This is a genomic window from Tabrizicola sp. (assembly GCF_030694085.1).
Classification (GTDB): domain Bacteria; phylum Pseudomonadota; class Alphaproteobacteria; order Rhodobacterales; family Rhodobacteraceae; genus Tabrizicola.
Genome location: NZ_JAUXZE010000005.1, coordinates 1 through 55595 on the forward strand (window position 1 = coordinate 1; position 55595 = coordinate 55595).

The 55595-nt window shown below is 66.3% G+C and carries 58 protein-coding genes (1 of these 58 running past the window's edge); 11 read left to right on the forward strand and 47 right to left on the reverse strand.

The window, feature by feature from the left end; all coding sequences use genetic code 11:
* From Q8M85_RS00320 to Q8M85_RS00350, 7 genes are all read right to left on the reverse strand, one after another.
* Positions 1–2550: calcium-binding protein (locus Q8M85_RS00320; protein WP_305538936.1), on the reverse strand; the 2550-nt coding region annotated here is incomplete at its 3' end.
* 129 nt (positions 2551–2679) lie between these two features.
* Positions 2680–3984 (reverse strand): UDP-glucose/GDP-mannose dehydrogenase family protein, encoded by a 1305-nt coding sequence (locus Q8M85_RS00325; RefSeq protein WP_305539115.1) that lies wholly within the window; start codon positions 3982–3984, stop codon positions 2680–2682.
* A 92-nt stretch (positions 3985–4076) separates the two neighbouring features.
* Complete coding sequence (locus Q8M85_RS00330) at positions 4077–4448, reverse strand: hypothetical protein (protein WP_305538937.1); 372 nt, start codon at positions 4446–4448, stop codon at positions 4077–4079.
* 1 nt (position 4449) lies between these two features.
* Positions 4450–7590, reverse strand: a complete 3141-nt coding sequence (locus Q8M85_RS00335) for a DUF2793 domain-containing protein (protein WP_305538938.1) — start codon at positions 7588–7590, stop codon at positions 4450–4452.
* 285 nt (positions 7591–7875) lie between these two features.
* Positions 7876–8775 (reverse strand): DMT family transporter, encoded by a 900-nt coding sequence (locus tag Q8M85_RS00340; protein ID WP_305538939.1) that lies wholly within the window; start codon positions 8773–8775, stop codon positions 7876–7878.
* Positions 8776–8939: 164 nt separating this feature from the next.
* A complete protein-coding gene (locus tag Q8M85_RS00345; protein WP_305539117.1) occupies positions 8940–9545 on the reverse strand; it encodes a LysE/ArgO family amino acid transporter in 606 nt (201 codons plus the stop codon).
* Complete coding sequence (locus Q8M85_RS00350; protein ID WP_305538940.1) at positions 9538–9921, reverse strand: ACT domain-containing protein; 384 nt, start codon at positions 9919–9921, stop codon at positions 9538–9540. The genes Q8M85_RS00345 and Q8M85_RS00350 overlap by 8 nt, the downstream gene beginning before the upstream one ends.
* Positions 9922–10003: 82 nt before the next feature.
* Between Q8M85_RS00350 and Q8M85_RS00355 the strand changes: the two genes are divergently transcribed.
* Positions 10004–10879 carry a LysR family transcriptional regulator ArgP gene (locus Q8M85_RS00355; RefSeq protein WP_305538941.1) on the forward strand — a complete coding sequence of 292 codons (876 nt, stop codon included), beginning with the start codon at positions 10004–10006 and terminating at the stop codon, positions 10877–10879.
* A 54-nt stretch (positions 10880–10933) separates the two neighbouring features.
* On the opposite strand, the gene Q8M85_RS00360 is transcribed toward Q8M85_RS00355, so the two are convergent.
* The 6 genes from Q8M85_RS00360 to Q8M85_RS00385 all read right to left on the reverse strand — a co-directional run bounded on the left by Q8M85_RS00360 (position 10934) and on the right by Q8M85_RS00385 (position 16109).
* Positions 10934–11140: a cold-shock protein gene (locus tag Q8M85_RS00360; protein WP_103258861.1), complete on the reverse strand. Its 207-nt coding sequence runs from the start codon at positions 11138–11140 to the stop codon at positions 10934–10936.
* Positions 11141–11305: 165 nt separating this feature from the next.
* Positions 11306–12046, reverse strand: a complete 741-nt coding sequence (locus Q8M85_RS00365; RefSeq protein ID WP_305538942.1) for a YebC/PmpR family DNA-binding transcriptional regulator — start codon at positions 12044–12046, stop codon at positions 11306–11308.
* Positions 12047–12194: 148 nt separating this feature from the next.
* The gene (locus Q8M85_RS00370; protein ID WP_305538943.1) at positions 12195–12560 is read right to left on the reverse strand and encodes a hypothetical protein; all 366 of its coding nucleotides are present in this window, start codon (positions 12558–12560) and stop codon (positions 12195–12197) included.
* 23 nt (positions 12561–12583) lie between these two features.
* Positions 12584–14362, reverse strand: a complete 1779-nt coding sequence (locus tag Q8M85_RS00375; RefSeq protein ID WP_305538944.1) for an SLC13 family permease — start codon at positions 14360–14362, stop codon at positions 12584–12586.
* The gene (locus Q8M85_RS00380; RefSeq protein ID WP_305538945.1) at positions 14362–15300 is read right to left on the reverse strand and encodes a DMT family transporter; all 939 of its coding nucleotides are present in this window, start codon (positions 15298–15300) and stop codon (positions 14362–14364) included. The genes Q8M85_RS00375 and Q8M85_RS00380 overlap by 1 nt, the downstream gene beginning before the upstream one ends.
* The gene (locus Q8M85_RS00385) at positions 15297–16109 is read right to left on the reverse strand and encodes a TIGR00282 family metallophosphoesterase (RefSeq protein ID WP_305538946.1); all 813 of its coding nucleotides are present in this window, start codon (positions 16107–16109) and stop codon (positions 15297–15299) included. Before Q8M85_RS00385 ends, Q8M85_RS00380 begins: the two co-directional genes overlap by 4 nt.
* Positions 16110–16370: 261 nt before the next feature.
* Here Q8M85_RS00385 and Q8M85_RS00390 point away from each other — a divergent pair, with 261 nt between their 5' ends.
* Both Q8M85_RS00390 and pdeM read left to right on the forward strand, forming a co-directional pair.
* Positions 16371–18758 carry a ligase-associated DNA damage response DEXH box helicase gene (locus tag Q8M85_RS00390; protein ID WP_305538947.1) on the forward strand — a complete coding sequence of 796 codons (2388 nt, stop codon included), beginning with the start codon at positions 16371–16373 and terminating at the stop codon, positions 18756–18758.
* Positions 18759–18906: 148 nt separating this feature from the next.
* A complete protein-coding gene (gene pdeM, locus Q8M85_RS00395; RefSeq protein ID WP_305538948.1) occupies positions 18907–19554 on the forward strand; it encodes a ligase-associated DNA damage response endonuclease PdeM in 648 nt (215 codons plus the stop codon).
* An 18-nt stretch (positions 19555–19572) separates the two neighbouring features.
* On the opposite strand, the gene folD is transcribed toward pdeM, so the two are convergent.
* The 18 genes from folD to Q8M85_RS00485 form a co-directional block, all read right to left on the reverse strand.
* The gene (folD, locus tag Q8M85_RS00400) at positions 19573–20463 is read right to left on the reverse strand and encodes a bifunctional methylenetetrahydrofolate dehydrogenase/methenyltetrahydrofolate cyclohydrolase FolD (protein ID WP_305538949.1); all 891 of its coding nucleotides are present in this window, start codon (positions 20461–20463) and stop codon (positions 19573–19575) included.
* Positions 20464–20478: 15 nt separating this feature from the next.
* Positions 20479–21357 (reverse strand): bifunctional 5,10-methylenetetrahydrofolate dehydrogenase/5,10-methenyltetrahydrofolate cyclohydrolase, encoded by an 879-nt coding sequence (locus tag Q8M85_RS00405; protein ID WP_305538950.1) that lies wholly within the window; start codon positions 21355–21357, stop codon positions 20479–20481.
* A 13-nt stretch (positions 21358–21370) separates the two neighbouring features.
* Positions 21371–21682 carry a chorismate mutase gene (locus Q8M85_RS00410; RefSeq protein WP_305538951.1) on the reverse strand — a complete coding sequence of 104 codons (312 nt, stop codon included), beginning with the start codon at positions 21680–21682 and terminating at the stop codon, positions 21371–21373.
* A gap of 66 nt (positions 21683–21748) precedes the next feature.
* Positions 21749–23425 carry a formate--tetrahydrofolate ligase gene (locus Q8M85_RS00415; RefSeq protein WP_305538952.1) on the reverse strand — a complete coding sequence of 559 codons (1677 nt, stop codon included), beginning with the start codon at positions 23423–23425 and terminating at the stop codon, positions 21749–21751.
* Positions 23426–23596: 171 nt separating this feature from the next.
* On the reverse strand, positions 23597–24202 hold the full coding sequence (locus tag Q8M85_RS00420; RefSeq protein WP_305538953.1) for an MOSC domain-containing protein: 606 nt from the start codon (positions 24200–24202) through the stop codon (positions 23597–23599).
* Positions 24202–24972 (reverse strand): methyltransferase domain-containing protein, encoded by a 771-nt coding sequence (locus Q8M85_RS00425; RefSeq protein ID WP_371135156.1) that lies wholly within the window; start codon positions 24970–24972, stop codon positions 24202–24204. The genes Q8M85_RS00420 and Q8M85_RS00425 overlap by 1 nt, the downstream gene beginning before the upstream one ends.
* Positions 24963–25940, reverse strand: a complete 978-nt coding sequence (locus Q8M85_RS00430; RefSeq protein ID WP_305538957.1) for a magnesium transporter CorA family protein — start codon at positions 25938–25940, stop codon at positions 24963–24965. Before Q8M85_RS00430 ends, Q8M85_RS00425 begins: the two co-directional genes overlap by 10 nt.
* 82 nt (positions 25941–26022) lie before the next feature.
* Entirely contained in the window at positions 26023–27948 is a 1926-nt protein-coding gene (ftsH, locus tag Q8M85_RS00435; protein WP_305538959.1) for an ATP-dependent zinc metalloprotease FtsH, read from the reverse strand.
* 91 nt (positions 27949–28039) lie between these two features.
* Entirely contained in the window at positions 28040–29227 is a 1188-nt protein-coding gene (gene tilS / locus Q8M85_RS00440) for a tRNA lysidine(34) synthetase TilS (RefSeq protein WP_305538961.1), read from the reverse strand.
* Positions 29218–30054: a tol-pal system protein YbgF gene (gene ybgF, locus Q8M85_RS00445; protein ID WP_305538963.1), complete on the reverse strand. Its 837-nt coding sequence runs from the start codon at positions 30052–30054 to the stop codon at positions 29218–29220. The genes tilS and ybgF overlap by 10 nt, the downstream gene beginning before the upstream one ends.
* Before the next feature lie 4 nt (positions 30055–30058).
* On the reverse strand, positions 30059–30592 hold the full coding sequence (pal, locus tag Q8M85_RS00450) for a peptidoglycan-associated lipoprotein Pal (RefSeq protein ID WP_305538965.1): 534 nt from the start codon (positions 30590–30592) through the stop codon (positions 30059–30061).
* An 83-nt stretch (positions 30593–30675) separates the two neighbouring features.
* Positions 30676–32007 carry a Tol-Pal system beta propeller repeat protein TolB gene (gene tolB / locus Q8M85_RS00455; protein WP_305538967.1) on the reverse strand — a complete coding sequence of 444 codons (1332 nt, stop codon included), beginning with the start codon at positions 32005–32007 and terminating at the stop codon, positions 30676–30678.
* Positions 32008–32111: 104 nt separating this feature from the next.
* A complete protein-coding gene (locus Q8M85_RS00460; protein WP_305538969.1) occupies positions 32112–32570 on the reverse strand; it encodes a hypothetical protein in 459 nt (152 codons plus the stop codon).
* Positions 32570–33715, reverse strand: coding sequence for a hypothetical protein (locus Q8M85_RS00465; RefSeq protein WP_305538971.1), 1146 nt, complete (start codon positions 33713–33715; stop codon positions 32570–32572). The genes Q8M85_RS00460 and Q8M85_RS00465 overlap by 1 nt, the downstream gene beginning before the upstream one ends.
* A gap of 5 nt (positions 33716–33720) precedes the next feature.
* Positions 33721–34215, reverse strand: a complete 495-nt coding sequence (gene tolR / locus Q8M85_RS00470; protein ID WP_305538973.1) for a protein TolR — start codon at positions 34213–34215, stop codon at positions 33721–33723.
* Between the two features lie 3 nt (positions 34216–34218).
* Complete coding sequence (gene tolQ, locus Q8M85_RS00475) at positions 34219–34914, reverse strand: protein TolQ (protein ID WP_305538975.1); 696 nt, start codon at positions 34912–34914, stop codon at positions 34219–34221.
* A 358-nt stretch (positions 34915–35272) separates the two neighbouring features.
* A complete protein-coding gene (gene ybgC / locus Q8M85_RS00480; RefSeq protein WP_305538977.1) occupies positions 35273–35674 on the reverse strand; it encodes a tol-pal system-associated acyl-CoA thioesterase in 402 nt (133 codons plus the stop codon).
* Between the two features lie 101 nt (positions 35675–35775).
* Positions 35776–36012 carry a hypothetical protein gene (locus tag Q8M85_RS00485; protein WP_305538979.1) on the reverse strand — a complete coding sequence of 79 codons (237 nt, stop codon included), beginning with the start codon at positions 36010–36012 and terminating at the stop codon, positions 35776–35778.
* 88 nt (positions 36013–36100) lie between these two features.
* Between Q8M85_RS00485 and Q8M85_RS00490 the strand changes: the two genes are divergently transcribed.
* On the forward strand, positions 36101–37021 hold the full coding sequence (locus tag Q8M85_RS00490; RefSeq protein ID WP_305538981.1) for a LysR family transcriptional regulator: 921 nt from the start codon (positions 36101–36103) through the stop codon (positions 37019–37021).
* A 175-nt stretch (positions 37022–37196) separates the two neighbouring features.
* On the opposite strand, the gene Q8M85_RS00495 is transcribed toward Q8M85_RS00490, so the two are convergent.
* The 4 genes from Q8M85_RS00495 to ruvC all read right to left on the reverse strand — a co-directional run bounded on the left by Q8M85_RS00495 (position 37197) and on the right by ruvC (position 40224).
* Positions 37197–37817, reverse strand: coding sequence for a hypothetical protein (locus Q8M85_RS00495; RefSeq protein WP_305539120.1), 621 nt, complete (start codon positions 37815–37817; stop codon positions 37197–37199).
* Positions 37818–37993: 176 nt separating this feature from the next.
* Positions 37994–39019, reverse strand: a complete 1026-nt coding sequence (ruvB, locus tag Q8M85_RS00500; protein ID WP_305538983.1) for a Holliday junction branch migration DNA helicase RuvB — start codon at positions 39017–39019, stop codon at positions 37994–37996.
* 10 nt (positions 39020–39029) lie between these two features.
* Positions 39030–39704 (reverse strand): Holliday junction branch migration protein RuvA, encoded by a 675-nt coding sequence (gene ruvA / locus Q8M85_RS00505; RefSeq protein ID WP_305538985.1) that lies wholly within the window; start codon positions 39702–39704, stop codon positions 39030–39032.
* A gap of 10 nt (positions 39705–39714) precedes the next feature.
* The gene (gene ruvC / locus Q8M85_RS00510) at positions 39715–40224 is read right to left on the reverse strand and encodes a crossover junction endodeoxyribonuclease RuvC (protein ID WP_305538987.1); all 510 of its coding nucleotides are present in this window, start codon (positions 40222–40224) and stop codon (positions 39715–39717) included.
* 321 nt (positions 40225–40545) lie between these two features.
* Here ruvC and Q8M85_RS00515 point away from each other — a divergent pair, with 321 nt between their 5' ends.
* The gene (locus tag Q8M85_RS00515) at positions 40546–40749 is read left to right on the forward strand and encodes a DUF1127 domain-containing protein (RefSeq protein WP_305538988.1); all 204 of its coding nucleotides are present in this window, start codon (positions 40546–40548) and stop codon (positions 40747–40749) included.
* 101 nt (positions 40750–40850) lie between these two features.
* Here Q8M85_RS00515 and Q8M85_RS00520 read toward each other — a convergent pair whose 3' ends face one another.
* From Q8M85_RS00520 to Q8M85_RS00535, 4 genes are all read right to left on the reverse strand, one after another.
* Positions 40851–41198, reverse strand: a complete 348-nt coding sequence (locus Q8M85_RS00520; protein ID WP_305538990.1) for a hypothetical protein — start codon at positions 41196–41198, stop codon at positions 40851–40853.
* 106 nt (positions 41199–41304) lie between these two features.
* Positions 41305–42192, reverse strand: coding sequence for a 50S ribosomal protein L11 methyltransferase (locus Q8M85_RS00525; RefSeq protein ID WP_305538992.1), 888 nt, complete (start codon positions 42190–42192; stop codon positions 41305–41307).
* A gap of 57 nt (positions 42193–42249) precedes the next feature.
* Positions 42250–42903, reverse strand: a complete 654-nt coding sequence (gene msrA, locus Q8M85_RS00530; protein ID WP_305538994.1) for a peptide-methionine (S)-S-oxide reductase MsrA — start codon at positions 42901–42903, stop codon at positions 42250–42252.
* 80 nt (positions 42904–42983) lie between these two features.
* The gene (locus Q8M85_RS00535; RefSeq protein ID WP_305538995.1) at positions 42984–44216 is read right to left on the reverse strand and encodes an MFS transporter; all 1233 of its coding nucleotides are present in this window, start codon (positions 44214–44216) and stop codon (positions 42984–42986) included.
* A gap of 94 nt (positions 44217–44310) precedes the next feature.
* Here Q8M85_RS00535 and Q8M85_RS00540 point away from each other — a divergent pair, with 94 nt between their 5' ends.
* Positions 44311–44601, forward strand: a complete 291-nt coding sequence (locus Q8M85_RS00540) for a hypothetical protein (protein ID WP_305538997.1) — start codon at positions 44311–44313, stop codon at positions 44599–44601.
* Between the two features lie 110 nt (positions 44602–44711).
* Here the strand turns inward: Q8M85_RS00540 and Q8M85_RS00545 are convergent, their stop codons facing one another.
* Positions 44712–46922, reverse strand: coding sequence for a primosomal protein N' (locus tag Q8M85_RS00545; RefSeq protein WP_305538999.1), 2211 nt, complete (start codon positions 46920–46922; stop codon positions 44712–44714).
* Positions 46923–47002: 80 nt separating this feature from the next.
* Here Q8M85_RS00545 and fsa point away from each other — a divergent pair, with 80 nt between their 5' ends.
* Positions 47003–47656, forward strand: a complete 654-nt coding sequence (fsa, locus tag Q8M85_RS00550) for a fructose-6-phosphate aldolase (RefSeq protein ID WP_305539001.1) — start codon at positions 47003–47005, stop codon at positions 47654–47656.
* A 456-nt stretch (positions 47657–48112) separates the two neighbouring features.
* On the opposite strand, the gene Q8M85_RS00555 is transcribed toward fsa, so the two are convergent.
* Entirely contained in the window at positions 48113–48742 is a 630-nt protein-coding gene (locus tag Q8M85_RS00555; protein WP_305539122.1) for an MSMEG_1061 family FMN-dependent PPOX-type flavoprotein, read from the reverse strand.
* 143 nt (positions 48743–48885) lie between these two features.
* Positions 48886–49392, reverse strand: coding sequence for a BrnA antitoxin family protein (locus Q8M85_RS00560; protein ID WP_305539003.1), 507 nt, complete (start codon positions 49390–49392; stop codon positions 48886–48888).
* 216 nt (positions 49393–49608) lie between these two features.
* Here Q8M85_RS00560 and Q8M85_RS00565 point away from each other — a divergent pair, with 216 nt between their 5' ends.
* From Q8M85_RS00565 to Q8M85_RS00575, 3 genes are read left to right on the forward strand one after another with little or no spacing between them, the layout of a single operon-like run.
* Entirely contained in the window at positions 49609–50307 is a 699-nt protein-coding gene (locus tag Q8M85_RS00565) for a DUF484 family protein (RefSeq protein WP_305539005.1), read from the forward strand.
* Positions 50295–51230 carry a tyrosine recombinase XerC gene (locus Q8M85_RS00570; RefSeq protein WP_305539007.1) on the forward strand — a complete coding sequence of 312 codons (936 nt, stop codon included), beginning with the start codon at positions 50295–50297 and terminating at the stop codon, positions 51228–51230. Before Q8M85_RS00565 ends, Q8M85_RS00570 begins: the two co-directional genes overlap by 13 nt.
* Positions 51231–51281: 51 nt before the next feature.
* Positions 51282–51986 carry a phosphatidylcholine/phosphatidylserine synthase gene (locus Q8M85_RS00575; RefSeq protein WP_305539009.1) on the forward strand — a complete coding sequence of 235 codons (705 nt, stop codon included), beginning with the start codon at positions 51282–51284 and terminating at the stop codon, positions 51984–51986.
* An 89-nt stretch (positions 51987–52075) separates the two neighbouring features.
* Here the strand turns inward: Q8M85_RS00575 and Q8M85_RS00580 are convergent, their stop codons facing one another.
* The 4 genes from Q8M85_RS00580 to Q8M85_RS00595 form a co-directional block, all read right to left on the reverse strand.
* The gene (locus Q8M85_RS00580; protein WP_305539011.1) at positions 52076–52912 is read right to left on the reverse strand and encodes a DMT family transporter; all 837 of its coding nucleotides are present in this window, start codon (positions 52910–52912) and stop codon (positions 52076–52078) included.
* Between the two features lie 144 nt (positions 52913–53056).
* Positions 53057–53284 (reverse strand): DUF3253 domain-containing protein, encoded by a 228-nt coding sequence (locus Q8M85_RS00585; protein WP_305539013.1) that lies wholly within the window; start codon positions 53282–53284, stop codon positions 53057–53059.
* A complete protein-coding gene (locus Q8M85_RS00590; protein WP_305539015.1) occupies positions 53281–53727 on the reverse strand; it encodes a methylated-DNA--[protein]-cysteine S-methyltransferase in 447 nt (148 codons plus the stop codon). Before Q8M85_RS00590 ends, Q8M85_RS00585 begins: the two co-directional genes overlap by 4 nt.
* Positions 53724–54596 carry a LysR family transcriptional regulator gene (locus tag Q8M85_RS00595; RefSeq protein WP_305539017.1) on the reverse strand — a complete coding sequence of 291 codons (873 nt, stop codon included), beginning with the start codon at positions 54594–54596 and terminating at the stop codon, positions 53724–53726. The genes Q8M85_RS00590 and Q8M85_RS00595 overlap by 4 nt, the downstream gene beginning before the upstream one ends.
* Before the next feature lie 103 nt (positions 54597–54699).
* Between Q8M85_RS00595 and Q8M85_RS00600 the strand changes: the two genes are divergently transcribed.
* On the forward strand, positions 54700–54915 hold the full coding sequence (locus tag Q8M85_RS00600) for a hypothetical protein (protein WP_305539019.1): 216 nt from the start codon (positions 54700–54702) through the stop codon (positions 54913–54915).
* 89 nt (positions 54916–55004) lie between these two features.
* Here Q8M85_RS00600 and ileS read toward each other — a convergent pair whose 3' ends face one another.
* Positions 55005–55595, reverse strand: the 3' end of a protein-coding gene (ileS, locus tag Q8M85_RS00605) for an isoleucine--tRNA ligase (RefSeq protein WP_305539021.1). 2328 nt of this gene lie beyond the right edge of the window; only the last 591 of its 2919 coding nucleotides appear in the window; its start codon lies beyond the right edge, outside the window — the gene reads right to left on this strand; the stop codon is at positions 55005–55007.

Genomic DNA, 55595 nt, shown 5'->3' on the forward strand with positions numbered 1-55595 from the left:
CGCCGCATCGGCGTGGCTGACAAGATCGCGCCCAAGACCCCCCTCCAGCCGGTCCGACCCCGCCCCCCCCAAAAGCGTGTCATCCCCCTCCCCGCCGTAAAGCGTGTCGTTCCCCGCACCCCCGGACAGCCAGTCAGACCCACCCCGACCAGAAAGCGTGTCATTCCCCCCACCACCGATGGCCCGATCGGCCAGATCGGTGCCGACAAATGTGTCCGCGAAGGCGCTGAGGATGAAGCCCTCGATCGACACGTAGGTGTCGCCCACCGCATCGCCGGTGGTCAGCGCCGCATTGGTCAGGTCAAGGCGGATCGCAACCGGGCTGCTTTCATAGCTGGCGAAGTCGATGCCGGCGCCACCGTCCAACCGGTCGCCACCTGCGTCGCCCTGAAGCGTATCGTTCCCCTCGCCGCCGAAGAGGGAATCGTTGCCCAGACGCCCTTCGATGCGGTCGTTCCCCTCCATCCCGAAGATCTGGTTGGCTTGCGCATCGCCCGCGAGGGTATCATGGTAGCCCGACCCTTCCAGATCCTCGATCGCAACGTAGATGTCGCCTGCCGCCTCACCGGTGTTTCGATCCGGCTGACCCAGATCGGCCACCAGGCCGATGACGGATTCGCGGTAGCTGACACGGTCGCGGCCGATCCCGCCATCCAGCAGGTCCGCCCCTGTGCCGCCGAAAAGCGAATCGTTGCCGAGGCCGCCGAACAGGCTGTCGGCCCCTGCCCCGCCAGACAGCCGGTCATTGCCTTCCGCACCATCGATGCGGTTGGCCAGGCTGTTGCCGGTCAGCTGGTCCGAGAACGCCGACCCGATGATCCCTTCGATCGAGACATAGGTCTGCCCGGCCGCGATGTTGGTGTTGTGGTTCAGGCTCTCCAGGTTCACCCGCACCGCGCCGGTCGCGCGGGTTAGAACGATGGTGTCGAAGCCCGCGCCACCCTCGATGGTGTCGGCGCCGGACGAGACCATGAACATGTCGTCGCCGGATCCGCCCTGCAGGTAGTCCACCTGGTTGGTGCCGAAGATCAGATTCTCGGGGTCGGAAGCCGAGGGCAGTGCGTGCCAGAGGCTGATGAAGTCCTTGAGCTGGAAGCTTGCCGGCAGAAGCGGCTGGCCATTGGGAGTGCGCAGCTCCAGCACCTCCTCGCCGTAGGAAATCGTCGCGCCCGTAGCAGTTGCCGTGATCGTCAGCGCAGCCAGCGAGTGGATCGGCCCCCAGCCGGACAGGTCCAGGCGGTCGGTGCCCAGCTGGAAGTCCGCGATCACGTCAAACGCCCCATCAGCGGTCAACACGAAGGTGTCGGCGCCAGCGCCGCCGAACAGCGTGTCCTGTCCCGCACCGTCCGACAGGATATCCGCACCCTGCCCACCTTCGATCACTTCATCCCCGTCGCCGCCCAGGATCATGTCCGACCCGGTGGTCCCGCTTAGCGAAGCCGGGACCGGGCTGCCGGTCTGGATCGGCGACAGCGGGCCGGGATCAAGCTGCAGCCGGGTGATCCCCCTGCCCTCGCCGGTGACGAAAAGCTCAATCATGCCGTTCACCACCTGCGCCGTCATTGCGGTGATGTTGTCCAACATCACGCCGGGGGTCTGCAGCAGCTGTCCGCAACTTATCAGTCGGCCATCGGGCATCAGTGTCATCACCGTAAGCCCCTCGTCGCCGCCACCCGCGATGACGAAGACGCGGTCGCCAACTGTGGCGGTGGCCAGGGCCTGCACCCCCTGGAACCGGGTGTCCAGGGTGTCGACGACGTGATCCGCAACCCACATCGCACCGGTGGTCCCGATGCCCAGCACGCTGACCGAGGACGATCCGGCCGAAGCCACGACCAGATAGGTCACCCCCGCCATTTCGACGACCTTCACGTCCGACGGATCGTTGATCCCCAGTCCGTTCGGCGCGCCGATCATCCGCGGGTTGCCCAGTGCCCCGTTCGCACCCACCGGGAAGGCGCGCACGACGTCCGCTTCCAGCGACAAGCTGATCATGAACCGGTTGCCGCCCACCGTGACCGGCACCAGTGACGAGATGTCGACGCCCGTATGCGCCCCGTCCAGCACACGCAGGCCGACCAGCGTCATTGCCCCGTTGGGCGCGACCGAATAGGCGTGGATCGTGCTTTCACCCGACCGCGCGGCGTAAAAGAAGGTCTGCCCCCCGACCTGCACCACGCTTTGCGCCGACAGCGCGCCCCACAGGCTTCCCGGCATCTGCATCGGCGCAAGCAGCGCCCCGTCGCCGCCCAGGCCATAGGCCATCACGCCTGCCGTGCTGCCCCCGGTCACGACCAGGTGGCGCGCACCATTGATGGTTACCGTCTCCAGCACAGCCTCGGCCGGCAGGGACGAGCCCGGTGCCAGGCTTTCCTGGTCGACCAGCGTCATCGCGCCTGTCACGTCCAGCGCCAGGACCCCACCCCCGGCACGCGTGGCGGTGTAAAGCATCACCCGGCCATTCTGAACCACCAGCTCCAGGTCGGAGATGCCGGACACCATGTGCAATGGCGCCGCAGAAAATACCTCTACCACCTGAAAGTTGATCACTTTCGGCCCCAGTCACACACCCATGTACCCAGGGAGAAGACTGCGCTTGAAAGCGGTTACGGCAGGTGAAGCAATCTGGGCGCAATCACGGCGTTTCCCCGCGATTTTCGGCAAAGCTGGCTAAAAACCTTAGCGCCCCACGCCGACATAGGCCGTGAAGCCGGCCTCGCGCACTTCTGCCGGGTCGTAGATGTTGCGCAGGTCAGCCATCTGCGGGGTCGCCATCTTCCGCGCCAGCTTTGCCAGGTCCAGCCCGCGAAACTCGTTCCATTCCGTCAGAAGGACCACCAGATCGGCGTCGTTGGCGGCCTGGTAAGGGTTCTCGATCCACTTCACCCCCGGCAGAAGCGCCTCGCCTTCGTGGCGCCCCTGCGGGTCGCTGATCCGCACCTTGGCACCCGCGCCCACCAGAGCCGGGATGATCGTCAGCGCTGGAGCGTCCCGCATGTCGTCGGTGTTCGGCTTGAAGGTCACGCCCAGGACAGCGATGGTCTTGTCGCGCAGGGTTCCGCCACACAGATCGACAATCTTGTCGATCATCCGGCGCTTCACTTCCTCGTTGACCTTTATCACCGTCTCGACGATCTGCATCGGCGCTGCATGTTCCTGCCCGATCCGCGCCAAGGCTTTGGTATCCTTTGGAAAGCAGCTGCCCCCGTAGCCCGGTCCGGCATGAAGGAACTTGTCGCCGATGCGGCCATCCATCCCGATGCCCCTGGCCACCATCTTCACATCCGCGCCGACCTTTTCGCACAGGGCCGCCATCTCGTTGATGAAGGTGATCTTGGTGGCAAGGAAGGCATTGGCCGCATATTTGATCATCTCGGCGCTTTCCAGGCCGGTGTAGACCATCGGGAATTCGCGCAGCGACAGGGGGCGGTAAAGCTCGGCCATGACCTTGCGCGCGCGCGCTGTCTCGACCCCGACGATCACCCGGTCGGGGCGCATGAAGTCGTCGATGGCCGCGCCCTCCCGCAGGAATTCGGGGTTCGATACGACATCGAACTCGGCCGCCGGGTTTGCCGCCAGCAACGCCTCTGCCACCTTGCGGTTGGTGCCGACCGGCACGGTGGATTTCGTCACCACCGCTGCATATCCCGTCAACGCCCTGCCGATATCAGCTGCGGCAGCCATGACATAGCTCAGGTCGGCATGGCCGTCGCCGCGCCGGGTCGGCGTGCCGACGGCGATGAACACCGCCTCGGCCCCGGCCACTGCCGCGCCAAGATCCGTCTTGAAGGACAGACGCCCCGCCGCAGCATTCTTCGCGATCAGTGCCTCCAGCCCCGGCTCGAAGATCGGCACCTCGCCCCGCGACAGGCGCCCGATCTTGGCGGCATCCTTGTCGACGCAGACCACCTCGTGCCCGAAGTCGGAAAAGCACGCTCCCGAGACAAGCCCGACATATCCCGTCCCCACCATCGCGATGCGCATCGTGCTGCCCTCATGCTTAGGGGGCATGTCTATGCAGGCATCCGGCACCTGTCAAACCGGGCCCATCCGCACGGGACAGGCCCGGCTTTGGCTCAGAGACGTTCCGGCCTGGGAAAGCGCGCTCTGACTGCGGCGACGGCAGCCAGCCAGTCCTCGCGCGTGGTCTCTTCGCGCTGCCAGCGGAAGAACAGCGGATCGGCCTCGACCGCAAGTGCTGCGCGAACCGACTGGTCCCGGTCGGCAAGCGCCGCCCGATAGTCCGCCGCAGCCGCAGCCGCCAGGTCTTCGGCAGAGCGCTCCAGCCCCACCGGGGCTGCCCGCACCACCCATTTGCCCCGAGCGGTCCGGCGATGGGCCGACAGGAAATCGACGGTCAGCCCCTCGATGGCCTCGCTCCCCTCGCGCGGGGCGTCCCCGATCCAGCCCGGAATCCCGTCTTCAGTGAACAGAACATGCAAGGTCATCTCAGTAGTCCGTCTCGATGTAGAGGCTCATGGTCGCAATGCCGATGACCGACGACACGCCGCCCACGCTCATGTAGCTGTAGGGGTTGATCAGCGTCGTGGTCGTCGGCAGGTCGGTCGTGACCGTCCCGGTCGCCACCGCGCCCGAAACCAGGTTTGTCACCTCATAGCTCAGCGACTGCGTCGTGCCGGGGCGCGCGAACATCGCGATCTCGTAGACCGAGGTCAGGTCGGCACTCGGCTTCGGGAAGCTTGCGCCCAGGTCGACCTTTGTCGCCGTTCCGGTCCCGTCGTTGTACATGAACTGGATGTTGGTATCGGCGCTGTCGTAGCCCATCCCGCAGATGTTGGTCAGGGTCGACGGGTTGACGTCCGTCGGCGCCGCAGTCGAGTTGCGCATCCCCACGAAGGCCCGGTGCGAGGCATTGGTGACGCCCGTCGCCGGACCCCAGCGCCAGACCAGGTGGAACCCGCCCAGCCCCGCCGAAGGACCACCGACGGTGAACTGCAACGCACCGCCGCGGATGCCCGCGACGGCGGTGGTCGCGGCTGTGGTCACCCGCCAGGACCGCCGGCGCATATAGTTGTGCAAGCTGCTCGTGCCCACGTTCTCGGTCGTCGCCGTCCCGGTGGCCGAGATCACCAGCCCCATCTGCGTATCCGCGCCGCCGTTCCCTGCCGGGACGAAAAGTCCCATCTTGTTGCGCCCGAAGAACGGCTGCAACGAGGAGTCCAGACCCGATGGTCCCATGACAGCAGGTAGAACGCGCCCGGCCACATCGCGCCCGAACAGCTTCACGCCGCCCGCAGCAGGGGCCGTTGGCGTCGCGATCGCCGGCAGGCGCAACTGCCCACCCTCGATCTCGACATCCGCCGCACCCGCGAAGCTGCCCGCATTGTTGAACTGGACCGCGCCGCTGGCCCCACCGGGAGAGCCACCACCCCCGCCCGCAGGTGCCGCCCAGGTCCCGTCCGCCCGCAGGAAGTTGGCCGTCCCCCCGCCAGACGCTGGAGCCAACCCCTTCGCCGCGCTGGAGAACGTATCCAGTAGCGCCGTCACCTGCGTTCCCGACAGGTCCGCTGGGTCCGCAGCCGAACCCGTCGCGTTGCCCTTGATCGTCGTTGCCGGCATGTTTGCCAGCTTTGCGTTCGTCACCGCGTCCGCGTCCACTGTCCAGGTCGCCCCCGACCCGCTGACCGTGATGTCACCCTTGTCGCCATCGCTGACACCTCCGCCGCCGCCGGGAGGTGCCGCCCAGGTCCCGTCCGCCCGCAGGAAGTTGGCCGTCCCCCCGCCCGACGCCGGAGCCAACCCCTTCGCCGCGCTGGAGAACGTGTCCAGCAGCGTTGTCGCCTGCGCCCCCGTCAGGTCCTCCGGCGCGCCGGTCCCCGCCGTTGCCCGGCCTTTCAGCGTGCCCGTCGCCACGTTCGCCAGCTTCGCATTGGTCAGCGTCGCTGCGGCGACCTGAGCATCCACCAGTTGCGCCGCGACAATGTTGCCCGCCACGCGCCCCACCACCGCGTTGGTGCCGACCGCCAGGTCCGCGGGGTCCGCCGTCGCACCCGTGGCATTGGCCTTGATCGTATTTGCGGCCATGTCGGCGGCTTTTGCGTTGTCCACCACGTTGGCCGCGATGGTCAGCGCAGTGCCCCCTGCCGTTTTCGTCACATCCCCGGTGAAGGCACTGGTCCTGATCGACCCCGTCCCGCTGAACTCGATCCCGCCCGTGACGGTGATCGCTTCCGGGTCGCCGGTCCCCGCCGTGTCGCGACCGATCAGGCTGTCGGTGGCGATGTCGGCCAGCTTGGTGAACCCCACCGCATTGGCCGCAATGGTCGTCGCCCCATCCGCGACCGATGTCACGTCGCCCGAATGGTTCGGGTGGACATAGTTGTTCGCCCCCGTGGCCACACCGTCCAGTTTCGTCTTGTCCGACGCCGACATGAAGCCCGCGACAGAAGCTGTTGCCGCACTGTGCAGCGTGCCTCCCGCCCGCGTGCCGTGCGCCGTGTCGTCAAACCGTGCCGCAGGCAGCGTCCCGGCCGTCAGGTCGGTCGCAGAGCCGCTTGTGGCGATGCCCGCAAGGCCGGTGATCGTCGCCGCAGCCTGGGTCCCCGTGTGGTTCGCCCGGTTCAGCAGGACAGCATCCGCCGCGTTCGCCGTCGCTCCGTTCGCGACGTTCAGAACCGTGCGCACCTGCGTCGCCGTCAGCGCCTCGGGGCTGCCTGTGCCCGCCGAGGCGCGGCCAAGAATGGTGCTGGTCGACAGGTCGGCCAGCTTGCCCAGCGTGACTGCACCGGCATCAATGGTCCAGGTCGCCCCCGACCCCGAGACGGTGACATCCCCCTTGTCGCCGTCGCTGACACCACCACTTCCAGCGCCTCCGACCAGCTGGGTCGCCCCGGCGCTGCGCACCTTGACCTCGCCCGTGGTGGTGTTCAGCCACAACGTCCCGTCCAGTGGTGCCAAGGGGTCCGCCGCTTGTCCGCCCAGATGCATCGGCTGTGGCAGTGTGACCTCGCCCGTCCCCGCCTCCGCTTCCAGCGCCGTGAAGAAGGTCGATCCGTCCGCGCTGACCTTCACGCTGAAATCATCCGACCCGGCAGTACCCATCTCGGCCCGGCCACTGAAGCCGGTCTGGAACAGAAGGGTTGCCGTATCACCCGCCACGGCCTTGTTCAGCTTCAGCTGATGACCCGAACCGGCGTGGTTCAGCAGTGTCGCCGGGGACGAGACAGCCAGCCGGTTCGTCGCGTCGGGGGTAGCCGAGACGCCCAGTCGCCCCACCGTGAACGGCCCGTCCGACAGCGCGATCCAGGTCAGCCCGTTGAAGAAGGCCATCTGGCTCTCGGCCATGACGTAGGCTTGCCAACCGTTCAGGGGCTGGGTGAACTGCCACCCCGCCTCGGTATAAAGCGCAATGCGCCCCGCCTGGCCGACCCAGGGCCCCGTCGCCCCGACCGCCACGATATGGCGGTCGCCAAGCGTCGGCAGGGCGGGCGGCGTGGTAAGCGTCCGGTTGATCACCGCAAGCTGAACCATCAGGTCCAGCTTCACCAGCGCCTCGTTGTGGGTGACATGCTTTTGCGCCTGCGCCGGAAGGATCAGGGGCAGCGACAGTATCGTCGTTTCATCGGGCATCAGAACCTCCGCGGGATCACCTTGGCCGGGGACCCTAGGGAAGCTTCCTTCACACCCGCTGATCAGACCGCGCGCTGATCCGGTTCCGCTCGCAACGGGCCAAGGGTGGGCGCATCGCCCACCCTACGCCTGCGCTCCAATTATCCTTGGGGAGATGCCTTTGCCCGCCGGATAGACAGGTGGCACCCCCCCGGCCTCTTTGGCGCAAACCTGACTTGGGCCCGGGCAGGCGAAATGCCCTGCCGCTGATCGATCCGTAGGGTGGGCGATCCGCCCACCGCCCGTTCAGGGGTCCTCGACCAGGGCCGGGGTCGCCCGTTCGCGCCGCGCTTCCGCCCAGGTGTTCACGCTGATTGCCAGGATGATCAGCGCACCCCCGGCCAGCACCCAGGGTTCGACCGGCTCGCCAAAGGCAAGCAGGCCCAGCAGCGCCGCCCAGATCAGCTGCAGGAACGTGACCGGCTGCGTCACCGCCAGCGGAGCGGCGCGAAACGCCTTCGCCATCGCGTAATGCCCCAAGGTCGCCAGTGCCGCGACCGCCGCCAGCCAGGCGCATTGCTCCCAGCGCACCGGCTGCCACTGCGCCACCGCCAGCGGCAAGAGCCCGACCGTCACCGTCACCGACAGGACCGCCACGATCGACGACGCCGAGGCCTCCCGGCTCAACCGTTTGGCGATGATGTAACTCATCGCGAAGAATATCGTGGCCCCAAGCTGCGACAGATGCCCCAGCGACAATTCCCGCACTCCTGGCCGCAGGACGATCAACCCGCCGACCACCGCCACCAGCACCGCCGCAACCCGCCGCGCTCCCAGCCCCTCGCCCAGAAGAAGGCCCCCGATCACCAGCACCATTACCGGCCCCAGGAAGGCAATCGCCGCCATCTCCGCCACCGGGACCCGGGCCATCGCATAGAACCACATGATGACCGCGACGACATGCAGCGCCCCGCGGCCCAGAAACATCTGCCCGACGCCGGGGCCGAACCGCATGCCTCGCATGGCCCACAGGGCGGGCAGCAGGAACAGCAGGCCAAAGCCGAACCGGATGAAGGCCGACTGCGCCGCCGGAAGTTCGGTTCCAAGGTAACGGACAATCCCGTTCACCCCTACAAAGGACAGCCCGGCCCCCGCCATCCACAAGGCCCCCTCAAGGGGCCGCCCAAGATCATTCACGGCGCGCATGGCCGGACAGAAGCCCAACGGCAAGGCGAAGGCAACCCGCCGAAATACGCGTAGGGTGCGCTACAGCGCACCGCACCGTTGCATAATGGTTGCCGCCTCCCGAGCGCCCGCAGGGCAAGCCCCCGGACTTCCCGGGCCGCGCACCCTCGTCCTGCAAGGACACCTCACGCCCCGAAGGCCAGACCCGTCGCGATGACCCACATCGTCGTCCCCACGCCGACCTCCAGCCAGACCCAGGCCGCGGGCCGGGCGAAGACCGGGGCCAGCAGCCGCGCTCCGAACCCCAGCGCGGTGAAAAAGCTCAACGATGCACAGGCCGCCGCGACCCCGAACACCGCCTGATGCGGCGCATACTGGGCCGAGATCGACCCGATCAGCACCACCGCATCCAGATAGACATGCGGGTTGGCCCAGGTCAGGACCAGACAGGTCGCAAGCACCTTCCCCAGGGGGGCCGACCCTGCCTCCGACGGCCGCAAGGCCTCGCCGCCCCGCAGGGCCGCCCGGAACCGCAGGCCCCCGTAGACAGCCAGGAACCCCACCCCCAGCCAGCGCATCGCTTGGCCGAACCACGGAACCGCCGCACTCAGGGACCCGAATCCCGCCACCCCCGCCCCGATCAGCACCGCGTCCGAGATCGCGCAGACCGCCACCACCGCGGCCAGATGCTCCCTTCGCAGCCCCTGCCGCAACACGAACGCATTCTGAGACCCGATCGCAAGGATCAGGCTAAGGCCGACCAGATAGCCATTCACTGCCGCTTCAAGCAACTGCAAGCCGCCTCAGCGCCGCCAGGGCGTCTTCCCGACGATCCCACTGCACGAAAAGGTGGTCGTGATGGTAGCCTGCAATCACGTTGCAGCTGATCCCCTCCCGTCCCAGGGCACCCGCCAGGGCCGCCGTCAGCCCCACAGCCGCAAGGTCGGACTGCACCGTCAGGCTGATCCGCGCCCAGGGGTCGGACTGAAATCCGGCCTCCCGCATCTCTGCCAGGGGGGCGACCACAGTCATACCCTCCTGCTCGGTGACCGTGGCGAAGGGTGTGATCAACAGAATTCCGCCAGTCCAGACGCCATAGCCATAGGGTTCGGGATGCAGCACCGGCTCCATCGTCCGCAAGAGCACCGCAAGATCGATTTCTGCCATGTAACCCTCCATTTCCCTTGACCTATGCCGACCGCGCGGCACAATCCAGGTAATCTTCCTAATCAAAGATTAGCGAAACTTAATGATCGATCCGGCCCAGCTTGCCGCTCTTGCCGCGATCCATCGCCGGGGCGCCTTCGACCTTGCCGCGGCCGAGTTGCACGTCACGCCCTCCGCCATCTCACAGCGGATCAAGGCGCTGGAAGAGGCGACCGGAACCCTCCTGGTCCGCCGTGGCCAGCCTTGCCGCGCGACCGAGGCGGGCCTGCGCCTCATCCGCCACCATGACGAGATCGCTCTGCTGGAGCGCACGCTGGCCCAGGACCTGCCCGGCTTCCTTCCCGGGCCCGCCACTCTGCGCATAGCCGTCAACGCCGACAGCCTTGCGACCTGGATCATCCCGGCCCTTGCCGCGACCGAAGGTTTCCTCTTCGATCTTGTCATCGACGACCAGGACGTCAGCCAGGACTGGCTGCGGAAGGGTGAGGTGGTCGCCGCCATCACCTCGCACCCAGGCCCCTTGCAGGGCTGCGATACGCTGACGCTCGGCAGCTTGCGCTACCGCGCCACGGCGTCGCCCGACTATGTCGCCCGCTGGTTCCCGCAGGGTGTCACGGCTCAGGCCCTGTTGCTCGCCCCCACTCTGACATTCTCGGACAAGGACCAACTGCAGGACCGCTGGGTCACAGGGCGGACCGGCACGCGCCAGGCCCTGCCGAGACACCGCATGGCCTCGTCGCAGGCCTTCGTCGATGCCTGCCTTGCGGGTCTCGCCTGGGGCATGAACCCCCAGCCGCTGATCGCCCCGCATCTTGCCTCGGGCGCATTGGTCGAGCTGATCCCGGATACCCCCCTCGACGTTGCCCTGCACTGGCAGTTCACCCGCCTTGCTGCCCCGGCGCTGGCCCCGGTGACCCAGTCGATCCGCCGGATGGCACAGCAGAGCCTGGTGCAATAGAAAACGGGGGCGGCTTGCGCCACCCCCGTTCCCTGGTCCCCGAAGGGATAAGGCTTACGCCAGAGCCAGGTTCACAGCCGATTCCCGGCCGTTGCGATCCTGCTCGATGTCATAGGTCACGGCCTGCCCATCGGGCAGCGAGCGGATGCCCGCACGCTCAAGCGCGGTCACGTGGACGAAAACGTCCTTGGAACCGCCCGCGGGAGCGATGAAGCCGAAGCCTTTGGTGGCGTTGAACCATTTCACGGTGCCATTGGCCATCGTGATGTCTCCTGTCATGTATGCCACCCGCAGCGTGCGGTGGCCTGGCCTAGTGTCGTCACGATCGAAGCTGAAGGCCGAAGCAGACAGTAGAACGAAAGAGAAGAAGCTATTGCCCCCTGCACATGCGCCTTATCCGCGCAAAAAGCAAGGGGCGTGAAGGAATTAAAGCTGTGCCGCCACGTCCTCGGGGACGTCGAAGTTGTGCGTCACCGTCTGCACGTCGTCGTCTTCCTCCAGAAGATCGATCAACCGCATCAGCTTCTGCGCGGTATCCAGATCGACCTCGGTGCGCGTCTGGGGCCGCCAGACCAGTTTCGACTCCGTCGATTCCCCCAGCGCCTTTTCCAGAGCGTCCGAGACTTCGGACAGGCTCTCGACCTGGCAATAGATCCAGTGGCCGTCCTCGTCAGATTCCACGTCGTCCGCCCCGGCGTCCAGCGCCGCCATCATCACGTCGTCAGCCGACCCGACCGAGGCCGGATAGGAAATCTCGCCCACCCGGTCAAAGCTGTGCGCGACGCTGCCCGTGGTGCCCAGGTTCCCGCCACACTTGCTGAAATAGGACCGCACGTTCGACGCGGTGCGGTTCACATTGTCCGTCATCGTCTCGACGATCACCGCGATCCCGTTCACGCCGTAACCCTCGTACCGGATCTCGGTATAGTCCGCCCCATCGCCCATCTGCGACTTCTTGATCGCGCGGTCGATCACGTCCTTCGGCATCGACACGGCCTTGGCGGCCTTGATCGCCAGCCGCAGCCGCGGGTTCATGTCGGGGTCAGGCATCCCCATCTTGGCCGCGACGGTGATTTCCTTCGCCAGCTTGGAAAACATCTTCGAGCGCAGCTTGTCCTGCTTGCCCTTGCGATGCTGGATGTTCGCCCATTTAGAATGGCCTGCCATTTGGCCTTACCTCGGTCCGATTTCGGTGATGGCGTCCATTACACCGCCGCCCCGCAGGGAAGCAACCCCCGCGCCCCGAAACGCTCCTCGGTGACTGCGTCCCTCGTCGCAGGCGAGGAGAAGTCGAAGACGCACGACGAGCCGGCCCTCAGTCGTCCGACAGGTCAGCCGGGGGCGGCGTGACAAAGACATGGTCGCGTCCGTTGGCATCGGTGATCACCACCTCGGCCATCGGAGGCGAAACACCCTCGGCCCCCAGCGCCTCGGTCAGGCCGGTGAAAAGCTGGCGCAGGATGTTCGGGTTCTCGACCACATCGACTGCATAGCCGAAACCCGGTCCGCACTCGTCGAACCGCCCGGCCCCGCCAGCCTCGGCCCAGCGCGCCCGGCAAGTTGTCCCATCCGACAGGGTCAGCACCAGCACATCCGCCGACAGCCGCGCTGCCAGCGGCACCGGGTTCGCCTGAAGCGCGGCACATCCGCCAAGGGCAAGGACCAGCAGAAATGTCCGCATGTCAGTCTCCTGTATAAACCGGATCAAAGCGGCCAGATCAGCGGGATCAACGCGCAACTCACCAGCATGACAATGATGTTCAGCGGCAGACCGACCCTGGTGAAGTCGCTGAAGCGATATCCGCCCGGCCCGTAGACCATCATGTTGGTCTGATACCCCACCGGGGTCGCAAAGGCGAGTGTGGCCGAGAACATCACCGCCACCACGAAGGGTCGCGGATCATGGCCCAGCTTCTCGGCCAATTCGATGGCGACCGGAGTATAAATCACCGCGACCGCGTTGTTGGACAGGAATTCGGTCAGCACGAGGCCGATGAAATAGACCGCAAGGATCAGCATGAAGGGCCCCATTCCTTCCAGCCACGGGGCCACGTTGATCACCATCATCTCGACCGCGCCCGACTGCTCCAGCCCCTCTCCCACCGCAAGCATCGCGAAGATCATCGCCAGCAAGCGCCCATCGACGAAGCTGAAGGCCTCGTCACTGTCGACACATTGCGTCACCAGAATCACCGCCACCGCCAGCAACGCCAAGGGCAGGATCGGCGCCAGGTCCAATGCCGACAGGACCACGATCAGCGCCAGTGCGGCCAGCGCGATCGGCGCCTTCGCGCGGCGGAACGCCATGACCCGCGGCCGGTTCACGTCCACCAGGTCCATGTCCGCCGCAAGGCGCTGGATGTCCTCGATCGTGCCCTCCAGCAGGAGCGTATCCCCGACCCGCACGATCAGATCGTCAAGCTGCCGCCCGATATTCTGGTTCCGCCGATGCACCGCCAGCACGTAGACCCCATAGCGCCGCCGAAGCCGCAGGTCGCCCAGCCGGTTGCCCTCCATCCGGCAGCCCGGCCCGATCAGCACCTCGACGGTCTCGGTCTTCACCGACGACAGCTTGTCGACCAGATGCACGTCCTTGCGGGCATGGAGGCCCATCAGTTCGGTCATCTCGGTCCGCAGCACGACCCGGTCCCCCGCCTGCAACGTGACCGGAGCCAGGTCGCGCCGCAGCGATACATCGCCCCGCAGCACGTCGATGACGCGCACGCCCTCACGCTTGAAGATGTCGATGTCCAATACTGGCTGGCCGATCAGCTGGCTTTCCTCGGGCACCGCGACCTCGGTGAAGAACTTCATCTTCCGCCGATCGTTCAGAAGCACCCCCATCGACTGCCGCACCGGCAAGAGACGGTTGCCGAACAGCGCCAGGAACACGCCACCCGCCACCATCACCGCGATCCCCACCGGGGCGATCTCGAAAAGTCCAAAGTGCTCCAGTCCCCGGTCCGCCGCCACCCCGTCCACCAGGATGTTGGTCGAGGTCCCGATCAGCGAGATCATCCCCCCCAGCACGGTCATATAGCTAAGCGGGATCAATAGCTTGGACGGAGCGGTCCCAAGCTTCATCGCCAATTGGATCACCACCGGGATCATCACGGCCACCAGCGGCGTGTTGTTCATGAAGGCCGAGGCAATTGCCGTCGTCCCGATCAGCACTGCAATGGTGGTCTTCGGCCGGTCCCCGGCATGCCGTCCGACCGCGGTGATGACGGCCTCGACCGCCCCGGTCCGCACCATCCCGCCCATCACCAGGAACATCAGCGCGATGGTCCAGGGTGCCGGGTTCGACAGGACCGAGGTCGCCTCTTTCACCGGCAGGATGCCCAGCACCAGCATTGCCGCCGCTGCGCCGATGGCGGTGACCTCGACCGGCGTCCGCTCCAGCACGAAGAGGACGAACATCACCACCAGGATCGCCAGGGCGACCCAGGGCTGGTACTCGACCGGAATGGACAATCCGAACATCAGGCCTCCACCCGCTGCGCCCGCTCACGTGGTTGCACCAGCGCCACGCCGGCCAGCATGACGGCCAGCGCCAGCCAGACCATGACGGACGGCCGCTCACCCAAGAGGACCATCGCCCAAAGCATCCCTGCCGCCGTCACCAGATAGCTCGACTGCGCCGCAAAGACCGCACCCGCCGTCGCCGCCAGCCACACATAGCTTGCATAAAGCAGCGCATGCAGCGCCGACGACAGCGCCAGCGCCAGATCATCCCGGCCCAGCGGCCAGGGTGAATAGCTCTGGTCCAGCGCCAGCATCACCGGCGCGCACAGGATCAGGCCCATCAGGCTGGCCCCAAGCATCGCCTGCAAGGCATCCATCCCCAGCGTGCCGCGATGCGCCACGTAGGTCGCCTCCATCGCGTAGAACAGCGGCCCCACCAGCGCCACCGGCAGCCAGCCCAGCATCGCCGCATCCGGCAGCGCCGCGCCGGGGGCCGCCAACAGCCCCACGCCCAGAAGCCCCATCACCAGCCCGACCAGCCGCAGCGCCGAGAACCTGTCCATCCCCAAGGCCAGCGCCATCGGAAACGCCAGCATCGGGATCATCGCGATGATGATCGACATGACGCCCGAAGGCAGATGCGCCACCGACGCATAGAACGTCCCGTTCGGAATGATCGTGCCCAGCACCGCCACCACGGCGTAGAACCGCAGCGCCGGGGCCGTCAGCTTCATCCCCTTCCGCCGCACCAGTGCAATCGCGCCCAGCACGACGACCATCACCACCTGCTGCCAGAAGATCAGCCCGAAGGGCCCATGCCCCGTCTCCGTGGCGATCTTGCCCAACGGATGCGTCGCGCCCCAGCCGATGCCCAGCCACAGAAGCACGCCCACAAGGAACCAGCGCCCCGGCTTGCCCCGGCCCGACAGCGGCACGGTCCCCGCTACCGCGCTCATGGCACGGACTCCTGCAACTTGCCGCCGACCCGGATCATCCGCACCTTCTGCGCAAGCCCCGTCCTGTCATCCGTCTCGACATAGACCCCCGACAGTGTCGCCGCGCCGTTCGCCGGCTCGAACCGCCCCTTGGCCATCCCGGTCAGGAACCGACGCAACGGCTCCAGCTTCTCCATCCCGATGACGCTGTCATAATCGCCGCACATGCCCGCGTCGGACTGATAGGCCGTGCCCTTGCCCAGGATCATCGTGTCACTGGTCGGCACATGGGTATGCGTGCCGACGACCAACGACGCCATCCCGTCGCACCAGTGCCCCATCCCCATCTTCTCGGACGTGGCCTCGGCGTGGAAATCCACGATCGCCGCCTGCACCACACCGCCCAGAGTGTGCTGCTTCAAAACCGTCTCCAGCGCGCTGAACGGATCGTCGAAGGGCCGCTTCATGAACACCTGACCAAGCGCCTGCGTCACCAGCACCTTCCGCCCCTGCGTCGCCTCGAACACCCGAAACCCCCGCCCCGGCGCGACCTTCGAGAAATTCAGCGGCCGCACGATCCGTGGCTCCTGCTCGATGAAGCTCAGCATGTCCTTCTGATCGAAGGCGTGATCCCCCAGCGTCAGGCAATCCGCCCCCGCCGCCAGCAACTCCTTGGCATGGTCGCCGGTCAAACCCGCGCCCTGGCTCGCGTTTTCGCCGTTTACGACGACGAAATCCAAACCCCACGCGGCCCTAAGCCCCGCAAGCCGCTCGATTACCGCCGCCCGACCCGACCGGCCTACGACATCGCCCAGGAATAACAGTCTCATGCCACCCCGATTAGGCGGGGGGCGGGGTTCCGGCAAGCGGAATGACACCGGCCCCCCGGAAAAAGCGCCGCAATTCCGGCGGCAAAGCCCCGCGCGGAACAACCGCCCAAGCGAAAGATTGTTCTGTGGAAATCCTCCGCCGGGGAAAGACCTTCCACCGGCTCGATTCGCGGACACGGCCCTGCCCGGCCCTGCACAGCGTCCAGCAATAATCCGCTCTTCCCGTTCCCCTGCCCGGCTCTCCGCATTATCTCTGTCCGCATGACCACCCTCCCCCCCGCCTTCGCTGACTGGTTCGCCGCCAAAGGTTGGACCCTTCACCCGCACCAGCTGGACATGCTCGCGCGCAGCGGCGATCCCGCCACCCTTCTCATCGCCCCGACCGGAGGTGGCAAGACTCTCGCCGGCTTCCTCCCCACCCTCGCCGAACTCGGGCCGAACCCCGCGCCGGGTCTCCACACCCTCTACGTCTCGCCTTTGAAGGCCCTCACCGCCGACATCCGCCGCAATCTCGGGACCCCGATCGAGGGCGCAGGTCTCAAGATCCGCGTCGAAGACCGCACCGGCGACACCTCCTACACCCAGCGCCGCCGCCAGCGCGCCGACCCGCCGCATATCCTGCTGACCACACCGGAATCGCTCGCCCTCCTTCTCAGCTACGAAGACGCCCCCCGGATTTTCGCCGGGCTGCAACGGGTGATCATCGACGAAATCCACGCCCTCGCCGAATCCAAACGCGGCGACCAGCTCGTCCTGCAGATCGCCCGCCTGCAATCGCTGAACCCGAACCTCCGCCGCATCGGCCTGTCCGCCACCGTGGAAAACCCCCCGGCCCTCGCCCGCTTCCTCAGCCCCCGGACCACGATCCTCGAAGCCGACCCCGGTCCCGACCCTGACATCTCGATGCTGGAAACCGACGCCCCTCCCCCGTGGAGCGGTGGCGGCGGTCGTTACGCCATACCCGCGATCCTGAACGAGGTGACCCGCCACAAGACCACCCTCATCTTCCACAACACCCGCGCGCAGGCGGAACTGTTCTTCCACGATCTCTGGCTACAGAACGCCCAAGACCTCCCCATTGGCATCCACCACGGCAGCCTTAGCCGCGAGCAACGGGAACGCGTCGAACAGGCGATGACCGCCGGGGCGCTGCGCGCCGTCGTCTGCACCGGCTCACTCGACCTTGGCATCGACTGGGGTGACGTCGACCTCGTGATCCAGGTCGGCGCGCCGAAGAACGTCAAGCGCCTGGTCCAGCGCATCGGCCGCGCCAACCACCGCTACAACGCACCCTCCAAAGCCCTCCTCGTCCCCGCCAACCGCTTCGAGGTCGTGGAATGTCAGGCCGCCCTCGATGCCGTCCACGCCCACACCCTTGACGGCGAACCGCGCGGACCAGGGCCGCGCGACGTCCTCTGCCAGCACATCCTCGCCACCGCCTGCGCCGGCCCCTTCAACGCCGACGACCTCTACGCCGAAGTCACCACCGCCGGCCCCTATGCGCACCTCACAAGACCGGAATTCGACGCCTGCCTCGATTTCACCGCCACCGGCGGCTACGCGCTGAAAGCCTACGACCGCTGGCAGCGCCTGAGACAGACCCACGGCAAATGGCACCTCCGCGACCCCCGCGCCGCCGCGCTGATCCGGCAGAACCTCGGCACGATCATCGACATCGAGACGCTGAAGGTGCGTTTTCGCGGCCACGGCGCGCCCCTGGGCGAGGTCGAAGAAAGCTTCGCCGCCACCCTCACCCCCGGCGACACCTTCCTGATCGGCGGCCAGATCGTCCGCTACGAAGGCCTGAGAGAAATGACGGTCGAGGTCTCGAAAACCCCCGGCCGCGACCCAAAGGTCGCCGTCTTCAACGGCACCAAATTCGCCACCTCCACCCTTCTGGCCGACCGCATCCTGCAGATCTTCCAGCAGGACAGCTGGCCCGACCTCCCCACCCACACCGCCCAATGGCTCTCCCTGCAACGCGAGGTCTCCCGCCTCCCCGACCCCCATTCCCTTCTCCTGGAAAGCTTCCCCCACGACGGCCGCGAACACCTTGTCGTCTACGGCTTCGCAGGCCGCAACGCCCAGCAGACCCTCGGTCTCCTCGTGACAAAACAGATGGAATCCCAAGGCCTTGCCCCCCTCGGCTTCGTCGCCACCGATTACGCCACACTGATCTGGGGCCTTGACCCCGTCACCGACCCCGCTCCGCTTTTCAACCTCGACACCCTCAAGGACGGCCTGGACACCTGGCTCTCCGGCAACGCCGTGATGAAGCGCACCTTTCGCAACACGGCCATGATCGCGGGCCTGATCGAACGCAGCCACCAGGGCCGCCGCAAGACCGGCCGCCAGGCCACGTTCTCCTCCGACATCCTTTACGACACGCTGCGCCGCTACGACCCCGACCACCTCCTTCTCCAGATCACCCGGGAAGAGGCCCTCCGCGGCCTGATCGACTTCTCCCGCATCGAGACCATGCTCGCCCGCGTCGGCGAGAACATCGACCTCATCCGTCGCCGTCGCGTCACCCCCCTCGCAGCCCCCCTCTTCTTCGAGCCCGGCCGCATCCCCGTCCACGGCGAAGCCCGTGACCGCCTTGCCACCGCCCAGGCCCAGGCCCTGATGGAAGCCGCCGGTCTCGCCTGACCTTTCATCTTTGCCCAAATATCCCCGCCGGAGGCTTCTCTTAGGCAAGCGGCGCAGTCCGCGCAGCCGAGGCAAGGACTCCGTGCGCAGCACTCAGTTTCATAACCGCCCCTTGCCGCAAACCCGCCGCCGGGGCATCAAGCCGCAAATGCACCACGCACTCTTCTTCCACGGCGAAACGCTGCACCTGTTGCCCTCCGGCGCCCTTTACTGGCCCGCCCGGGAAACCCTCGCCGTCTCCGACCTGCATCTGGGCAAATCCGAACGCCTCGCCCGACGCGGCGGCACGCTCCTGCCCCCCTACGAGACGCAAGCCACGCTGGAGAAACTCGACCGCGACCTTGACCACACCGCAGCCGAGACCGTGATCTGCCTTGGTGACAGCTTCGACGACCTCGCCGCCGCCGAGGGCATCGACGAAGCCTCCCGCCTCTGGCTCACCCGCCTCATGGCCGGGCGCGACTGGACCTGGATCACCGGCAACCACGACCCCGGCCCGATCGACCTTGGCGTCACCCACCGGGCGGACCTCAAACTGCACCCCTTCACCTTCCGCCACATCGCCAAGCCCGAGGAAACGGCAGAAATTTCAGGCCACTACCACCCCAAGGCCCGGCTCGCCGGTCAGTCGAAACCCTGCTTTCTTGCCGATGCGCAGCGCCTGATCCTGCCCGCCTACGGCATCTATACCGGCGGCCTGCGCAGCCATGACGCAGCCCTGACTGCCCTGCTGGCAAAGGACGCGCTGGCCATCCTCACCGGCCCGCGCGTCCTTGCCATCCCGATGCCGAGGTAGGGTGGGGTTTTACTCCACCTATGCCGTCAACCCCTCCGGCTCGGCCAGCCCGTTCGCCCGGCAGCAGGCAGTCAGCGTGTTGGCCAGCAGGCAGGCAATCGTCATCGGCCCGACCCCGCCCGGAACCGGAGTGATCGCCCCGGCCACCGCTGCCGCACTCTCATAGTGCACGTCGCCCACCAGCTTGGCCTTGCCGTCCCGCTCGATGCGGTTGATGCCCACGTCGATCACCGTGGCCCCCGGGCGCACCATGTCGCCGGTGATCATCTCGGGCCGTCCGACCGCGGCGACCAGGATATCGGCCCGCTTGCAGACCTCGGCCAGGTCCTTGGTGCGCGAGTGCGCGATGGTCACCGTGCAGCTGTCGCCCAGCAGAAGCTGCGCCATCGGCTTGCCGACGATGTTCGACCGGCCCACCACCACCGCATTCAGCCCGGCGAGCTTGCCATGATGGTCCCGCAGCATCATCAGGCAGCCCAAGGGCGTGCAGGGCACCATCGACTTCTGCCCGGTCCCCAGCAAGCCGACGTTTGATATGTGAAATCCGTCCACATCCTTGGCCGGGTCGATCCGGTTGATCACCAGCTCGGAATTCAGATGCCCCGGCAGCGGCAGTTGCACCAGAATCCCATGCACCTTGGGGTCCGCGTTCAACTGGTCGATCAGCGCCAGAAGCTCGGCTTCGCCGGTCGAGGCGTCCAGCCGATGTTCGAAGGATGCCATTCCGACCTCGATGGTCGAGGCGTGCTTGTTCTTGACATAGACCTTGGACGCCGGGTCCTCGCCCACCAGCACCACGGCCAGACCCGGCGTCAGCCCATGCTCCTCCTTCAGCCGCGCCACATGCTCTGCGACCTCTGCCCGCACATTGGCCGCGAAAGCCTTGCCGTCAATCACCTTGGCCGTCATCCCGTATCCCTCCGTTCAAACCGCCGCCGCAAAGGCGGTGCGGTAATGGTCCATCTGCATCGCCGTCGCCAGCACCGCGTTCTTCATCAGGATCGCCACCGTCACCGGCCCGACGCCTCCGGGGACCGGGGTGATCCAGCCCGCCACCTCGGCGCAACTGGCGAACTCCGCGTCCCCGACCGTCCTGCCATCCACCCGGTTGATGCCGATGTCGATCAAGGCCGCACCCGGCTTCAGCATCTCGCCCCTGACCAGCCCCGGCTTGCCCACCGCCACGAAGACCGCATCCGCCGCGCGGCTATGCACCGCGACCTGCCGGGTCATGTGGTGGCAGACCGTGACCGTCGCGCCAAGGCCCATCATCAGGAAGGCAATCGGCTTGCCCACGATTTCCGAGTGTCCGATCACGCAGACATCCAGCCCTTCCATCGTCAGGGGCAGCGTCTTCAGGATTTCCACTGCCGCGACCGCCGTGCAGGGGCCCAGCGTCAGGTCGTTGTAGACGATGTTGCCGATCGACGAGGGGTGCATCCCCTCGACGTCCTTCATCGGATGCACCGCCTTCTGCAGCGCCTTGACCGGGATATGCGGCGGGAGCGGCCGCTGGATGATGATCCCGTTGACCCGCGGGTCCGCGTTCAACCCGGCCAGCACGCCCTGCAGCTGCTCCAGGCTGATGCTTTCGGGATAGTTCCGCGCCTCGAACCCCACACCCGCCGCTTCCGCCGACTTCTGCTGGTTCCTGACATACAACTCTGCCGCCGCCACATCCCCGACCGAGATCGACACCAGTCGCGGCGCCCAGCCAAGGGCGGTCAGCCGCGCCGCTTCGGCCCTTGTCTCGTCACGCATCCGGGCCGCGATGGCCTTGCCGTCGATCAGTGTGGCCGTCATCGCGCCCCTGCTTTCATCCCTTCCGCAGACTGTCCGGCCCAAGCCTGCTTTCCTCGCGGGCGATGGACCAGTCGATCAGCCGCCGCCACAGCTTTTCCACGAGTTCCGGCGGCAGCCCATAGGTGTCGGCATGGGCGCGGACATTGCTCACCACCTCTTCCACCCGAGACCCGATCCGCGCGGGCAAATCCACCTCGGCCTTGATCTCCGCCGCCCGGTCGATATAGCCCGCCCGTTCCGCGAACAGCCGGACGAGGTCTTCGTCCAGCCGGTCGATCTCGGCCCGGATCTCGGCCATCGTGGTGCAGTCGGCGGGCTTTCGCATCGAAACTCTCCCTTGGCAGGCTGCCCCCGAGATAAGGGGACAGCCCGCAAAGGGCAATGCGACCGCTTAGAACAGGCCTTCGACGTTGCCCTCGTCGTTCAGCCGGATCACTTCGGCCGACGGCACCTTGGGCAGGCCCGGCATTGTCATGATCTCACCGCAGATCGCGACGATGAAACCAGCCCCGGCCGACAGCCGCACTTCGCGGACCGGAACCGTGTGGCCCGTCGGCGCGCCGCGGACGGTCGGATCGGTGGTAAAGCTGTACTGGGTCTTGGCCACGCAGATCGGCAGGTGGCCATAGCCCGCCGCTTCCCAGGTCTTCAGCTGGTCGCGGATCGACTTGTCCGCGATCACGTCATCGGCGTGATAGATGCGCTTGGCGATGGTCTGCAGCTTCTGGAACAGCGGCATCTCGTCGGGGTAAAGCGGCGCGAAGTTCGCCGAACCGCCTTCGGCCAGCTGCACGACCTTGTGCGCCAGCTCCTCGATGCCTTCCGACCCAAGCGCCCAATGCTTGCACAGGATCGCTTCCGCGCCCTGTTCGGCGACATAGGCCTTCACGGCGGCAATCTCGGCATCGGTGTCGCTGTAGAAGTGGTTGATCGCCACGACGACCGGCACGCCAAAGCCTTTGACGTTGCCGATGTGGCGGCCAAGGTTCGGGCAGCCCTTCTTCACCGCCTCGACGTTTTCGGCCCCAAGGTCGGCTTTCGCCACCCCGCCGTTCATCTTCATCGCCCGCACCGTTGCGACGATCACCGCAGCCGAGGGTTTCAGCCCCGCCTTCCGGCACTTGATGTCAAAGAACTTCTCGGCGCCCAGGTCCGCGCCGAACCCGGCTTCGGTCACGACATACTCGCCCAGCTTCAGCGCAGTTTTCGTCGCGATGACCGAGTTGCAGCCGTGGGCGATGTTGGCGAACGGGCCACCATGCACGAAGGCCGGGTTGTTTTCCAGCGTCTGCACGATGTTCGGCTGCATCGCGTCCTTCAGCAGAACCGTCATCGCGCCGTCGGCCTTGATGTCGCGGCAGTAGATCGCCTTCTTCTCGCGGGTGTAGGCCACCACGATGTCGCCCAGCCGCTTTTGCAGGTCTTCCAGGTCGTTCGACAGGCACAGGATCGCCATGACTTCGGACGCCACGGTAATGTCAAAGCCGGTCTGGCGCGGGAAGCCGTTGGCGACGCCGCCCAGGTTCACCACGATGTCGCGGAGCGCGCGGTCGTTCATGTCCATCACCCGGCGCCAGACGATGCGGCGCTCGTCGATTGCCAGCTCGTTGCCCCAGTAGATGTGGTTGTCGATCATCGCCGACAAAAGGTTGTGGGCGCTGGTGATCGCGTGGAAGTCGCCGGTGAAGTGAAGGTTCATCTCCTCCATCGGGACGACTTGGGACATCCCGCCGCCGGCAGCACCACCCTTCATCCCGAAGTTCGGGCCAAGGCTGGCTTCGCGGATGCAGATCACCGCCTTCTTGCCGATCCGGTTCAGACCATCGCCCAGGCCCACCGTCGTCGTGGTCTTGCCCTCGCCCGCGGGCGTCGGGTTGATCGCCGTCACCAGAATCAGCTTGCCATCGGGCTTGGCCGAAAGGCTCTTGATGAACTCCTGGCTCACCTTCGCCTTGTCGTGACCATAGGGCAGCAGGTGCTCCGACGGGATGCCCAGCTTGGCCCCGATCTCCATGATCGGCTTCTTCTTCGCTTCGCGTGCAATCTCGATGTCGGTCTTGAAGGCCATGTGTGTCTCCCCAGTGGGCTTATGTGCGGGCAAATATGCCGTTTGCGACGTGATACCGGGCGGCGGGCACTTGCCGAAGGTGTTTTGCGACCTAAAAACCGCCAAATTCGCCAGCCCGCGTTTCCGATACGAAACCACGGGGCCCGGACGTGAAATTTTCACCAGAATTAACTATTTTTCCGCAGCGGCGTTCCGACCGGCCCAAGGCTTCTGCGCCGGAATGTGCAGCCGGACAGCGTCGCCCAGCCGCAACACCCCCTCGCGTTCCACCCAGGCGGTGACGCCCCGCTTGCCCTCGGCGGCCCGCTTGAACCCCTTGCCCTGGCCCGGCAGCGCCTTCTCGATCGTCACGGCAGGCTCCTGGCAGGGAAGGTTCTCCATATCCACCACCAGCGTCACCCCGTCCGGTCCCTGCAACCGGCTGGAGGGCGGCAGATGCGTCAGGTCCGGGATGCCCTCCAGCACCAGGGACGCGCCCACCCAGGCATAGTCCATCGCCGCCAGCCCCATGTCGCGGGCCACCTCTGCCATCTCTTCGGCACTGACCACACACAGCTGGCGGACATTCCGAATTTCCGTATTCCGGGGATACTGCTTCAGCACCCTGCTGCACGACGGGCGCGTCAGCCCGGCATGGACCTCGCCCTTGAACCCCGCAAAGCTCAGCGGCATCACCTCCAGCGGGACTGAGGTGATCACCAGTTTCTCCACTGGCACCGGCTGGGTGCCCAGCCAGATGACGCGGGCGGTGTAATCGGTCGGGATCAGGGCGGGCATCAGGAACGCTCCAGAATGAAGAAGACGCGGGTAAAGGGGAAAAGCACCCGACCATCAGGCAGCGCCGGGTAGGCTTCGGCCAACGCCGCGTCATAGGCGGCGACGAAAGCACGGGTCTCGTCCGGGGTCAGCCCCTCGACAAAAGGCCGCATCGCCGTGCTTTCGACAAAGGCGCGGACCGGATGGCCCTGCGGCACCGGGCCTAGCATCTGCAGGTAATCCGTCGTCCAGGCCCGCACGTCACCAAGCGGCAGCAGCAGCTCCACATACTCCCCCGCCGGCAAGACGGGTGAGCGCGGCGGCAGCGCGCGCCCTGGAAACAGCCCCCTCGCCACCTCCCGCAGCAGACGATGCGACGGCGCATCGCCCTGGCGCGGCATCTGCACCGCCAGCACACCGCCCGGCGCCAGCATCCCGGCCAGCCTGGGCATCAGCGCCCCATGACCCGGCAGCCAGTTCAGTGCCGCGTTGGAGAAGATCAGCGCAGGTGGCGTATCGGGTTGCCAGTCCGCGATGTCCGCCCGAGCAACCCGCTCGTAGCAGCGCCGCAGGGCGGCATTGGCCAGCATCGCCTCCGAAGCGTCCACCCCGACAAGGCAGCGCGTCGGATAGCGCGCCACCAGCGCCGGTCCCACGGCCCCATCGCCGCAGCCCAGGTCTACGACCTCTCCCGCGCGCAACTCCCCCACCTGCGCCAGCAAGTCCAGCGCCGGGCGCAGCCGCAGGTCGCGGAACGCGCCGTAGCGCGCCGGGTCCCAGTCTACAGCCACTTCTTCCACCGGAAGATCGCATAGGGCACCAGCGCGGAAAGCACCATCAGCCCCAACGCCATCGGATAGCCCCATGTCCACTGCAACTCTGGCATGTGGACAAAGTTCATCCCGTAGATGCTGGCGATCAGCGTCGGCGGCAGGAAGACAAAGGCCACCACGGAAAAGATCTTGATCACGTCCGACTGCCGGATGTTGATCACCCCAAGCGTCGCATCCAGCAGGAAGCGGACCTTCTCGGCCTGCGCCGCCGCCACCTCGCGCAGCGACCGGACGTCCTGCAACTGCGCCTGCGCGATGGGCATCTGCCGCGCGTGCAGGCAGGGGCCGTCCGCCGTCTCGGGGGTCGCCGTCAGGTAGGTCAGAATCCGCAGGATCGTTGCCAGGCTTTCGTTGACCCGGCCATTCATCGCCTCGGCCCGCCCGATCCGCTGCAGCACCGCGCCCAGTGTCTCGGCCCGGCCCGACGGGCGATGCGCCGCGAAGATCGCCTTCGACAGAAGCTCATGCTGCCGGGCCTCGGCCTCCAGGATATCGGCCAGCCGGTCCACGATGGCTTCCAAGAGGCCCATCAGCGCATCCAGCCCGCTTTCCAGCACCGTATCGTGCCGCGCTGCCCAGTCGGCGAAATAGCCCAGCGACCGCGGATGGTGATAGTGCACGGTCACCAGCCGGTCTGGCCGCACGGCAAAGGTCACTGGTCCGATCTCGGCCTCGCGCGCATCGGCGGTGGCGATGACCTGGGCGGTCAGGAACAGTGCCCCGTCCTCGCGGTAGATGCGCGAGGAAACCTCGATCTCCTGCATGTCCTCGCGCGTGGGGATATCCAGCGCAAGGACTGCCTCGACGGCATCCTCCTCGGCGGTGGTCGGGGCCTCAAGGTCGATCCACAGCGCCTCGGACAGGTGCCGGTCCGTCAGGTCCAGCTTCTCCAGCCGCGCGCCTCTGGTTGCATATGCCGTGATCATCCGCCGTCTCCCCTGCCACCGTGCAGGTTAGCGGCCGGTTCGCAAAAGCAAAAGGCCCCGACGATGCGGGGCCTTTCCTTCGTTACAGCGGAGCCGGTTCCGGCTCGGTCCCAGGCTTCTTCGTGCGCCCCCGCGTCTTGGGGATCGCCGCGACCGATGCCGTGCCACCGCCCGACGACGGCTTGTCGGCATTGTCATCGCCGCCCAGAGCCTCACCCGCGACGACCTTGCGGATCTCGTCGCCGGTCAGCGTCTCGTACTCCAGCAGACCCTTGGCCAGCCGTTCCCAGTCTTCCTGCTTCTCCAGCAGGATCCGGCGGGCGGTCTCATAGCCTTCGTCGATGAAGCGCTTCACTTCCTGTTCGATCAGCCGCTTGGTCTCGGCCGAAACCGAGAAGCCGCCGGTGTTGCCCTGATAGCCCTCGGCCGCTTCGGCATAATCGATGTTGCCGACCACGTCCGACATGCCCCAGCGCAGCACCATCGCGCGGGCCAGAGCCGAAGCCTGCTGGATGTCGCCCGAAGGCCCGTTCGACACCGAGTTCTCGCCCCACTTGATGATCTCGGCCGCCTTGCCGGCCATGGTCATCGCGATGCGTTCCTCGCACTGGTCGCGGTGCCAGTTCAGCCGGTCAATCTCGGGCAGGCTCATCACCATGCCAAGCGCGCCACCGCGCGGGATGATCGTCGCCTTGTAGACCGGGTCGCATTTCGGCAGCGCCATGCCGACGATGGCGTGGCCCGCCTCGTGATAGGCGGTCATTTCCTTCTGCTCGGGCGTCAGGACCATGCTGCGACGCTCGGCGCCCATCATCACCTTGTCCTTGGCCGATTCGAAATCGATCATCGTCACGAACCGACGCCCCGCCCGCGCCGCCATCAGCGCGGCCTCGTTCACCAGGTTCATCAGGTCGGCACCAGAGAACCCGGGCGACCCCCGCGCAATCGTCCGCAGGTCAACGTCCGGCCCCAGCGGCACCTTGCGGGCGTGGACCGAAAGGATCTTCTCGCGCCCCTTGATGTCGGGGTTCGGCACGTGGATCTGCCGGTCAAAGCGGCCCGGACGCAGCAGCGCCGGGTCCAGCACGTCTTTCCGGTTCGTCGCGGCGATGATGATGACACCCTCGTTCGCCTCGAACCCGTCCATTTCCACCAGCAACTGGTTCAGCGTCTGCTCGCGTTCATCATTGCCGCCACCGATGCCCACGCCCCGGGCACGGCCCACGGCGTCGATCTCGTCGATGAAGACGATGCAGGGCGCGTTCTTCTTGGCCTGCTCGAACATGTCGCGGACACGGCTTGCACCGACACCGACGAACATTTCCACGAAGTCCGAGCCCGAGATGGTGAAGAACGGCACCCCCGCCTCACCCGCAATCGCGCGAGCCAGCAACGTCTTGCCCGTGCCGGGCGGGCCGACCAGCAGCGCCCCCTTCGGGATCTTGCCACCCAGACGGCTGAACTTCTGCGGGTTGCGCAGGAACTCGACGATTTCTTCCAGTTCTTCCTTGGCCTCGTCGATGCCGGCCACGTCGTCAAACGTCACCCGACCCTGCTTTTCCGTCAGCAGCTTCGCACGGCTCTTGCCAAAGCCCATCGCGCCGCCACGTCCGCCGCCCTGCATCCGGTTCATGAAATAGATCCAGACGCCGATCAGCAGCAGGAACGGCAGGAAGCTCAGCAGCACCGAGACGAAGCCCGACTGCGCCTGCGGCTCGGCCTCGACCTCGACGCCCTTGCCGATCAGCTCGCGCGACAGGTTTTCCGTGACCTGATCGCCTGGCGGCTTGATCGTGACGTACGAGTTGCCATCCTTGCCGATGACCACGACCCGTTCGCCGTCCAGCACCACCTTGCTGACTTGCCCGGCATCCACCCGTTCGATGAAATCGGAATAGGACAGCGAGCGGGACGACATCGTCGTCTGGTTGCCCGAAAAGAGCTGGAACAGCGCCATGACCAGAATCAACAGCACGACCCAGAACGCGATATTGCGTGCATTACCCAATGCAGGGATCTCCTGAATGCGCCCTCAACCCCCAGACGGGGCTGAAGCGGCTTGGGCTTAAGATAAACCTTTGGGGCCGGTGTTCAATCCACTAACGGCGAAGTGTGAACGGGTACTGAAGCCGCACCTGCCACTCGGCGGAAAGCCCCGCCAAAGGCGCTGCAAGCAGCCTCTCGCCCTCCCACACGCCCGGAGTCACCAGCAGCACCTCGCGCGGGAGGCCCTGATTGCGCCAGTCCGGGACCTGCCGCAGCCCCTCGGCCCCCAAGGCGCGCACCTCGGCGGCAGGCCCCTCGACCAGCCAGCGCCCGTCCCAGACCTGCCCAACAGCCATCGCCCCCCCCACCGCGCGGGGCTCGCGCATCAGCCAGCCCTTGCGCGCCCGGCACCCCCCAAGCGTCGCATCCTGCACCCCGGCCAGCGCAGCGACCAGCCGCTCTACTTCGGCGGCTCGGGGCGGATAGGCGGCGCCGGAAAGCCACCGCACCGCAGCAATCACCACCTGCCGCTGCACTTCGCCCGGCGCGGCCCAGACCCCAGCATCGAACCGCAAGGCCCCGGCCCGCGCGTCGACCCACTGCCCGGCGGCAGCGATCTGCACCGCCAGCGCCTCCTGCACCCGCTGCAGGTTTCCCGCCACCTCGGCCAACCGTTCGACCGTGATCCCCAGCGGAGCCAATGCCGCCAGGGCCTTGCGAGCCTTTACCCGCGCAAAGCGGTCGTTGTCGTTGGTCGGATCATCCACCCAATCGATCCGCTGGCCCCGTAGCCAATCGCGCAGCTCCACCCGCCCCGCGTCAAGCAAGGGTCGCACAAACCGGACTCCGTCCTCCCAGTCAGGCCGCAGTCCCGCCAGACCCGCGACCCCGGCCGAGCGCGCAAGTCCCATCAGCACCGTCTCCGCCACATCGTCCCGCGTATGGCCCAAAGCCACAACGCCGATCCCCCGCGACACCGCCCAAGCCCGGATCAACCCCATCCGAGCCCGGCGTGCTGCGTCCATCAGGTTGCCAGGGACATTGCCATGCTCCCAGACCCCGACCTCATGCCGCACACCCAAAAGGTGACAGGCCGCACCCACCGCCGCCGCCTCGGTCGCGCTTTCGGGCCGCAGCCGATGGTCAACCGTGATCGCCTCAACACGGAATCCGGCACGAAGACATAAATGCAGAAGGGCGGTGGAATCCCCACCGCCCGAAAGCGCCACGCCGATGGTCTGGTCCGCTGGAAGCGCCGCCCGGATCAGCCCGACCAGCCGCTCGCCCTGGTCTACCGGCACCCGAACCCCTGCATCGCCACCACCGCCTGCGTTGCCGCCATGCTGCCGGGGAAGCGCGTGCCGACTTCGGCCAGTGTCACGCAAGCCTCGGGCACCTGGCCCAAAGCGCCGAGTCCCTCGCCCAGTTTCAGCAAGGCGTCCGGCGCAAACGGCCCCTCGGGCGCTGCCGAGAACGCGTCCAGATAGGCCCGCGCCGCACCGGCCGTATCACCCAGCTGGCTCAGCGCGTCGCCGCGGCGGAAATGCGCCTCGGGGACTAGCGGCCCGCCAGGATAGGATTGGGCATAGGTCGCAAAGAGCGCTGCAGCACCGGGAAAGTCACCCTGACCGAGCACCTCCTTGGCCCGGTCAAAGTCCGCCTGTTCGCTGATTGCCAATTCTGCCCCGCCGGTTCCGGCGCCGGCCGTTCCGGTCGGCGCGGCCACCGGGGCCGGGGCCGCACCGCCCGTGTCGCCACCCAGCGTGGCCGTCGCGCCCAGGTTCCCCGGATTGCAGCCCTCGGTCACCTCGCACAACCGATACTCGATGTCGCCGATCCGGTTGGTCCCGTCCGATACCACCCGGTTCAGCTTCAGCTCGACGTCCTCGGTCCGCGCCGTCAGCCGCGCCAGCGTCGCCTCGATCGTATCCATCCGGGTCAGCGCGTCGCCCCCCGCCGCGCCGCTTGTCGCGGCCCCGGTCGACACGAGTTCCGCCTTCAGAGCATTGAACTCGGCCGCAAGGGCGCTCAGCTCGGCACGAATATCGGCCAGCGTCTGCGCCCGGTCCTGGGCATGACCCAGAACCGGCAGCAGGCACAGCGCCACGGCAAGGCCAAAGCGCCGCATCAGGTCAGACCCCGGCGCCGGCCGAAAGCACGGTCACGGCGCGGCGGTTCTGGGAATAGCAGGCCTCGGTCGAACAGACCTCGATCGGGCGCTCCTTGCCATAGCTGATGGTGCGCAGACGGTTTGCGGCAACGCCCTGGCTGATCAGGAAGTTCTGCACCGCCGCCGCCCGGCGCGCGCCGAGAGCCAGGTTGTATTCCCGCGTGCCCTGCTCATCGGCATGGCCTTCGATGATCGCGGCGTAGCCGGGATTCTGGTTCAGCCAGTTGGCCTGTGCCGCCAGGACCGACCGTGCCTCGGGCGACAGCGTCGACTGGTCCACCGCGAACAGCACCCGGTCACCGACCCGCTGGTTGAAATAGGCAATCGACGTCGGGTTGTTCGGATCGCCCAGACCCGTGGTGTCGATCCCGCCCGCGCCACCAGCGCCCCCGGCTCCGCCAGGCCCACCGGCACCAGCACCATAGCGGTCGGGGTTGTTGCAGGCCGCAAGGCCCAGAACGGCGATCAGAAGCAGCGACTTGGCAGCAAGGCTCATGGGAGGGTCATCCTTCTTGTTGGCTCGATTTCGGCCAGATTAACAGCTTTGCGCCGCCGAGGGAATCGGCGGCGCGTCACAATTCAGGGCAAAAGCGGCGACCAGGCCGGGTCACTGGCCGGGCCGTCGGTCGGGATCTGCTTCAGGTTCCGCCCGGTGATGTCGACCGACCACAGGCTTGCCTGCCCGCCGCCGCCGCTGGTTTCGCGGGTGAACATCAGCACGCGCCCGTTCGGCGCCCAGGTCGGGCCCTCGTCCAGGAAGCTGGCCGTCAGCAGCCGCTCTTCCGTGCCATCGGTGCGCATGACGCCAATGTGGAAGCGGCCCTCGTTCTGCTTGGTAAAGGCGATGTAGTCGCCGCGCGGGGACCAGACCGGGGTGCCATAGCGCCCCTTCCCGCCCGAGATCCGCGTGCCTTCGCCCCCGCTCGCCGGCATGATGTAGATCTGCGGCGAGCCCGTGCGGTCACTTTCGAAGACGATCTTGCTGCCGTCCGGGCTGAAGCTGGGCGCCGTTTCGATCGAGGGTGCGTTCGTCAGCTGCGACAGGCGGCCCGAGGACAGGGACAGCGAATAGATGTCGGTATTCCCGCCCCGCTCAAGGCTGAAAACCACTGTTCCGCCATCGGGACTGAATCGCGGCGCAAAGGTCATCGTGCCCGGCTGCTCGTCCAGGGTCTGCCTGCGAAGTGAGCCGACGTCCATCAGCGTGATCCGCGGGAAACCGGATTCGTAGCTGGTGTACAGGATGCGGTCTCCGGTCGGCGAGAAGCGCGGCGCCAGCACGATCGAGTTGCTGTCCGTGAGATACGCCACATTGGCCCCGTCGTAATCCATCACCGCCAGCCGCTTCAGCCGCTGGTTCTTCGGCCCGCTTTCGCTGACAAAGACCACCCGGCTGTCGAAATAGCCGCCCTCCCCGGTGATCTTGGAATAGATCACGTCCGCCACCTTGTGCGACATCCGCCGCCAGCCCTGTGTGGTTCCCGCAAACTGCAAAGCGGCCCCTTCCAGCGTCGTGCCGTTGAAGACGTCATAGGCGCGGAACTTCACCGTGATCCGGTCGCCCGAGACCGACACGGCCCCCGTCACCAGCACCTGCGCGTTGATCGCCTTCCAGTCCTCGAAAGCCACCCCGCCGTCAAAGCTGGTGATCCGGCTGATATGCGCCTCTTCCCCGATGTTGCGGAAAAAGCCCGTGCCCTCCAGATCCGAGATCACCACCCGGGTGATCTCGCGCGCATAGTCGCCCGCGCCGCCCTCGTCGATGAAGGTCGGGATCGCGATCGGCATCGGCTCGATCACGCCCTGACCGATCACGATCCGGGGTGGGCTCGACTGCGCCAACACCGGGGCCGACATCAGCGCCCCCAAGCCCAGGGCAAGCACCAGAAGTGTCTGGAAGATCTGTCTCATGGGTCTGATCATCGGCCTCATGCTCCGTTCTTTTCTATGTCATTGCCCGCGTTGGCCGCAGGAGAGAAGGGGAAATTCCCCGATTTGGTTCCATGCCCAAGTGGTCATCTTACCCGCATCCCATTGGCATCGAAGACCAGATCAAGCACGCGCCAGCTGTCGAACCGGTCCAGAGGAAGCGGAAGTCCGCCGTCCGAGTCTGCGCGCAGGATTGCCCTGCGGGCTGCGTGAAACAACCCCTGGACAGCTTCATCATTTGGGCCGTCGGCAGCGATGAGGATGATCTGATCGGCGCGTCCAGCCGCAGAAAAGCATACTCTGACAGTAACCTGGCTTTCCAGTGCCTCCGGCGAGGCCGCCCCAAGGTTCCATTTGCGGGCGATCGCGCTCGTGACGTCGCCGAACATGGCTTTCGCACCGCCAACACTTGCCAAGGTGCAATCAAAACCGACGTGTGGCGCCGGGATCTTCGCGCTTTCGGCAGCTGCTGCAGCAGGCACGGCGACAAGACCTGCCCAAAGGACAATCAGGCACTTCCTTCGCGCACGATGCAGATCACCCATCATCTTACCCGCATCCCATTGGCATCGAAGACCAGATCAAGCACGCGCCAGGTGTCGAACTTGCCTGGCGGCAAAGGAATCCCGCCTTCCGAATGGGTCCGGTTCACCGCCCGCCGGGCGATGGAATACAGGTTGTCGATGGCCGATTGCGTCGGTCCGTTCGACTCGATCAGCTGGAAGTCCACCGGCCTGCCCGCCTCATCGAAGCTTACCCGGATCACCACCATCGTCGACAAGACGTCGGTCGATGCCGCGCCCAGGTTCCAGCGCCGCGCGATGGCGCTGGAGATATCCCCCATCTCGCCCCCGGTCAGCGGCGGTCCTTGTGGACGGTTCTGGCCACCCTGCGCCACCGGCTCTTCCACCGGCTCATCCGCCGCCTCGCCCAAGAGCGCGTCGATGGCATCCTGCGTCGCGCTGTCGTCCACTGGCTGCACGTTCAACTCGGCCGCGGCGCGCGGTTCAGGTTCGGGTTCGGGGTCGGGTTGCGGCGCCGGTCGCGACGGCTTGGCCCGCGGCCGCAGCGAAGTCGTCATCCCCGTCTCTGCCGTCTGGTCCTGGTTTGCCTCGGTCTGCGTCACGTCCCCGGTATCCTCGGGCACCGTTGCCTCGGTTGGCTCCTGCTCGATGATCTCCTCGACCGCCGGGTCCTCGCTGACCGCCGGTTCGGGGATCTCGGATGTCTCCGCTTCCGTCTCGGGCTGCACCGGATCGGGCGCAATGATGTCCTCGGCTTCGGGGGCCGGCTGGATTTCGGTCGACTCCGACTGGATCGCCTGCTCCTCCTCGGCCTGCACCGCTTCGGACGGCGGCGGCTCCACCACCGGCACCGGCTCCGGTTCCGGCTCTGGCAGCGGTTCGGGCTCAGGCTCAGGCTCGGGTTCCGGCAACGGCTCGGGCTCGGGCTCCACCACCTCTTCGGGTCGCGCCTGCGGCCGGACCGGCGCAGGCTCTTCGGCCGGGGTCGGAGTGGCCCCGGACTGCAACGCGGCGAACTCTTCCGAAGTGATCATGGAAACCGAGGTCACGATGACCTCGTCAGGCGGCGCCGGCGCGAACAGCCAATCGCCGACCAGCACCCAGAGGACAACCCCCACATGCCCGATCGCCGATACAACCGTTCCCGTCTGGAACCGCGTTTCCATCCGCCTCAGCCGCCGCCGTTTCCGGTATTCGACGCAGCCCCGGCGCCAAAGCTTGGCCCCTCGCCATCGGTGACCAGGCCGATCTCGTTGAACCCGCCGGCGTTCAAGGCACCCATCACCTGAGCCACCCGCTCATAGGGGATCGCCCCATCAGCCCGCAGGAAGATCTTCTTCGACGTCCGCTCGGCCGCGATGGCCGTCAGCTTCGGGATCATCTCGCCATCCGACACCTCGGTCGTCTGGATCGCCAGCCGCCCGTCCGCCGTGATCGTCACCGTCAGCGGCTCTTCCTGTTCCGTGGGCAAAGCCGCCGCCGCCGTCTTCGGCAGCTCCACCGGCACACCCACCGTCAGCATCGGCGCGGCGACCATGAAGATGATCAGCAGGACCAGCATCACGTCCACCATCGGCGTGATGTTGATTTCGCTCATCGCGGCCGACCGCCCGCCGCGGCGGCGACGCCGTCCACCGCCCGCCGATCCCGAAGCCCCCATGCCCATGGCTTACGAGTCCAGCTGGCGCGACAGGATCGTCGCGAATTCGTCGGCAAAGGCCTCATAGCCGCCAACCACCCGGTCGATGTCGGCAGACAGCTTGTTGTAGAACACCGCCGCCGGAATGGCCGCGACCAGTCCCACGCCGGTCGCCAGCAACGCCTCGGCGATCCCCGGCGCCACGACGGCAAGACTGGTGTTCTGGCTGATGGCGATCTGCTCGAAGCTGTGCTTGATCCCCCAGACGGTGCCAAAAAGGCCGATGAAGGTCGCGGTCGAGCCGGTCGTCGCCAGGAAACTCAGGCCCCGGTTCATCATCTCCGCCTCACGCGCGATGGCCACATTCATCGCCCGGTCGATGCGCGATTGAGCGCCCGCGATCAGGCCCCCGTCCTGCTTGTGGCTCCGCCGCCACTCCAGCATCCCCGCCGCGAAGATCTTCTCGCTCTGCCCCTGCGGTTCCGCCCCGATCTTCTCGAACAGCTCGTCCAGGGGTTCGCCCGACCAGAAGGCCCGATCAAAGATCGTCGCCTCGCCCTGCGCGCGGCGCAGCATGATGTGTTTCTGGATGATGATCGCCCAGCTCCAGAAGGACATGACGAACAGCATCAACATGACGATCTTCACCGTCAGGGTTGCACGTGCAAAAAGGGCGAACATGGAGAAATCAATCTCCTGCGCCATCGCAAGGGTTTCGCTTTCCATACGCCTGCTCTTGTTGATCGGGCCGTTATTCGGCTCCGTTATCGATGATTCTACCAAGATTGCAGGGGGATTGCCAACACAAGTCTGTGGGCGGCAGGGATTCGCCCGCAGATGACGGCACTTGTCATGGCCTCGGGCGGGCAACTCAAGCCGCACCCGCCTTTCATCTTTGCCCAAATATCCCCGCCGGAGGCACCGACCGCTCGCGCCCCTGGCCCGCCGACCGAAAACCGGGCGCCCCTCCCCTCTCCCCTGGGGGCGAGGGGTCGGGGGTGGGGGGCATCCGGTCAGGTCGCCAGTGCAATTCAGGCCCCCATTGCACCTCCGCCTCGGTGCAACGCATCGGTACACCTCAGCCTCAGTGCAACGTCCCCGACAGCCTGGCCCGCACCTCTGCCGGCAACCGCGCCGCATGGCCGTCGTCGCCCAGGCAGACCAGGGTCACCACGGACACGAAAAGCCGTTCGCCCCCGCGCAGCACGACCTGCTCCAGCACGATCCGCGCCCCACCCAGCGCCTGAAGTTTCGTCTCCACCACCAGCTCGTCGGCGAACTTCGCGGGCCGCAGATACTCCGCCTCGACCCGCCGTACGGCAAAGACGATCCCCTCCCGCGCCTTCAGCGCAATCTGGTCCACCCCCAGCGCCTCGACCCATTCGGTCCGGGCGCGTTCGATGAACTTCAGGTAATTGGCATAGTAGACGATCCCCGCCAGATCGGTGTCTTCGTAATAGACGCGCACGGCGTGGGTATGGGTCATGGGGGCCCTGTCACTTGCGGTGGACTGCACGCAGCTTGCGCCTGCGCAGATATCCTCTTGCCGCAAGATCCGGCCGCGCGCCAGTGGGCTAACCCAGCGGGCTAAAGCTGTGCTGGATACTGCGCCATCAACAACATCATGCCGATTTCGCTCTGGACGGCTTCTGGATGGTTGTTCATGACCTCCAGCAGAAAGGCACGGTCGGCGCGGTCAGGATCCGGTTGCGGCACCGGCGACCGATCGGGATCGACCCGGGAGGGTGCAGGTCGACCGTGGTCGCGCCCCAGGACCTGCGTCATCAGGTGCAGAAAGCCCTGCGGTGGATATTCAAGCTGCATTTTGCGGTCCTCCGGGTTACTGTTCGATCAGACTGCCGGATGCGCAAAGCCGGGGGTATCCACCCCGGTGTTGTAAGGCTCTACAAAAATGAAGAGCGACTTGCGGGATTGGTCGGATGTGCGGGTCTTCCTGGCGGTCGTTCGCGCCGGATCGACCCTTGCCGCATCCAAGGTTCTCGGTTTGGCCCAGCCCACCGTGGCACGGCGGATCGAGGCGCTGGAACACGCTCTGGGTCTGGTCCTCTTCGAACGCGACACCCGCGGCTTCCAGCCGACCCCAGAGGCAAGGGCCCTGATCGAACACGCGCAATCCCTTGAAGCCGCCGCCCTCGGTTTTTCCGACGCCGCCCGACAGCAAAGCGCAGGCACGTCGCGAACCATCCGGTTCACGGGATTCAAGGATGCCTTCAATCATCGCCTCGGATCGGTGATCGAGGCCTTCGCTCTCACGCATCCCGGTGTCCGGTTCGAGTTCCTGCCAAGTGACGACAAGCTCGATCTGGCAAAAGGCGAAGCCGACGTCGCCTTGCGTGGCGCGGACGTCGTTCGCGAAACGACGCTGATCTGCCGCACGATCCGAAAGATCGGATTTTCCCTCGTCGCCTCCAAAGGCTATGCCGAGCGCCACCCGCTCCCCTCGACCGAGGCCGATTTCGCCGGCCACCGGTTCGCCGTCCATCAGGGGCGCCACGTCAACTCGCGCGCCAATCAGTGGTTGCTTGCCCGAATTGGTCCCGATCAGATCGCCATGGCCGTCAACGACATGAAGGCGATGGAGGCCGCGATCCTGATGGGGGCCGGTATCGGGATCCTGCCGACGCCGTCCGGGCCCGGCAATGAAACGCTGACCCGCTGCTTCGAGCTTCCGTCCCAGACGGCGACGACGATCTGGCTCCTGGTCAATCCCGTCGCCTGGCGCAGGCCCGAGGTGAAAGCGTTCACCGCCTTCTTCGTCCCGCACTACCGGGCCCAGTTTCCACCCTCGCCACAGGCTCCAAAGACCGACTGACGCGGAAAATCAACCGGGCCGAGCAATGTTCGCCTGTATGGCTGACCCCTCATCCTCCGGGAAGCTGCGCAAAGACGCAGCCAGCCCTCGCGCGTCACAGGTTAAGAAATGCTGAACAGCCACAGTCAAGCTTCTGCAATCATTCATTTATCCAGGATTGTCCACCGTGGACAGCCTAGCCGACCCGAACCCGAGCCGCCAGCCGCAGCGCATGGCTGGGGTCGCGGGCCATCACCGGCAGCACCGGATCATACCCCGCCCGGATCACCGCCCCGATCTCCGGCCGCAGGATCACCCGCTCCCCGACCCGCGCCAGTGGCGAGGTCCCGTCAAAGGCCCGGTCCGACCACAGCAGCGCCGTCTGCACCGCCTGAGCCAGGGCCAGCGTCTCGGCCTCCATCCCCGCCAGCGCCGCATCCATCCTCAGGAAGACAAACGCCGCCTTGATCGCGCCCGAGGCCTCGAACCGGAAGATCCGGTACTGGTTCGCCCCCGCCGCTTCCAGCCGCGCCACCAGCGCGGGCAACTCCGGCACCAGCCGCCCCAGGTCCTTGACCTCCAGCAGCTCTCCCCACTCGCGGAAGGCAAACACCATCAGGTTCGCACCCAGCTCCGGGTCCGTCTCGGCCATCTTGTGACCCGCCAGGACCACCACCGCCTCGAACGCGCCCTTGAAGACCGACAGGCTTGCATCATCCACCCCGAAGACCACCGGCACGATCGGCCGCCCCCAGCGCGCAAATAGGTAGTCCCCATCGCCGCGGGTGAACAACGCCTCGATCTCGCCCGGTTCCATGTTTCCCTCGCCCGCCTCAGCGCCATTCATCTTTGCACAAATATCCTCGGGGTATGCCATCGGTTGCGCCATCGGTTCAAGAAACCGATGGCATTGGGGGTGTAACCCCAACGACCGAGGAGGAGGGCGCAAGCCCCGACGACGTGACAAAAGCCTCGCGGCGCAAGCCGCTCCGCTCAGCTGCCGAACAGGTCCGCCTGACCGGGCTGTTTGGGCGCCTCCAGCCCCAGATGCCGCCAGGCCTTCGCCCCCAGCATCCGCCCGCGCGGGGTGCGCAGGATCAGGCCCTGCTGCAAGAGGTATGGCTCGATCACCTCCTCGATCGCATCGCGCGGCTCGCTCAGCGCCGCCGCGATCGTCTCGACCCCGACCGGCCCGCCACCATAGTTCTCGGCCAGCAAGCTCAGATAGCGCCGGTCCGCCCCGTCCAGTCCCAGGTTGTCCACCCCCAGCCGGGTCAGCGCCCGGTCGGCCAGCGCGCGGGAGATTCGCCCGCCCTCCTCGACCAGCGCGAAATCCACCACCCGCCTGAGCAGCCGCCCAGCGATCCGTGGCGTCCCCCGTGCGCGCCGGGCAATCTCGCGGCAGCCCTCCGCCTCGGCCTGCACCCCCATCAGCCGCGCGCCCCGGGTGACGATCTCGAACAGCTCCGCCTCGCTGTAGAACTCCAGCCGCGTCGGTATCCCGAAACGGTCGCGCAGTGGGGTCGTCAGCAACCCCAGTCGCGTCGTCGCCCCCACCAGCGTGAATGGCTGCAGGTCGATCCGCACTGTCCGCGCCGCCGGCCCCTCACCGATCACCAGATCCAGTGCAAAGTCCTCCAGCGCCGGATAAAGCACCTCCTCGACCACCGGGGAAAGCCGGTGGATCTCGTCGATGAACAAGACGTCCCGCGGCTCCAGGTTGGTCAGGATCGCCGCCAGATCGCCCGGTTTGGCCAGCACCGGGCCCGAGGTCATGCGGAACCCCACCCCCAGCTCCCGCGCCATGATCTGCGCCAGCGTGGTCTTGCCCAGACCGGGCGGCCCGTGGAACAGCGTGTGGTCCATCGCCTCGCCCCGCATCCGGGCGGACTCAATGAACACCGCCAGGTTCGCCCGCGCGTCCGCCTGCCCGATGAACTCGGCCAGCATCTGCGGCCGCAACGCCTTGTCGGTGTCCTCGGGCAGCTTCTCGGGACGGAGCGTCGGATCGGAACTCATTTCAGGTCAGTCATTTTGGGGCCAGCACTTTCAACGCTGCCCGGATCAGCGCCGCCGCGTCACCCTCAGAGATGTCGCCCGCCACCGTCGCCACCGCCTGCGCCGCGTCGCCCTGCCCGTAGCCCAGGTTCACCAGCGCCGACAGCGCATCGGCCGACGCCGTGGCCCGCCGCGCGGCGCCCTCATCCCCGCGCGCCGCTTTCCGTTGCGCAGGAGCGGCCTCCTCCACCACCACATCCTCGGCCCCGGCCGTCACCGACAGCCCGACGCCCGAGGCCATCACGCCCGGTGCCTTCGCCTTCAGCTCCAGGATCACCCGCTGCGCCAACTTTGGCCCCACTCCGGGGGCCGCCTGCACCGACCGCGCGTCACCCAAAGTAATCGCCCGACCGACACCTTCCGCCCCCAGCGTCCCCAGGATCGCCATACTGGCCTTCGCGCCCACGCCCTGAACGGTCATCAGAAGCTTGTGCCACTCCTTCTCCAGCATGGTAGGGAACCCGAACAGCTGCAGCAGGTCCTCGCGCACCAGAAGGTCGGTATACAGCGACACCGCCTCACCCAGCCCCGGCATCCCGGCCAGGGTCCGCTCGCTGACGTAAACGATATACCCCACCCCGCGCACGTCGATCAGCACATGATCCGACCCGCGCCAGTCCAGCCGCCCCGAGATGCGCCCAATCACGAAACGACCCTCATTCCGCTGCCCTCAGCGCCGCCGCCAACCGGCCCGACGATTGCACATGATGCGCATGGCAGATCGCGATCGCCAGCGCGTCCGCCGCGTCCGGTCCGGTGATCTTCACGCCGGGAAATTGCAGCTTCACCATATGATCCACCTGCACCTTTGCCGCGTGACCCACGCCCACCACCGTCTTCTTCACCGCATTCGGCGCGTATTCCCCCACGGCCAGCCCGAACTGCGCCGGAACCAGCAAGGCAATGCCCCGCGCCTGGCCCAGCTTCAGCGTCGCAACAGCGTCCTTGTTGACGAATGTGTGCTCCACCGCTGCCGCTTCCGGCTGCCAGGTGCGCAAGACTTCAGTCAATTGGGAATAGAGGCTTAACAGACGCACCGCCAGGTCACCGTCCGCACCCTCGGAATGACAGATGCCGTTGGCCACATGGCTTAGCCGCGAGCCGGCCACGTCGATCACGCCCCAGCCCATATTTCTCAGCCCCGGATCGATGCCTATGACCCGCATCTTGTCCCCGTTTTCCTGCCTGCCACAACGGCTAGCACGAAAAGGGAACATCCGCCAATGGCTTTCGCACAGGCCACCCCTGACCGCCCATTCATTTTGCACTTGCAGAATACGACTGGTCGGGTATGAAAAGCGACGCCGGCTTGCGTCACCATCTAGAAACGTCTGAAAAGTTTGACAAAAATTTGACACACGTCATGCAGTGCCTGCATGGCTGACATGCCATTCCACAGCTTGCTTTGCACATGCAGCACGACTATCTGGCAGTGCATGGAGGAATAAGCCTCCGATATGTGCAGTGTAAGAACAAGGATGAACGCCATGGCCGCTGTCGAGACGACCCGCCCGGCGCCGTATGGCGCCATCACCACCTACCGTGCCATCAACGCCCTGTCGAACGCCTTTGGCGTGTTCGCAGCCTGGAACGATGCGCGCGTCACCCGCAAGGCCCTCAGCAAGCTCTCGGACCGCGAGCTGGATGATATCGGTCTGTGCCGGGGTGATCTGGATTCCATCGGCCGCTAGGGCCGAAGGCCCTTCGGGGGCCTCATATCAGAACGCGAAATGGGGCCGCATCAAACGATGCGGCCCTTTCGTCATCCAATAGTTCGATCAAGCAGCTTCGATCAACGGGGAAGCAGGGTCTGCATCTGTCCCGAGGCCCAAAGGGTCACCGGGTCCGCGTGCATCAGCCAGGCGCCGACCGGGTCGAACCCGTCACCGACCGCCAGGGCGCTTACACGGCTTTCGTAGGTCTGGGCGCCGACATAGTAGTGGATCACGCTCTTGACCCCGGTGCCGACCGCCAGCACCAGAACCAGCGGCTTGACCAGCTTGAGCAGCCGAGACCCGCTCCGCGCTCCGCCCTTGCGTCCCAGCGTGCCAGCAGCTTCGAAACCGTAGCCCTTGGCATGGGATTTCTCGATCCGCGAAACGCGGCTGTAGAAGTCGTTAAGATTTGGATCAACCCACATTTTCTTTTACTCCAGGTGGCAGCCCTGATGAGAAATTTTTGCCGCACAGATATGGCGAAATTGCGGCAGGTTCATCTGCGGTTAATCTTACAGCCCATCTCCTGCCCTATTGTCCATGAACTGTCGTTCTTTGTAGAACCAGCGTGGACCATTCGCCGATATCGTCCCGATTGTTCAAGACCATGCCCGAGGCCTCGTAGGCCGCGACCACCGAATCTGCTTGCACAGATAGAAGGCCTGACAGGATCGCTCTCCCCCCAGTTGCAAGCTGAGTCGCAATGGCAGGGGCAAGCTCGATCAACGGGCCCTTCAGGATGTTCGCAAAGACCAGATCATAGGGTCCGGCGGCCCGGATTCGGGCATGATCAAGGCCGGCAGCCTCCAGGCACTCGACCCGTCCTCCAAGCCCGTTGATCGCGACATTGGCCTCGGCCACGTCGACCGCGACCCGGTCGATGTCGCTGGCGATGATCAGCGCGTCAGGCAAGGTCGCCGCCGCCGCCATCGCCAGCACCGCCGTTCCGCAGCCGATGTCCGCGACCCTGGCCGGACGCCAACCCTCGGTCAAGAGCCGGTCGAAGGCCAGAAGGCAGCCCAGCGTCGTGCCGTGATGTCCTGTGCCGAAGGCCACCGTCGCCTCGATCTGCAACGGCACCCGACCGCCCGGCACCTTGTCCGCGTCATGGCTGCCAAAGACGAAGAACCGCCCCGCATCGACGGGCGACAGCTCGCGCCGCACATGCGCGACCCAGTCCACCTCCGGCAGTTCGGACAGCGCGAAGGGCCTTGCCCCGAAGGCCGTCGCCAGCACTTCCAGCATCACCCCGTCCGGCGGCTCCAGGAAATACGCCCCCACTTCCCACAGGCCCGAGCCATCCTCGATCTCGAAGACGCCCACGCCCGTCGGTTCCGGCGTCATCCGCTCCATCGCGGCGGCAAGTGACTGGGCGGGTTCCTCGCCGGGCAACGTGGTCAGGGCGGAATAGGTGGGCATCGGCGTTCTCCAGGGTTCAGGGCCGGATAGTCCCCGGCCCCGCCCCGGTCAAGCCGCTCACGCGCGGACGCCGGTCCCGATCGGGCAGGTCACCCCGGTCCCGCCCACGCCGCAATAGCCGCCCGGGTTCTTCGCCAGATACTGCTGGTGATAGTCCTCGGCATAGTAGAACACCGGCGCGGGCAGGATCTCGGTCGTGATCGGCCCCATCCCCGCCGCCTTCAGCGCCCCGGCATAAACCGCCCTCGACGCCTCGGCCGCCGCCGCCTGCTCGGGCGTATAGGTGTAGATCCCCGACCGATAGGTCGAGCCGACGTCATTGCCCTGCCGCATCCCCTGCGTCGGGTCGTGGCCTTCCCAGAAGACCTTCAAAAGCCCTTCATAGCTGATGACCGAGGGATCGAAGATCACCCGCACCACCTCGTTGTGGCCCGTCATCTGGGTGCATGTCTCCTTGTAGGTCGGGTTCGGCGTATAGCCCCCCGCATAGCCGACCATCGTCAGCCAGACACCGGGGGTCTGCCAGAACTTCCGCTCCACGCCCCAGAAGCAGCCCATCCCGAACATGGCTTCTTCCATGCCGTCGGGCACCGGCGATTTCAGCGGGATTCCCGACAGGAAATGCACCTCTGCCGTCGGCAACGGCTCGGCCCGCCCCGGCAGGGCCTTGTCCGGCGTGACCATTTCCATCGACTTGCGGGTGAAGAACATCTGTGACCTCCGTATCCTAGGCTGCATATAGGCCGCCGCGCCGGAAACCCAACGCCCGTTACAGCCGCCTCACCGCGCCTTTACTCGGCCGGTTGCGGCAGCCCCCGCGAAAAGACCGTTTCCAGCCCCGGCTCCGGGTGGCGCGGGATCAGACAGATCAGGCCAAAGGCAAAGAGCGCCATCCCCGCCCCCAGCAGGAACACATAGTCCGGCGAGGTCGCCCACAGATAGCCCAGCGCCGCTGGCAGGAACACCGCCGCGATATGGTTGATGGTGAACGCCACCGCCGCCGTCGGTGCAATGTCGCGCGGATCGGCGATCTTCTGGAAATAGGTCTTCAGGCTGAACGACAGCGCAAAGAACAGCTGGTCGAGGATATAGAGGCCCCCCGCGACCACGATCCCCCAGCCGAACCAGTATAGCCCGCCATAGGCCAGGAAGACCAGTGTCAGGCCGATATATTCGAACCCCATGACATTCCGCTCGCCATACTTGCCCAGCGCCCGACCCATCGACGGCGCCACGGCCATGTTGATCAGGTAGTTGCAAAGCAGCAAAAGCGTCATTTCGCTGACCTTCATCCCGAACCGCTCCACCATCATGAAGCCCGCGAAGACCACGAAGATCTGCCGCCGCGCGCCCGCCATGAACTGCAGCGCGTAATACAGCCAGTACCGCCGCCGCAGGACCATGTGCTTGTGCTGCGCATGCGGGCTTTCAAACTGCGGATAGGCCAGCGCCGCAAAGATCACGATCAGCACCGTCAACCCGCCCGAGGCCAGATAGACCGTGCTGTAGTCCAGCCCCAGTGTGTCCCACAGCGCCACGATGGCCCCATAGGCCGCCAGCGACGCCCTCGCGCCCACTGCCACGATCCGCCCCAGCACAATGGGCGCGCGGGCCTTGTCGATCCATTGCAGTTGCAGCGACTGGTTCACCGTCTCGAAGTAATGAAACCCGATCGACGACAACAGTGTCATCACCAGAAGCCCCGAGAAACTGGTGAACCAGCCCGTCATCGCCGTCGCCGCCCCCAGAAGCGCCAGCGCCAGAAGCGCCAGCACCTGTTCCCGCATCACCAGCAGCACCAGGATCACCCCGATGGCCAGGAACCCCGGAATCTCCCGCACCGTATGCAGCCAGCCGATCTCTTTCCCCGTGAACGCCGCCACCTCGATGACGAAGTTGTTCAGCAGCGCCGACCAGGTCGCGAAACTCAAGGGCATCGCCGCCGCCATCAGATAAAGCAGCGCCTCCGGCCGCCGCCACAGGGGCAGACGGTCAGTCTCGGACAGGGGCATGAGATTGGACATGCGCAGGACTTAGCGAAAATGGCCCCCAAGGCAAAGCCCAAGCTTGTGCCCCGCACAATCCCCGGCCACCCTGCACGGGCAGGAGGGACCCGCCATGTCCGAAAAGACCCTCGTCGAGAACGTCGGCCAGCCCGGCAAGACGACCCGTGTCGACGCCGCCAAATACGCCGAGATGCGCAAGGCCGTCCTCGCCGTCACGCCCACCGATCCCCCCGGCCTCACCCCCGCCCAGATCATCGAGGCGGTGAAACCCCACCTCTCCGCCACCCTCTTCCCCGGCGGCGAAACCGCAGGCTGGTGGGTCAAATGCGTCCAGCTGGACCTGGAGGCGAAGGGGCTGCTGAAACGCGCGCCGAAAGCTCCCGTCCGCCTCCACCGGCCCTGACCCATTCATCTTTGCCCAAATATCCCCGCCGGAGGCGCCCCGAGCTGCCCAAGCCACAGCGCATCCAGTATGACCTGCAAGGTATGGTGGGCGATATCGCCCACCCTACGCTAAAGAAAACTCTGCGGATCAATATCCACCGCCAACCGCAAATCCCTCGGCAGCTTGAACTGCGCCAGCCACTCCGCCAATGCCGCCTGCAACGGCGCTCCCTTCTCCGCCTTCACCAGAAGCCGCACCCGGTGCCGCCCCCGGACCCGGGCAATCGGCGCAGGCGCAGGCCCCCAGACCTCCGCCCCGATCCGCCGCAACGGCTCCACCCGCCGCGCCAACTCCCCGCCAAAGTCAAACACCTGCGCCACGTCGGTTGAAGACAGGATTATCCCCGCCATCCGGCCATAAGGCGGCACGCCCGAGGCGCGGCGCTCTGCTGCCTCGGCGCGCCAGAACGCCTCCTCATCCCCGCCAAGGATCGCCCGGATCACCGGGTGTTCCGGCTGGTGGGTCTGCAGCCAGGCCTCGCCCTTCCGCTCCGCCGTCCGCCCCGCGCGCCCCGCGACCTGCCGCATCAGCTGGAACGTCCGCTCCGCCGCCCGCAGGTCCGATCCTTGCAGCCCAAGGTCCGCGTCGATCACCCCGACCAGCGTCAGCAGGGGAAAGTTGTGCCCCTTGGCCACGATCTGCGTGCCGATGATGATGTCCGCCCCGCCCGCGGAAATCTCGGCAATCTTCTCCTTCAGCGCCCGGGCCGAGCCGAACAGGTCCGACGACAGCACCGCCACCCGAGCCTCCGGGAACCGCGCCGCCACCTCTTCGGCCAACCGCTCCACCCCCGGCCCGACTGCCGCCATCCGCCCCTCCACTCCGCACGAAGGGCAAGCCAAAGGCACCGGCTTCGTCGCGCCGCACTGGTGGCAGACCAGCCGCTTCTGGAACCGATGCTCCACCATCCGCGCATCGCACTGGTCGCAGCCCACCTGATGCCCGCAGGCCCGGCACAGCGTCACCGGCGCGAACCCCCGGCGGTTCAGGAACAACAGCGCCTGCTCGCCGCGCTTGACCACCGAATCGACCTTCGCGGCCAAAGTCGGCGAGATCCACCGATCCCCCGGCAGCTTCTCGGCCCGCATATCAATCGCCCGCATCTCCGGCATCTCTGCAGCGCCAAAGCGCGACCCCAGATCCAGCCGCCGGTACTTCCCCGCCTCGACATTCGCCCAGGTCTCCAGGCTGGGCGTCGCCGAAGCCAGCACCACCGCGCAGCCACACACCGCCGCCCGCAAGACCGCCATGTCCCGCGCGTTGTAAAGAACCCCCTCCTCCTGCTTGTACGAGGTGTCGTGCTCCTCATCGACGACGATCAGCCCCAGGTCCTGGAACGGCAGGAACAGCGCCGACCGCGCACCAACGACCAGCCCCGCCTCCCCCTCCGCCGCCATCTTCCACAGCCGCCGCCGTTCCGTCATCGTGACGCCCGAGTGCCACTCCGCCGGCCGCGCCCCGAACCGCGCCTCCACCCGCGTCAGAAACTCCGCCGTCAGCGCGATCTCCGGCAGCAAGACCAACGCCTGCCGCCCCGAGCGCAGCGTTTCGGCCACCGCCTCCAGATAGACCTCGGTCTTCCCCGACCCTGTCACCCCCTTCAGCAGCGTCGCCGAATACCCCCCGAAAGCGACAGCGGCGACCAGCGCATCCCCCGCCGCCACCTGCTCGCCCTCCAGCCGCATCCCCTTCGCCGCCTGCAGCCGAGGATAGGGCGTATCCCGCGGCGCATCCTCCTCCGCCACCACCCCCAGCTTCACCAGCCCCTTCACAACGGAACTGCCACAAGCCGCCGCCTCCACCAGCTCTCCCAGCGTGACCGGAGAGCCGCCAAACGCCCGCAACGCCTCCACCACCCGATGCCGCGCGTCGGTCAGCTGGTTCGGCACCGCCCCCGCCAACCGATACACCCGCCGCACCGACGCAGGCTCCCCAAGCCCCGGAGTCCGCGTCGCCAGCCGCAACATCGCCGGCAGAGGCGTCAGCGTATACTCCGCCGCCCGCGCCAGGAACGCCCGCAACTCCCCCCGCATCGGCCGCGCGTCCAGCACCCGCCCGACAGGCCGCACCTTCGCGGGATCCCACCCGCCAGCCGCAGGCCCCCAGACCACCCCAAGCACCCGCCGCGGCCCCAAGGGCACCTCGACGAAATCCCCGTCCCCGCAGCCCCCCTCCGGCGCGCGGTAGTCCAGCACCCGCCCCAAAGGCTCCGTCGTCAGCACCCCGACCAGATCGCCCGCCTGATAGACCCGGTCCGCCACCTGAAACCTTTCGCTCATCCGCCGTTTGGGCTAAACCGCGCCCCGAGAGCATTCAACCCCCGGCTTGCGCCCCCCGCAACCGGCCAAGGGAGGTCCCCATGAAATTCTTCATCGACACCGCCGACGTCGACGCCATCCGTGAGCTTCACGACCTTGGCATGGTGGACGGCGTCACCACCAACCCGTCCCTGATCCTGAAATCCGGCCGCAACATCCTGGAAGTCACCAAGGAGATCTGCTCCTTCGTCAAAGGCCCCGTTTCGGCCGAAGTCGTGGCGCTGAAGGCCGAGGACATGATCGCCGAGGGCCGCAAGCTGGCCGCCATCGCCCCGAACATCGCCGTCAAGGTCCCGCTGACCTGGGACGGCCTCAAGACCTGCAAGGTCCTGTCGGGTGAGGGGTTCATGGTCAACGTCACCCTCTGCTTCTCCGCCAACCAGGCCCTGATCGCCGCCAAGGCCGGTGCGACCTTCATCTCGCCCTTCATCGGGCGGCTGGACGACATCAACCTCGACGGCCTCGACCTGATCGGCGACATCCGCACGATCTATGACAACTACGACTTCAAGACCCAGATCCTGGCGGCCTCGATCCGCACCGCCAACCACGTCAAGGACTGCGCCCTGATCGGAGCCGACGTCGTCACCGCCCCCCCCGCCGTGATCAAGGCGCTGGCAAGCCACGTGCTGACCGACAAGGGCCTCGACCAGTTCACGGCGGATTGGGCGAAGACGGGGCAGAAGATCCTGTAAGGGTCACGCCCGCGCACCTGTCATCCCCGCGAAAGCGGGGACACCACCAACGCGTCCCCCTGGATCCCCGCCTCCGCGGGGATGACAGGTAGGTCGGGGCCCGCCCCGACTCCCCGCCCCCGTAGGTCGGGGTTCACCCCGACTCCCCCACGGAACACGAGGGCCGCGCCCTCCCTCGGGCGGGCGCTCCAACGGTCGAGGGAGGCACTTTATGGTGCCACCCCTCCCACCGAAGTTCGGGTGACTGCCGCTGCAAAAGCGCCCTCCCGGGCGTTGGGGAGGGCGCGGCCCTGCGGCGCAAGCGCCTTGAGTCCGGGCCAAGGGGCGCTTCGGTCTGCACTCGAGACCCCACCAATCCCATCTTCGGGTGCGCTGACGGATATCAAACTTGACCACAGCCAAAGCTTGCCCCCACAGGCACGCAGGCGCAGTTTGATTGAATGACTGCCTTAAAGTTCAATAAAGCCGACTGACCTCGTCCGCGCTGTGGTCGTCTTGCACGTCGTCGAGTGTTTGTTCCCGCTCGACCGTTGCAATGACCCACTCCGCGAGTGTCGGGGCAGATTTGCGTTCCGGCCAATGATCCGAGTGCCACAGACGCGAGCGGATCATGGACTTGGAGCAATGCATGAAAGCTTCTTCAACGTCGACAACCAGCGCCAAAAGCGGTTCACGGCCGTTGACGGCATGCCGCTTGCTAATGGCATCATCCCTCACAATGCGCGCCTTGCCCGCAACACGCAGCGTATCACCGTGCCCAGGGACAATGAACAGAACTGCGATATTTGGGTCTTCAAGCAGATTGTGAAACCCGTCGACTCGATGGTTTCCCAGCCGATCTGGTATGATCATGGTCTTGTCGTCATAGACTTCCACAAAACCCATCGTGTCTCCTTTGGGCGATACGTCGATCAACCCTTTCGAAGACTTGGTCGCGATGACAATGAAAGGGCTTCGTTCAATGAACCTGCGGGCGACATCATTGAGGCGGTCGCTCACTTTCAGGAAGGTGTTTACAAAACCCTCCGTTGGAAGAAACTCGCGCAAACGCTCGACGGTTCGAATCTGTTCCTCTACATGAAGCATGGCGGGCAATCTCCCTTCCTGCAGAAGCGTAGACCACCCGGGGTCATCCGCATAGCGAACGTTTGAAGCCCGCGGCCAAGGTCCCTATCATCCCTGAAGCGTCTCGTTTAGGTGCCTCAGGACGCATGCCGAATTTGCCTGCCTCACCTCACCAACGGCCCGCCAAACACCCGCTCCTCCCCCTCCGCCACCGCCTTCTGCGCCCTCTCCTGGACCAAGGCCCGATCCGCCTCCACCACCCCTGGCCCCTCGTCCTCCCACGCCCCGCCCATCGCCTTAGCCACATCCCCGAACTGCGGCTTCTCACCCGCGTAAGCCTCCTCCCGCTCCCGGTAATGCGCCAGCGTCTCGGCGCCCCGGATCACCCCGGCCAGCCGCGCGTGCATGTAGCTGCGCAAGACGTCGTTGATCCGCGGCCCGTAGCCCTCGCCCATGGACCGGAAGAACTTCAGCACATCCGCCTCCAGCGCCAGCGTCACCTTCACCTTCGCCGCGCGGGGCGTGGCCGTGGCGATCTGGTGCCACGCCTCGGGGATGCGCCCTGTCAGCTCGATGGTGTTGTGCAGGTCCCATTCCAGACGTCGCATGACATCCATCATGTAGGTCATCTGGGCACGCTGGCGGGGGGTCAGTTTCTTCAGGTCGGGCATGGCGGCATCCTTTGCGGCCCCCACCCTCGGGCCCAAAGGTTAACGCCAGCCGACCCATACGTGCGTATGGACGCTTTCCATACCGGAACCCGACGCGGTCCAGACCCACTGTTGCATCCCTGCCCCATCCCCCGCTTACGCGGGCGAAAATGTGTCGCCATGTGCCTTAGCTTCGGCCTATAGTCTGCGGGAATTCCGACGGAAACTGGCCCTCACATGATCGAACCCGACCTCCGCGACCGGATCCTTGCCGAGCCTGAACGGCTCCTCGAAGACCGCGACGTGATGAACGCCCTCGTCTGCGCCAACGACCGCTCTCTCGGTGCGAATATCGTCGACCTCCGCGGCATCGCCATGCAGCGTCTGGAGAGCCGTCTCGACCGGCTGGAGGACACCCATCGCTCGGTGATCGCGGCCGCTTACGAGAACCTGGCCGGGACCAACCAGGTCCACCGGGCGGTACTTACGCTGCTGGAGCCGACGAATTTCGAAAGCTTCATCAAGGCTTTGACCGGAGAGGTCGCCCAGACCCTCCGCGTCGACACGGTCCGCCTCGTCCTGGAAACCCTGCAAGACGACCCCGACACCGACCCCACCCTCCGCCGCTTGGGCGAGGTCCTCCAGGTCGCCCCCGCAGGTTTTGTCGGCCACTACCTCACCAACGGCCGCAACGGCCCCGGTCGGCAGATCGTCCTGCGCTCCATCACCAGCCTCGCCCCCACGCTTTATGGTGAACGCGCCGAAGACATCCAGTCCGAAGCCCTGATGAAACTCGACCTCGGCCCCAACCGCCTGCCAGGCATGCTGGTCTTCGCCTCCGAAGACCCGACCCAGTTCAAGTCAACGCATGGCACTGATCTGCTTTCATTTTTTGCGGGTGTCTTCGAACGCTCGATGCGCCGGTGGCTGGGCTGACCGACCCCTTCCTGGCCCCCGCCCTCGGGGCCGCGCTGACGCAGTGGCTCTCGCACCTGCAGGCGCTGGAGGGCGCTGCGGGCAACACGGTCGAGGCCTATCGTCGCGACGTGTCCCGCTACCTCATGTTCCTCTCCGCCCATCAAGGCGGCGCCGAGGGCATCGCTGCCATAGCCCGCACCACCCAGACCGACCTCCGCGCCTGGATGGCCGAGGAACGGTCGCGCGGCCTGTCCGCCAGGTCACTCGCCCGCGCCCTGTCGGCGGTGAAAGGTTTCACCGCTTGGGCCGCCGACCGCACCCGCACGGATGCCACCACCGTCCTCTCCTCGCGCGGCCCCAAGTTCCGCCGCAAGCTCCCGCGCCCTCTCTCCGAAGATGGCGCAGCTGCGGTTCTGACCGACATCGGACTGGACGCCCGCGAGGACTGGATCGCCGCCCGAGATACCGCGATCGCCACGCTCCTCTACGGCCTCGGCCTGCGGATCTCGGAAGCACTTTCCCTTTCGGGCGGCAACCATCCCCTGCCCCCGACCCTGCGCATCACCGGCAAAGGCGGCAAGACGCGCCCTGTCCCCGTGATCCCCGCCGCAGCCGAGGCCGTTGCGGCTTACGTCCGGCTTTGCCCCTACAACCTTGCCCCCTTAGAGCCACTGTTTCGCGGCGCACGGGGCGGCCCGGTGAACCCCCGGCTGATCCAGGCCGCGATGGAGCGAGCCCGCCTCCGCCTGGGTCTGCCTGCCACTGCGACACCCCACGCCTTGCGGCACAGCTTCGCCACGCACCTCCTGTCCGCTGGCGGAGACCTGCGCGCGATCCAAGAGTTACTGGGCCACGCCTCGCTTTCCACCACCCAGGCCTACACCGCCGTCGATGCCGCGCGGCTGATGGAGGTCTACGAAAAAGCCCACCCGCGCGCCTGATTGCGGCACCTCCCAGTTGCACCGCGACCCGTAATCCGCCATCAAGTCCTCATGAGCCCGCGCCTGAAAGCCCTGTCCGTCCATCTGCTCACCGCCTCTGGCGCGGTGTTGGCGATGTTCGCCATGCTTGCCGCCGTGCAGGAAAACTGGAGCCTGATGTTCCTCTGGCTGGTCGTGGCGCTGATCGTCGACGGGATCGACGGCCCCTTGGCCCGAAAATACGAAGTCCACAAGAACTGGCCGACCTATGACGGCGTGTTGATGGACCTGATTGTCGACTATCTGACCTATGTCTTCATCCCGGCCTTCGCGCTGTTCCAGTCCGGCCTACTGCCCGGCTGGACCGGCTGGCTGGCGATCATTGTGATCTGCTTCGGCTCGGTGGTCTATTTCGCGGACACCCGCATGAAGACCAAGGACAAAAGCTTTGCCGGCTTCCCCGCCTGCTGGAACATGGTCGTGCTGGTCCTTTTCGCGACCAAGCCCGGCGAAGCGGTGATCCTGATGGTGGTGATCCTTCTGACCGTGACGATGTTCACGAATCTCAAGTTCATCCATCCCGTCCGAACCAGTCGCTGGTACGAGCTGTCGATTGGCGTCTGCATCGCCTGGATCGTCCTGGCCGGCTGGGCCGCCTGGTGGGACTTCAATGAGGGTCCGGTGGCGAAGTGGCTTCTAGTGCTGACCTCGATGTACCTGATGCTGGCAGGGATCGCGCAACAGATCATCCCCGAAGGCATCCGCCGGGTACGGTAGTCGAAACGCTCGTCGATGACTGCGTCACTCCTCGCTGACCCTGCGCCGCCGCGCGAGGAGAAGTCGAAGACGCACGACGAGCCGTCCCTTCAGAGCCGCGTCAGCATCACGCCCGCCACGATGATCAGCGCAGCCACCGCCTTTTCCCCGGTCATCTTTTCGCCGAAGATCAGCCAGCCGATCAGCACTGCGAACAGGATCGAGGTTTCGCGCAGCGCCGCCACCACCGCGATGGGCGCAGTGGTCATCGCCCAGATTGATACCGCATAGGCACCATAGCTTGCGGTCGACGCGAAGGCCCCCACCCGCCAGGCCTGCCAGTGGCGTGGGATCACGTCCCAGCCCCGCAGCGCAAGCATCCCCAGCGTGAAGAACACGCCATCCGCAACAAAGACCCACGCCACATAGGCGGCGGGAGAGCCCGAGACCCGAGCCCCCATTCCGTCGATCAGCGTATAGGTCGCCGTCGCGCATGCCGAGCCAAGGGCAAAGGGCAGAAGCTTGCGGTCCTCGCCACTGGTGAACACACCGCGCGCCATCAGCAGGATACCGGCCGCTACCACTGCGATCCCGATGTACTCCTGCTGCGTAACCGCATCGGTCAGGAAGGCCGCGCCGAACACCGCCACGATCATCGGCGCGGCACCACGCGCGATAGGGTAGACCCGGCTGAGGTCGCCCCGGTCATAGGCATAGGTCAGGAAGAACTTGTAGGCGAAGTGCGTGCAGCCCGCCGCGACGACCCAAGGGATCGCCGCCGGCGCGATGGACGGGGTCAGGATTACGACTGCCAGCCCGATCGGCACCTCGACTATGGACAGGATCACCATCCCGCCGACCTTCGAGGTCCCCAGCTTGATCAGCGCATTCCAAAGCGCATGCAGAAAGGCCGCACCAAGGACGGCCAGGAAGATGCCAAGGCTCAATGCGCACCCGTCATGTAACTGTCACGGAAGGCGTATGCCCAGGCTGCATCGCATACAAGCCGTCGCCTGAGTCCAGTCTCTTGCCGTCGATAGGCTCAGGGCCAGCGTAGGGTGGGCGATATCGCCCACCCTACCCCTGCGACATCAGCGCAACCGCAGCCGGATCGGTCCCCGTGCAGTCAAGGGGTCCACCTCCACCCCGTTCTGCGTCGCCAGAATCTCCGGCATCCCCGCCGCCACCCGGCGGACCTCGGGCATCATCGCCTGCCACTCGTCCGGCTCCAGCACCTTTGCCACCTCCGACGGACAGAGCGACTTTTCCCGGCCCCTTTGCAGCGCCAGATCCAGAATGGCCTCCCGCACCCCGCTCATATCAACAGCGCCCCTTCATGGCGCAAGAGGGCTGCCTTCGTCTCCACTCCGCCAGGCGCCGAGAACCCACCGAACCAGTTCGTTCCCGTCACCCGGTGGCAGGGGATCAGGATCGGCAGAGGGTTCGCCCCGCAGGCCTGTCCGACGGACTGCGCCGGGGCGCCCACCTCCTTGGCGATCTGCCCATAGGTCCGTGTCTCGCCCCAGGGGATCTTTGTCATCGCCCGCCGGACGTCGGCGTTCAGCCCCGTCCCCCAGTCCAGCGGCAGGTCGAAACGCCTGAGGCGCCCGTCGAAATAGGCCGCCAGTTGCGCCAAGCCCTCGCTCAGCAGCGCAGTCTGCCCGGAGACCTCCGGCAGGCGCCACTCCAGCCCGACCAGCAGACCGTCCCGTTCGACCAGACCGACCGGCCCGAACGGCCCCACGATCCCCGCCCGGATCATGGCATCCCTTCCCGCAACGGCGCAAAGGCCGCGCGCAGGATGTCGGCCATCCCCTCCACCGCCGGAGAGGTGCCGCGCGGGTTCCGCCGCAGCACCACGCGCGCCTGATCGACGATGGGAAAGCCGTCCTCTGTCGTCAGTTCCCGGCACCCCGGCGGGATCGTGCTGCGCGACAAGGGCGCAATGGCCATCCCGTTCGTCACCGCCACCCGGAACCCGCCCGCCATGTCGCAGGCCCAGGCCGCGCGCCAGTCGATCCCCAGCCGGTTCAGCGACCCTTCCACGTAGTCCCGGCTCCATTCCGATTTGAAATACATCGCCACCGGCACCGGCCGCCGCAGGTGCTGGGCGTGGGTTACCGAGGTCACCCAGACCGTCGGGTCGATGCACAGGACCTCGCCCTCCTGCACATATTGCCAGTCGTAGATCACCCCCAGGTCGATCTCGTCTGCCTCCAGCGCCGCGATCTGCGCCGAGGAATGGTCGACCCGGACCGAGACCTGCACCCCCTCGTGCCGCTCGTCGAAGGCGGCAAGCGCCCGGGGCAGCACCGTCCCGGAATATTCGTCCGAGATCCCTACCCGCACCGGCCCGACAAGCGGCTTTTCCCGCAGCGCGATTGCCGCCTCATCCAGCAACGCCACCACCCGGCGCGCATAGGGGATCAGTTGCTCACCGCGCGGGGTCAGCACCACGCCGCGCGCCTGACGTTCGAACAGGGGCTGGCCCAGGCTCTCCTCCAGCCGCTTCACCTGCAGGCTGACCGCCGACTGCGTCCGCAACAGACGCCCGGCCGCCGCCGTGACCGACCCGCTGTCCGCCACGGCCAGGAAACTGCGCATCAGGTCACTGTCAAGCGGTGCAGGCATGGTCCACCCATGAGCCAAGTGAATATCAGCCATGAAACCTATTCGTTTGTGAAATGTCAAACCCGGGCCTATCTCTGGGTCTCACACAAAGGAGACCTGACCCATGTTCGCCCGCCTCTTCGCCCTGCTGCAGCTGCGCCGCTCGACCGCGTTCCTGCTGGAACGCGAAGACGATCACTTGCTGGACGACATCGGTCTGACCCGTGACGATCTTCTGGCCCTGCACCGGGGCGAGTCCCCCGTCCAGGCTCAGGCGAAAGTCCTGCGCTTTCATTCGACGCCGACGCCCCGCGGTCTCCCCGTAGGCGGTTCGGCCTGACTCTTCGCCGGGGGTCTGGGGCCCTCGGCGAAGATTTTTCCCGTAACGCGACACCTCCGCGAGGAGCGCGCGGCGAACAGCGCCGCGCCTCAGCCCAAGGCGTCGTTGCAGCGCTGGCAGGTGCCGGGGTGCTTGTGGCTGCCCACATCCGGCAGCACGCGCCAGCAGCGTTCGCATTTCTGGCCGCTGGCGGGTTCGAACCGCACGGCAACCCCAGGAACGTCCGGCAGGACGAACGCGTCGGTCGAAACACTGTCGACCGACAGCTTCAGGCCCGAGGTGATGCACAGTTCGGCAAAGCTCTCGGCGTCCATGCCAAGGTCGTTCCGGTCCAGGAACACCACCGGCGCGGCTTCCAGGCTTGACCCGATCACCTTTGCCGTCCGCTGCACCTCCAGCGCCCCCGTCACCACACGGCGCACCTCGCGGATGGTTTCCCACTTCGCCGCCAGCGCCTCATCGCGCCAACTTGCCGGGGTCTCGGGGAAGTCGACCAGATGGACCGAGCTTTCCTCGCCCGGGAACCGCTCCAGCCAGACCTCCTCCATCGTAAAGACCAGGACCGGCGCAAGCCAGGTGGTCAGCCGTTGGAACAGGATGTCCATCACCGTCCGGCAGGCCCGACGGCGCAGGCTCGTGGCCGGATCGCAGTAAAGCGCGTCCTTGCGGATGTCGAAATA

Excerpts from the sequence above, each read along its gene's own strand:
- Q8M85_RS00370 (WP_305538943.1), bottom strand. The coding sequence starts at position 12,560 with ATGCGGACATTTCTGCTGGTCCTTGCCCTTGGCGGATGTGCCGCGCTT.
- tolB (WP_305538967.1), bottom strand. The coding sequence starts at position 32,007 with ATGAGACAGATCTTCCAGACACTTCTGGTGCTTGCCCTGGGCTTGGGG.
- Q8M85_RS00385 (WP_305538946.1), bottom strand. The coding sequence starts at position 16,109 with ATGAGACTGTTATTCCTGGGCGATGTCGTAGGCCGGTCGGGTCGGGCG.
- pal (WP_305538965.1), bottom strand. The coding sequence starts at position 30,592 with ATGAGCCTTGCTGCCAAGTCGCTGCTTCTGATCGCCGTTCTGGGCCTT.
- Q8M85_RS00515 (WP_305538988.1), top strand. The coding sequence starts at position 40,546 with ATGGCCGCTGTCGAGACGACCCGCCCGGCGCCGTATGGCGCCATCACC.
- Q8M85_RS00350 (WP_305538940.1), bottom strand. The coding sequence starts at position 9,921 with ATGGCAGAAATCGATCTTGCGGTGCTCTTGCGGACGATGGAGCCGGTG.
- Q8M85_RS00410 (WP_305538951.1), bottom strand. The coding sequence starts at position 21,682 with ATGCGAAAGCCCGCCGACTGCACCACGATGGCCGAGATCCGGGCCGAG.
- Q8M85_RS00335 (WP_305538938.1), bottom strand. The coding sequence starts at position 7,590 with ATGCCCGATGAAACGACGATACTGTCGCTGCCCCTGATCCTTCCGGCG.
- ybgC (WP_305538977.1), bottom strand. The coding sequence starts at position 35,674 with ATGACCCATACCCACGCCGTGCGCGTCTATTACGAAGACACCGATCTG.
- msrA (WP_305538994.1), bottom strand. The coding sequence starts at position 42,903 with ATGTTCTTCACCCGCAAGTCGATGGAAATGGTCACGCCGGACAAGGCC.
- ruvC (WP_305538987.1), bottom strand. The coding sequence starts at position 40,224 with ATGCGGGTCATAGGCATCGATCCGGGGCTGAGAAATATGGGCTGGGGC.
- Q8M85_RS00490 (WP_305538981.1), top strand. The coding sequence starts at position 36,101 with ATGAAGAGCGACTTGCGGGATTGGTCGGATGTGCGGGTCTTCCTGGCG.
- fsa (WP_305539001.1), top strand. The coding sequence starts at position 47,003 with ATGAAATTCTTCATCGACACCGCCGACGTCGACGCCATCCGTGAGCTT.
- Q8M85_RS00495 (WP_305539120.1), bottom strand. The coding sequence starts at position 37,817 with ATGGAACCGGGCGAGATCGAGGCGTTGTTCACCCGCGGCGATGGGGAC.
- folD (WP_305538949.1), bottom strand. The coding sequence starts at position 20,463 with ATGACGGCCAAGGTGATTGACGGCAAGGCTTTCGCGGCCAATGTGCGG.
- Q8M85_RS00595 (WP_305539017.1), bottom strand. The coding sequence starts at position 54,596 with ATGCCTGCACCGCTTGACAGTGACCTGATGCGCAGTTTCCTGGCCGTG.
- Q8M85_RS00405 (WP_305538950.1), bottom strand. The coding sequence starts at position 21,357 with ATGACGGCCACACTGATCGACGGCAAGGCCATCGCGGCCCGGATGCGT.
- Q8M85_RS00465 (WP_305538971.1), bottom strand. The coding sequence starts at position 33,715 with ATGGAAACGCGGTTCCAGACGGGAACGGTTGTATCGGCGATCGGGCAT.
- Q8M85_RS00555 (WP_305539122.1), bottom strand. The coding sequence starts at position 48,742 with ATGCTTCATGTAGAGGAACAGATTCGAACCGTCGAGCGTTTGCGCGAG.
- Q8M85_RS00525 (WP_305538992.1), bottom strand. The coding sequence starts at position 42,192 with ATGCCCACCTATTCCGCCCTGACCACGTTGCCCGGCGAGGAACCCGCC.
- Q8M85_RS00340 (WP_305538939.1), bottom strand. The coding sequence starts at position 8,775 with ATGCGCGCCGTGAATGATCTTGGGCGGCCCCTTGAGGGGGCCTTGTGG.
- Q8M85_RS00355 (WP_305538941.1), top strand. The coding sequence starts at position 10,004 with ATGATCGATCCGGCCCAGCTTGCCGCTCTTGCCGCGATCCATCGCCGG.
- Q8M85_RS00330 (WP_305538937.1), bottom strand. The coding sequence starts at position 4,448 with ATGACCTTGCATGTTCTGTTCACTGAAGACGGGATTCCGGGCTGGATC.
- Q8M85_RS00325 (WP_305539115.1), bottom strand. The coding sequence starts at position 3,984 with ATGCGCATCGCGATGGTGGGGACGGGATATGTCGGGCTTGTCTCGGGA.
- Q8M85_RS00560 (WP_305539003.1), bottom strand. The coding sequence starts at position 49,392 with ATGCCCGACCTGAAGAAACTGACCCCCCGCCAGCGTGCCCAGATGACC.
- Q8M85_RS00380 (WP_305538945.1), bottom strand. The coding sequence starts at position 15,300 with ATGAGCGCGGTAGCGGGGACCGTGCCGCTGTCGGGCCGGGGCAAGCCG.
- Q8M85_RS00365 (WP_305538942.1), bottom strand. The coding sequence starts at position 12,046 with ATGGCAGGCCATTCTAAATGGGCGAACATCCAGCATCGCAAGGGCAAG.
- Q8M85_RS00600 (WP_305539019.1), top strand. The coding sequence starts at position 54,700 with ATGTTCGCCCGCCTCTTCGCCCTGCTGCAGCTGCGCCGCTCGACCGCG.
- Q8M85_RS00390 (WP_305538947.1), top strand. The coding sequence starts at position 16,371 with ATGACCACCCTCCCCCCCGCCTTCGCTGACTGGTTCGCCGCCAAAGGT.
- Q8M85_RS00585 (WP_305539013.1), bottom strand. The coding sequence starts at position 53,284 with ATGAGCGGGGTGCGGGAGGCCATTCTGGATCTGGCGCTGCAAAGGGGC.
- Q8M85_RS00415 (WP_305538952.1), bottom strand. The coding sequence starts at position 23,425 with ATGGCCTTCAAGACCGACATCGAGATTGCACGCGAAGCGAAGAAGAAG.
- Q8M85_RS00360 (WP_103258861.1), bottom strand. The coding sequence starts at position 11,140 with ATGGCCAATGGCACCGTGAAATGGTTCAACGCCACCAAAGGCTTCGGC.
- Q8M85_RS00575 (WP_305539009.1), top strand. The coding sequence starts at position 51,282 with ATGAGCCCGCGCCTGAAAGCCCTGTCCGTCCATCTGCTCACCGCCTCT.
- Q8M85_RS00535 (WP_305538995.1), bottom strand. The coding sequence starts at position 44,216 with ATGTCCAATCTCATGCCCCTGTCCGAGACTGACCGTCTGCCCCTGTGG.
- Q8M85_RS00420 (WP_305538953.1), bottom strand. The coding sequence starts at position 24,202 with ATGCCCGCCCTGATCCCGACCGATTACACCGCCCGCGTCATCTGGCTG.
- Q8M85_RS00565 (WP_305539005.1), top strand. The coding sequence starts at position 49,609 with ATGATCGAACCCGACCTCCGCGACCGGATCCTTGCCGAGCCTGAACGG.
- Q8M85_RS00590 (WP_305539015.1), bottom strand. The coding sequence starts at position 53,727 with ATGATCCGGGCGGGGATCGTGGGGCCGTTCGGGCCGGTCGGTCTGGTC.
- Q8M85_RS00540 (WP_305538997.1), top strand. The coding sequence starts at position 44,311 with ATGTCCGAAAAGACCCTCGTCGAGAACGTCGGCCAGCCCGGCAAGACG.
- Q8M85_RS00375 (WP_305538944.1), bottom strand. The coding sequence starts at position 14,362 with ATGTTCGGATTGTCCATTCCGGTCGAGTACCAGCCCTGGGTCGCCCTG.
- ruvB (WP_305538983.1), bottom strand. The coding sequence starts at position 39,019 with ATGAGTTCCGATCCGACGCTCCGTCCCGAGAAGCTGCCCGAGGACACC.
- Q8M85_RS00430 (WP_305538957.1), bottom strand. The coding sequence starts at position 25,940 with ATGATCACGGCATATGCAACCAGAGGCGCGCGGCTGGAGAAGCTGGAC.
- ybgF (WP_305538963.1), bottom strand. The coding sequence starts at position 30,054 with ATGCGGCGCTTTGGCCTTGCCGTGGCGCTGTGCCTGCTGCCGGTTCTG.
- Q8M85_RS00485 (WP_305538979.1), bottom strand. The coding sequence starts at position 36,012 with ATGCAGCTTGAATATCCACCGCAGGGCTTTCTGCACCTGATGACGCAG.
- Q8M85_RS00520 (WP_305538990.1), bottom strand. The coding sequence starts at position 41,198 with ATGTGGGTTGATCCAAATCTTAACGACTTCTACAGCCGCGTTTCGCGG.
- tolR (WP_305538973.1), bottom strand. The coding sequence starts at position 34,215 with ATGGGCATGGGGGCTTCGGGATCGGCGGGCGGTGGACGGCGTCGCCGC.
- tolQ (WP_305538975.1), bottom strand. The coding sequence starts at position 34,914 with ATGGAAAGCGAAACCCTTGCGATGGCGCAGGAGATTGATTTCTCCATG.
- Q8M85_RS00545 (WP_305538999.1), bottom strand. The coding sequence starts at position 46,922 with ATGAGCGAAAGGTTTCAGGTGGCGGACCGGGTCTATCAGGCGGGCGAT.
- pdeM (WP_305538948.1), top strand. The coding sequence starts at position 18,907 with ATGCACCACGCACTCTTCTTCCACGGCGAAACGCTGCACCTGTTGCCC.
- Q8M85_RS00460 (WP_305538969.1), bottom strand. The coding sequence starts at position 32,570 with ATGGGTGATCTGCATCGTGCGCGAAGGAAGTGCCTGATTGTCCTTTGG.